The 57,671-nt window shown below is 38.2% G+C and carries 51 protein-coding genes and 1 rRNA gene (2 of these 52 running past the window's edge); 41 read left to right on the forward strand and 11 right to left on the reverse strand.

Features of this window, described 5'->3' with window-relative positions; translation table 11 throughout:
* The 5 genes from PYW32_RS01680 to rpmB form a co-directional block, all read right to left on the reverse strand.
* A protein-coding gene (locus PYW32_RS01680) for a hypothetical protein (RefSeq protein WP_016176260.1) crosses the window boundary here: on the reverse strand, positions 1-380 show its 5' portion. Its footprint begins 163 nt before the window's first position; the window shows 380 of its 543 coding nt (coding positions 1-380); the start codon lies at positions 378-380; its stop codon lies beyond the left edge, outside the window.
* Positions 381-485: 105 nt separating this feature from the next.
* Complete coding sequence (locus PYW32_RS01685) at positions 486-1,004, reverse strand: hypothetical protein (protein ID WP_245558500.1); 519 nt, start codon at positions 1,002-1,004, stop codon at positions 486-488.
* Between the two features lie 5 nt (positions 1,005-1,009).
* Positions 1,010-2,011 carry a flotillin-like protein FloA gene (gene floA, locus PYW32_RS01690; protein ID WP_016176258.1) on the reverse strand — a complete coding sequence of 334 codons (1,002 nt, stop codon included), beginning with the start codon at positions 2,009-2,011 and terminating at the stop codon, positions 1,010-1,012.
* A 1-nt stretch (position 2,012) separates the two neighbouring features.
* Positions 2,013-2,639, reverse strand: a complete 627-nt coding sequence (locus PYW32_RS01695; RefSeq protein WP_016176257.1) for an NfeD family protein — start codon at positions 2,637-2,639, stop codon at positions 2,013-2,015.
* A gap of 189 nt (positions 2,640-2,828) precedes the next feature.
* Entirely contained in the window at positions 2,829-3,017 is a 189-nt protein-coding gene (rpmB, locus tag PYW32_RS01700; protein WP_016176256.1) for a 50S ribosomal protein L28, read from the reverse strand.
* A 273-nt stretch (positions 3,018-3,290) separates the two neighbouring features.
* Here rpmB and PYW32_RS01705 point away from each other — a divergent pair, with 273 nt between their 5' ends.
* The 15 genes from PYW32_RS01705 to gshAB all read left to right on the forward strand — a co-directional run bounded on the left by PYW32_RS01705 (position 3,291) and on the right by gshAB (position 23,683).
* The gene (locus PYW32_RS01705; RefSeq protein ID WP_016176255.1) at positions 3,291-3,653 is read left to right on the forward strand and encodes an Asp23/Gls24 family envelope stress response protein; all 363 of its coding nucleotides are present in this window, start codon (positions 3,291-3,293) and stop codon (positions 3,651-3,653) included.
* A 53-nt stretch (positions 3,654-3,706) separates the two neighbouring features.
* Positions 3,707-5,371, forward strand: coding sequence for a DAK2 domain-containing protein (locus tag PYW32_RS01710; RefSeq protein WP_016176254.1), 1,665 nt, complete (start codon positions 3,707-3,709; stop codon positions 5,369-5,371).
* Positions 5,372-5,483: 112 nt separating this feature from the next.
* Positions 5,484-7,511 (forward strand): ATP-dependent DNA helicase RecG, encoded by a 2,028-nt coding sequence (gene recG / locus PYW32_RS01715; protein ID WP_016176253.1) that lies wholly within the window; start codon positions 5,484-5,486, stop codon positions 7,509-7,511.
* Positions 7,512-7,558: 47 nt separating this feature from the next.
* Complete coding sequence (gene plsX, locus PYW32_RS01720; protein WP_016176252.1) at positions 7,559-8,560, forward strand: phosphate acyltransferase PlsX; 1,002 nt, start codon at positions 7,559-7,561, stop codon at positions 8,558-8,560.
* A 132-nt stretch (positions 8,561-8,692) separates the two neighbouring features.
* A complete protein-coding gene (gene acpP, locus PYW32_RS01725) occupies positions 8,693-8,935 on the forward strand; it encodes an acyl carrier protein (protein ID WP_016176251.1) in 243 nt (80 codons plus the stop codon).
* 221 nt (positions 8,936-9,156) lie between these two features.
* Positions 9,157-10,170: an ABC transporter ATP-binding protein gene (locus PYW32_RS01730; RefSeq protein ID WP_016176250.1), complete on the forward strand. Its 1,014-nt coding sequence runs from the start codon at positions 9,157-9,159 to the stop codon at positions 10,168-10,170.
* Complete coding sequence (locus PYW32_RS01735) at positions 10,158-11,102, forward strand: ABC transporter ATP-binding protein (protein ID WP_016176249.1); 945 nt, start codon at positions 10,158-10,160, stop codon at positions 11,100-11,102. The genes PYW32_RS01730 and PYW32_RS01735 overlap by 13 nt, the downstream gene beginning before the upstream one ends.
* Positions 11,102-12,064: an oligopeptide ABC transporter permease gene (gene opp4B / locus PYW32_RS01740; protein WP_016176248.1), complete on the forward strand. Its 963-nt coding sequence runs from the start codon at positions 11,102-11,104 to the stop codon at positions 12,062-12,064. The genes PYW32_RS01735 and opp4B overlap by 1 nt, the downstream gene beginning before the upstream one ends.
* Positions 12,065-12,083: 19 nt before the next feature.
* Complete coding sequence (locus PYW32_RS01745) at positions 12,084-13,001, forward strand: ABC transporter permease (RefSeq protein ID WP_016176247.1); 918 nt, start codon at positions 12,084-12,086, stop codon at positions 12,999-13,001.
* 19 nt (positions 13,002-13,020) lie between these two features.
* Positions 13,021-14,790: an oligopeptide ABC transporter substrate-binding protein gene (locus PYW32_RS01750; RefSeq protein ID WP_016176246.1), complete on the forward strand. Its 1,770-nt coding sequence runs from the start codon at positions 13,021-13,023 to the stop codon at positions 14,788-14,790.
* A 150-nt stretch (positions 14,791-14,940) separates the two neighbouring features.
* The gene (rnc, locus tag PYW32_RS01755) at positions 14,941-15,633 is read left to right on the forward strand and encodes a ribonuclease III (RefSeq protein ID WP_016176245.1); all 693 of its coding nucleotides are present in this window, start codon (positions 14,941-14,943) and stop codon (positions 15,631-15,633) included.
* Between the two features lie 13 nt (positions 15,634-15,646).
* Complete coding sequence (gene smc, locus PYW32_RS01760) at positions 15,647-19,222, forward strand: chromosome segregation protein SMC (protein ID WP_016176244.1); 3,576 nt, start codon at positions 15,647-15,649, stop codon at positions 19,220-19,222.
* Between the two features lie 12 nt (positions 19,223-19,234).
* A complete protein-coding gene (locus tag PYW32_RS01765) occupies positions 19,235-20,044 on the forward strand; it encodes a Cof-type HAD-IIB family hydrolase (protein ID WP_016176243.1) in 810 nt (269 codons plus the stop codon).
* A 13-nt stretch (positions 20,045-20,057) separates the two neighbouring features.
* Positions 20,058-21,299 (forward strand): signal recognition particle-docking protein FtsY, encoded by a 1,242-nt coding sequence (gene ftsY / locus PYW32_RS01770; RefSeq protein WP_016176242.1) that lies wholly within the window; start codon positions 20,058-20,060, stop codon positions 21,297-21,299.
* Between the two features lie 122 nt (positions 21,300-21,421).
* Positions 21,422-23,683 carry a bifunctional glutamate--cysteine ligase GshA/glutathione synthetase GshB gene (gshAB, locus tag PYW32_RS01775; protein WP_016176241.1) on the forward strand — a complete coding sequence of 754 codons (2,262 nt, stop codon included), beginning with the start codon at positions 21,422-21,424 and terminating at the stop codon, positions 23,681-23,683.
* A 316-nt stretch (positions 23,684-23,999) separates the two neighbouring features.
* On the opposite strand, the gene PYW32_RS01780 is transcribed toward gshAB, so the two are convergent.
* Together PYW32_RS01780 and PYW32_RS01785 are read right to left on the reverse strand one after the other, a co-directional pair.
* Complete coding sequence (locus PYW32_RS01780) at positions 24,000-24,407, reverse strand: hypothetical protein (RefSeq protein WP_016176240.1); 408 nt, start codon at positions 24,405-24,407, stop codon at positions 24,000-24,002.
* A gap of 16 nt (positions 24,408-24,423) precedes the next feature.
* Positions 24,424-24,870, reverse strand: a complete 447-nt coding sequence (locus PYW32_RS01785; protein ID WP_281169690.1) for a YueI family protein — start codon at positions 24,868-24,870, stop codon at positions 24,424-24,426.
* A 126-nt stretch (positions 24,871-24,996) separates the two neighbouring features.
* Between PYW32_RS01785 and PYW32_RS01790 the strand changes: the two genes are divergently transcribed.
* The 16 genes from PYW32_RS01790 (at position 24,997) to PYW32_RS01865 (ending at position 40,498) form a co-directional block, all read left to right on the forward strand.
* A complete protein-coding gene (locus PYW32_RS01790) occupies positions 24,997-25,566 on the forward strand; it encodes a GNAT family N-acetyltransferase (RefSeq protein WP_016176238.1) in 570 nt (189 codons plus the stop codon).
* A gap of 59 nt (positions 25,567-25,625) precedes the next feature.
* Entirely contained in the window at positions 25,626-26,039 is a 414-nt protein-coding gene (locus PYW32_RS01795) for an iron-sulfur cluster biosynthesis family protein (protein WP_016176237.1), read from the forward strand.
* Entirely contained in the window at positions 26,002-26,895 is an 894-nt protein-coding gene (locus PYW32_RS01800) for a metallophosphoesterase (RefSeq protein ID WP_016176236.1), read from the forward strand. The genes PYW32_RS01795 and PYW32_RS01800 overlap by 38 nt, the downstream gene beginning before the upstream one ends.
* 127 nt (positions 26,896-27,022) lie before the next feature.
* Positions 27,023-28,183 carry an MFS transporter gene (locus PYW32_RS01805; protein ID WP_016176235.1) on the forward strand — a complete coding sequence of 387 codons (1,161 nt, stop codon included), beginning with the start codon at positions 27,023-27,025 and terminating at the stop codon, positions 28,181-28,183.
* Between the two features lie 193 nt (positions 28,184-28,376).
* Entirely contained in the window at positions 28,377-28,571 is a 195-nt protein-coding gene (locus PYW32_RS01810) for a hypothetical protein (protein ID WP_035009936.1), read from the forward strand.
* Positions 28,568-29,008 (forward strand): acyl-CoA thioester hydrolase/BAAT C-terminal domain-containing protein, encoded by a 441-nt coding sequence (locus PYW32_RS01815; RefSeq protein ID WP_016176234.1) that lies wholly within the window; start codon positions 28,568-28,570, stop codon positions 29,006-29,008. Before PYW32_RS01810 ends, PYW32_RS01815 begins: the two co-directional genes overlap by 4 nt.
* A gap of 114 nt (positions 29,009-29,122) precedes the next feature.
* Entirely contained in the window at positions 29,123-29,614 is a 492-nt protein-coding gene (locus PYW32_RS01820; RefSeq protein ID WP_016176233.1) for a PH domain-containing protein, read from the forward strand.
* Positions 29,607-30,995, forward strand: coding sequence for a PH domain-containing protein (locus PYW32_RS01825; RefSeq protein WP_016176232.1), 1,389 nt, complete (start codon positions 29,607-29,609; stop codon positions 30,993-30,995). Before PYW32_RS01820 ends, PYW32_RS01825 begins: the two co-directional genes overlap by 8 nt.
* Before the next feature lie 72 nt (positions 30,996-31,067).
* Entirely contained in the window at positions 31,068-32,036 is a 969-nt protein-coding gene (locus PYW32_RS01830; RefSeq protein ID WP_016176231.1) for a sodium:calcium antiporter, read from the forward strand.
* Between the two features lie 59 nt (positions 32,037-32,095).
* A complete protein-coding gene (locus tag PYW32_RS01835) occupies positions 32,096-32,701 on the forward strand; it encodes a DUF1054 domain-containing protein (RefSeq protein WP_016176230.1) in 606 nt (201 codons plus the stop codon).
* A gap of 359 nt (positions 32,702-33,060) precedes the next feature.
* Positions 33,061-35,043 (forward strand): peptide ABC transporter substrate-binding protein, encoded by a 1,983-nt coding sequence (locus PYW32_RS01840; RefSeq protein ID WP_016176229.1) that lies wholly within the window; start codon positions 33,061-33,063, stop codon positions 35,041-35,043.
* A gap of 66 nt (positions 35,044-35,109) precedes the next feature.
* Entirely contained in the window at positions 35,110-36,597 is a 1,488-nt protein-coding gene (locus PYW32_RS01845; RefSeq protein ID WP_016176228.1) for an ABC transporter permease, read from the forward strand.
* A 2-nt stretch (positions 36,598-36,599) separates the two neighbouring features.
* Positions 36,600-37,535: an oligopeptide ABC transporter permease OppC gene (gene oppC, locus PYW32_RS01850; protein ID WP_016176227.1), complete on the forward strand. Its 936-nt coding sequence runs from the start codon at positions 36,600-36,602 to the stop codon at positions 37,533-37,535.
* Between the two features lie 11 nt (positions 37,536-37,546).
* A complete protein-coding gene (locus tag PYW32_RS01855) occupies positions 37,547-38,626 on the forward strand; it encodes an ABC transporter ATP-binding protein (protein WP_016176226.1) in 1,080 nt (359 codons plus the stop codon).
* Positions 38,604-39,557, forward strand: a complete 954-nt coding sequence (locus PYW32_RS01860; RefSeq protein ID WP_420828459.1) for an ATP-binding cassette domain-containing protein — start codon at positions 38,604-38,606, stop codon at positions 39,555-39,557. The genes PYW32_RS01855 and PYW32_RS01860 overlap by 23 nt, the downstream gene beginning before the upstream one ends.
* Positions 39,558-39,574: 17 nt before the next feature.
* Positions 39,575-40,498 carry an RNA-guided endonuclease TnpB family protein gene (locus tag PYW32_RS01865; protein ID WP_016176224.1) on the forward strand — a complete coding sequence of 308 codons (924 nt, stop codon included), beginning with the start codon at positions 39,575-39,577 and terminating at the stop codon, positions 40,496-40,498.
* Positions 40,499-40,650: 152 nt separating this feature from the next.
* Here the strand turns inward: PYW32_RS01865 and PYW32_RS01870 are convergent, their stop codons facing one another.
* From PYW32_RS01870 to acnA, 3 genes are all read right to left on the reverse strand, one after another.
* Positions 40,651-41,193, reverse strand: a complete 543-nt coding sequence (locus tag PYW32_RS01870) for a biotin transporter BioY (RefSeq protein ID WP_016176223.1) — start codon at positions 41,191-41,193, stop codon at positions 40,651-40,653.
* 149 nt (positions 41,194-41,342) lie between these two features.
* Positions 41,343-42,611 carry an NADP-dependent isocitrate dehydrogenase gene (icd, locus tag PYW32_RS01875; RefSeq protein WP_016176222.1) on the reverse strand — a complete coding sequence of 423 codons (1,269 nt, stop codon included), beginning with the start codon at positions 42,609-42,611 and terminating at the stop codon, positions 41,343-41,345.
* Positions 42,612-42,654: 43 nt separating this feature from the next.
* On the reverse strand, positions 42,655-45,330 hold the full coding sequence (acnA, locus tag PYW32_RS01880; protein WP_016176221.1) for an aconitate hydratase AcnA: 2,676 nt from the start codon (positions 45,328-45,330) through the stop codon (positions 42,655-42,657).
* Positions 45,331-45,509: 179 nt separating this feature from the next.
* Between acnA and PYW32_RS01885 the strand changes: the two genes are divergently transcribed.
* A complete protein-coding gene (locus tag PYW32_RS01885; RefSeq protein ID WP_016176220.1) occupies positions 45,510-46,904 on the forward strand; it encodes a citrate/2-methylcitrate synthase in 1,395 nt (464 codons plus the stop codon).
* Positions 46,905-47,017: 113 nt separating this feature from the next.
* Here PYW32_RS01885 and rpsD read toward each other — a convergent pair whose 3' ends face one another.
* Entirely contained in the window at positions 47,018-47,629 is a 612-nt protein-coding gene (rpsD, locus tag PYW32_RS01890; protein WP_016176219.1) for a 30S ribosomal protein S4, read from the reverse strand.
* 559 nt (positions 47,630-48,188) lie between these two features.
* Here rpsD and PYW32_RS01895 point away from each other — a divergent pair.
* The 9 genes from PYW32_RS01895 to PYW32_RS01935 all read left to right on the forward strand — a co-directional run.
* Positions 48,189-48,986: a formate/nitrite transporter family protein gene (locus tag PYW32_RS01895; protein WP_035009939.1), complete on the forward strand. Its 798-nt coding sequence runs from the start codon at positions 48,189-48,191 to the stop codon at positions 48,984-48,986.
* Positions 48,987-49,124: 138 nt separating this feature from the next.
* Positions 49,125-49,910, forward strand: a complete 786-nt coding sequence (locus tag PYW32_RS01900) for an HAD family hydrolase (protein ID WP_016176217.1) — start codon at positions 49,125-49,127, stop codon at positions 49,908-49,910.
* A gap of 12 nt (positions 49,911-49,922) precedes the next feature.
* Positions 49,923-50,345, forward strand: a complete 423-nt coding sequence (gene mgsA, locus PYW32_RS01905; RefSeq protein ID WP_016176216.1) for a methylglyoxal synthase — start codon at positions 49,923-49,925, stop codon at positions 50,343-50,345.
* A 93-nt stretch (positions 50,346-50,438) separates the two neighbouring features.
* Positions 50,439-51,236: a TIGR00282 family metallophosphoesterase gene (locus PYW32_RS01910; RefSeq protein ID WP_016176215.1), complete on the forward strand. Its 798-nt coding sequence runs from the start codon at positions 50,439-50,441 to the stop codon at positions 51,234-51,236.
* A 21-nt stretch (positions 51,237-51,257) separates the two neighbouring features.
* A complete protein-coding gene (locus PYW32_RS01915) occupies positions 51,258-51,674 on the forward strand; it encodes a YlbF family regulator (RefSeq protein WP_016176214.1) in 417 nt (138 codons plus the stop codon).
* Positions 51,628-54,204 (forward strand): DNA mismatch repair protein MutS, encoded by a 2,577-nt coding sequence (gene mutS, locus PYW32_RS01920; RefSeq protein WP_016176213.1) that lies wholly within the window; start codon positions 51,628-51,630, stop codon positions 54,202-54,204. The genes PYW32_RS01915 and mutS overlap by 47 nt, the downstream gene beginning before the upstream one ends.
* 15 nt (positions 54,205-54,219) lie before the next feature.
* Positions 54,220-56,196 (forward strand): DNA mismatch repair endonuclease MutL, encoded by a 1,977-nt coding sequence (gene mutL / locus PYW32_RS01925; protein ID WP_016176212.1) that lies wholly within the window; start codon positions 54,220-54,222, stop codon positions 56,194-56,196.
* Positions 56,193-56,750, forward strand: a complete 558-nt coding sequence (locus PYW32_RS01930; RefSeq protein ID WP_016176211.1) for a Maf family protein — start codon at positions 56,193-56,195, stop codon at positions 56,748-56,750. Before mutL ends, PYW32_RS01930 begins: the two co-directional genes overlap by 4 nt.
* A 490-nt stretch (positions 56,751-57,240) precedes the next feature.
* A 16S ribosomal RNA gene (locus PYW32_RS01935) occupies positions 57,241-57,671 on the forward strand (it continues 1,128 nt past the right edge of the window).

Consider the following 57,671-nt stretch of genomic DNA (forward strand, 5'->3'; position numbering starts at 1 on the left):
GCGAGATAGCTAAAGGGATCGTCTTCAATATTTTGCGTGGTTTCTGTGTAAGGTTCACCAGTGTCTGCTTTTACTAGTCGAATCGCTAAAGATGGGTGGTCTTCACTTGTTGTGAAAGTCAGATGATAGATTTGTTCTGTGTAACTAACAAAAGGGACTGTATTCAAACTTGGCGTTTCGTGCGCGCTTCTGAAAGAACGATTATTCAGATAGATGTCTTGCTCTTTCGGGCGCTTGATTTCATACGTAAAAACTGTTGCTTGTTCACTTGGCAAGCGTGTGACATCAGTGGATTCTTTAGGTGTGGACGACAAATAGAAAAAGATTCCTCCACAAATCAATACCGCTACAATAATGAATCCCCAAATAATTTTTTTCATTTTCTCACTCCTCTACAATGAATAGCATGCTTTATTTTATTATATGCTGTGAATGTAAAGGTTTCCAATCGGAGGCGATAAAAAAGCAAAGGAAAATTCCTTTGCTTAATGTTTTTCTCGTAATGCTAATGGTTTATCTAAGATTTCTTTGTAAATCATTGCATTTACCAGTTGTTTTTTCGGTAAAACGCTCGCTGTTTTAGTTTTGACTGGTGTTGTTTTTACTTTCGGTTGTGTTTTAACTGTCGTTGGTTGAACACGTACCGGTTGTGCTGGTTGTTTTTGTTGCTGTAATTGTTGCAATCGCTGTTTCGTTTGCTCTTGTTTGGCTTTTTCGGCTGCCGTTAATTGCCGTTTTTGAACCGTTTGTTGATTGCGTTTTTGCTTTTGTTGTTCTTCTTGATAGGCAGCTTGGAATTCATCTTTCATTTGTTGGATGAAGCCTTTGTTGGACGTTTTCGTTGTGGTGTGCTGTCCGGCACGCATCGTTTGTCCACTTTGTTGCTGCTGTTTTTTTCGCTGGTCGTTTCTTGCTTTTCTAGCAAACGACACGAATAAAATGAAAAGAAGTAACGGTCCAAAACTAAAAATAAATTGGATGATTAACGCAAAGATACTATACATAGCGATCACGCTTCTTCGTCGGGTTGCTCAGCCTGCTCAGAAATTGCTGCTCTCATTTCGGTATCGGCATTAATGTTTTGCATTTTGTAATAATCCATAACACCTAAGTTACCGCTACGTAATGCTTCGGCCATTGCCAAGGGAACTTCGGCTTCGGCTTCCACCACTTTAGCACGCATTTTTTGAACTTCGGCGCGCATTTCTTGCTCTTGGGCAACCGCCATTGAGCGGCGTTCTTCGGCTTTCGCTTGGGCAATATTTTTATCGGCTTCGGATTGGTCTGTTTGTAATTCAGCCCCAATGTTACGACCGACATCAACATCGGCAATATCAATCGATAGGATTTCAAAGGCAGTTCCTGAATCTAATCCTTTTTTCAAGACTGTTTTTGAAATGGAATCTGGGTTTTCTAACACATCAGAATGTTTTGCGGAAGAACCAACAGTGGTAACAATCCCTTCACCGACACGGGCGATGATTGTATCTTCACCGGCACCACCGACTAAGCGTTCAATATTGGCACGAACGGTTACTTTGGCTTTTACGATAATTTCAATTCCGTTTTTCGCAACGGCTGCAATTTTGGGTGTTTCGATGACTTTCGGGTTAACCGATACTTGCACCGCTTCGAACACGTCACGACCTGCTAAATCGATGGCAGCTGCTTGTTCGAATTCCAAATCAATGTTGGCGCGTTGTGAAGCGATTAGTGCGTCAATTACGCGGTTTACATTCCCACCAGCTAAATAGTGTGCTTCCAATTCATTGGTTGATAACACTAAACCAGCTTTTGTCGCTTTGATTAATGGTTGAATAATTTTTTGTGGATTAACTCTTCGCAAGCGCATCCCAATTAATGTACCGATGCTGACTTTTACGCCTGAAAAATAGGCAGTAATCCATAATCCTACGGGGACAAAGCGTAAAAATAGCGCGAGGGCAAATAAAATGACAACCGCTAAAATAACTAACCCGATATAACTGCTTCCTGTATCTGAAATATACATACTATTCATCACCTTTCTGTTTGTAACTACGAACTAAAATTTTTGTTCCTTGAATTTTTTCGATGACAATCGGTTCATCCATTGAAATTAGCCCTTCTGTACTTAAGACATCGTACGTTGGACTATCTTCTCCGCCAAATGTTGCTTTGCCTGAAGGACGAAGGGGTGTTTTTGACACACCGACCAATCCGGGATGCAAGATGACGGCATGTTCTTCTGCTTTTTCTTCATTTTGTGCTTGTAAGTTAGTATTCAACACTAATTTGTTGATTCCAGCTAATGAATAACCGCGACGAACCAAATAGATAATCACGGCAGTTGAAATGACAACGGACATACTTAAATCGCGAATGGTTTGGAAAATATCACCAATCGTATAATATAACCCGCCGATGACTAATGCCGCACCTAATATGCCGACAAAGCCAAAACCAGGAATTAAGATTTCAAATACGATAAGAAGTAATCCTAGTGTAAACAGAAGCAAGGGCACCCAATTTTCGATTCCAACGACATCGAAATAAAAGTAGAAACTGACAAGAGTGACAAGAGTTCCTGTTTTTGTCCATGGTGTTAGTAGGGCGCAGATAATCCCTAAAAATCCGATGGCAAGTAGCAAACCTTCCATAACATAACCTCCTGTATTTATTTGTGTTTCTAATTATAATGATAACATCTTATGAAGCACTTGTCATATCGAACCGTACAGGAAGACAATAAAAAAGCAAGACCTACAAACGATTATTCGTTTGTAGGTCTTGCTTTTTAAGATAGAAAAAAACCGCTCGTAGTCGAACGGTTGGTCAATTGTGTTTAATTAAACGCGCTCAACTTTTCCAGATTTCAAAGCACGAGTTGAAACCCAAACTTTTTTAGGTTTTCCGTCGATTAATACGCGAACTTTTTGCAAGTTAGGTTTAACAGTACGTTTTGAAGCGTTCATTGCGTGAGAACGGTTATTACCACTTGATGTTTTACGACCAGTAAAGTAGCAAACTTTTGCCATTGTTTATTTCCTCCTTTGCCTTGATGTTGGAGCGCTAAAAATCGGCTCATACTGTATGAATTTATCACAAATTTCATCTCTTTGCAAGTATATTTTCCTTCATTCATTGACTTTTTTGTAAGAACATTGTAAATTAAACAAGGTTATAAAGCTATTTTTTAATGGATGTATTGTTCATATCCATTTAACAGCGCTCTTCTTTTAATTGTAGGGTAGCTATGTTAGAATATTGTAGAAGAAAATAGACCAATAGTCTGTTAAGGAGGCTTTATCATGGCTGTAAAAATTAAAACGTCATCTGGAACAATTGAAATTACCAATGAAGTAATCGCAACGGTTGTTGGTGGTGCTGCAACGGATGTATTCGGAATTGTAGGCATGGCAAGTAAAAATCAAATCAAAGATAATATCAATGAAATTTTACGTAAAGAAAATTACGCTCGTGGCGTTGTTGTACGTCAAGAAGAAAATGGCATTGCGGTCGATGTTTACACAATCGTCAGCTACGGAACAAAAATTTCGGAAGTATCTCGTAATGTGCAAGAAAAAGTAAAATACAATCTCGAAACAATGTTAGGTGTCGTAGCAAATTCAGTTAACGTCTTTGTTCAAGGTGTACGTGTATTGCCTGATTAGTAGGCAGACAACAAGCTGAGTATTCAGCGGTTGATCTTAAGGAGGATTTATCAGTGAAAGTAACGAATATTAGCGCAGGGCAGTTCCAAGAAATGGTTCAAGCTGGCGCCAATCGTCTACAAACAAATGCAGAATTCGTCAATTCATTAAATGTATTCCCAGTTCCCGATGGTGATACTGGTACGAATATGAACTTGTCAATGACAAGTGGAGCAAAAGCTGTAGCCGATTCAACTTCTGACAAAGTTGGAGAATTAGCGAACCATTTATCAAAAGGATTATTAATGGGCGCGCGTGGGAACTCTGGCGTTATATTATCTCAATTATTCCGTGGATTTGCCAAACAAATTCCGACAGTGGATACATTAAATGCCGAAGATTTGGCAAAAGCATTTACACATGGGGTCGAAACTGCCTATAAAGCAGTAATGAAACCTGTTGAAGGAACAATTTTAACGGTTGCGCGTGTTGCAGCAGAATTTGGTGAGAAAAAAGCTGCTGAAACTGACGACTGTGTGGAAGTAATGACTGCAGTGGTAACTGGTGCAAAACGTGCTTTAGCCAAAACACCTGATTTATTACCAGTTTTAAAAGAAGTTGGCGTTGTCGATAGTGGTGGACAAGGTCTACTATTTATCTATGAAGGTTTCTTAAGTGTCTTGAACGGCGAATATGTGGTAGAAGACAATTTTGTGACACCAGCTGCAATGGACGAAATGGTGAATGCCGAACATCACCGTAGCGTGCAAGGCCAATTAGCGACTGAAGATATTACATTTGGTTACTGTACAGAAATCATGGTGAAAATTGGTGAAGGTCCAACCGTGGATAGCGAATTTGACTATGAAACATTCCGTAACTACTTAAACGAATTAGGCGATTCTTTATTAGTTGTGAACGACGATGAAATCATCAAAGTTCATGTGCATACCGAATATCCTGGTGAAGTAATGAATTATGGCCAAAAATTTGGTTCATTAGTGAAAGTGAAAGTGGACAATATGCGTCTACAACACGAAACTATTTTAGAAAATGAAGCGCCACAAGCACCAAAACCACGTACGCCATACGCGATTATTGCGATTGCTGCAGGTAGCGGTGTACAAGAGCTATTTACGAGCTTAGGCGCATCTTATGTCATCAGCGGGGGACAAACAATGAACCCAAGTACTGAAGACATTCTAAAAGCAATTGCTGAGGTGAATGCTGATCAAGTGATTGTCTTACCAAATAACAAAAATATTTTCATGGCGGCGGACCAAGCAGCAGAAGTGGCGGACATTCCTGTGGTCGTTGTGCCATCTCGTACAATTTCTCAAGGAATGACAGCGATGTTGGCTTTCAACGAGCAAGCGTCATTAGATGAAAATAAAGAAGCGATGACAGAAATGTTAGCGAGCGTAGTGAGTGGTTCAATTACGCATGCAATTCGTGATACTGCTATTGATGGTATCGACATTAAAAAAGGCGACTTCTTAGGCATGATTGATGGTAAAATTGTGGTTTCAAAAGCCGATTCATTTGCTGTTTCAATGGAAACATTGGAAAAAATGATGAATGAAGAGACAGAAATTATCACAATTATCATCGGTGACGAAGGCTCACAAGAAGAAGCTGAAAAAATGGAAAAAGCGTTACTTGAAATCGATGGCGATTTAGAAATCGAAATTCATACCGGGGATCAACCTGTGTATCCATACCTATTCTCAGCAGAATAAAACATAGACGATTTGCGTATATTTACTTAGTGAGTGCGCAAAATATAACGAAAAGAAAGCTTGGTCAATTCACTTTGGACCAAGCTTTTTTTAGAAGAAAGGAGGACGTACGATGTTGCAAGAATCTGTTCGTGTATTAGCCGGAGTAGGAGAAAAACGTGCCAAAGATTTAGCTGATTTGGGTATCGAAACGGTCGGCGATTTGATGGCGTACTATCCTTTTCGTTATGATGATATCCAAGAAAGACGACTCGCAGAAATTCAAGACCAAGAAAAAGTGACGATAAAAGGACTTGTTGTTTCGCCACCAGTGGTCAGTCGCTTTGGATACAAAAAAACACGCCTCCAATTTCGAATGATGCAAGACCGCGATGTGTTTAGTGTGTCTTTTTTTAATCAACCCTATTTAAAAGATAAAATTGTCGTATCAGAAGATATTGCTGTCTATGGGAAATGGGATGCAAAACGCAAAACCTTAACAGGTATGAAAGTTCTCGGTAGTAATAGTGAAGGCGATTTTGCCCCTATTTATCATGTCAATAAAGCTGTACGCCAGACGACGCTGATTGATTTAATTACGAAAGCTTTTGCACAATTTGGCGATGAGATTGAAGAGAATTTACCAATTTCTTTAGTTGATAAGTATCGCTTATTGTCACGCAAAGAAGCGATGTATGCGATGCATTTCCCACGCAATCCAGACCATCATCATCAAGCCAAACGTCGGATCGTTTTTGAAGAATTTTTCTTATTCCAAATGAAAATTCAAGGTTTGAAAAAAGCGGAAAAAGCAGAAAGTAATGGCATTGCTGTCTTGTATGATATTGACCGATTAAAAGAGTTTACGCAAGGACTGCCGTTTGAGTTAACGGGTGCTCAAAAACGAGTAACCAATGAAATTTGTCGTGATTTACGTAGCCCGAAACATATGCAGCGCTTGTTGCAAGGAGACGTTGGCAGCGGGAAAACCGTGGTAGCAGCCATTGCTTTGTACGCGACCGTCACAGCAGGTTTTCAAGGAGCGCTGATGGTGCCGACAGAAATTCTAGCGCAGCAACACATGGAGAGTTTAAACCAACTCTTTCATCCTGATGAGGTGCGCGTGGCGTTGTTAACAGGTTCAACTAAAACCAAAGAACGTCGTGAAATTTTAGCCGATTTGGTGAATGGTGACATTGATATTATCGTGGGAACACATGCTTTAATTCAAGAAGGCGTGGACTTTGCAAACTTAGGATTAGTGATTACCGATGAACAACATCGTTTTGGAGTGAATCAACGACGCGTATTACGTGAAAAAGGGTTTCAACCAGATGTGTTGTTTATGACAGCTACACCAATTCCACGTACCTTAGCAATTACCGCCTATGGTGAGATGGATGTTTCGATCATTGACGAAATGCCGGCAGGACGTATTCCAGTCGAAACACGTTGGATTCGTCCCCCACAGTTGCCACAAGTATTGGAATGGACGTACCAAGAATTGAATGCGGGCCATCAGATGTATGTTATTTGTCCGTTAATCGAAGAATCAGAAACGTTGGATGTTCAAAATGCCGTAGCCATTTATGAGGAATTACAAGCTTATTTTGCGCCGAAATTTACCGTGAGTTTATTGCATGGCAAGATGAAAAATAGCGAAAAAGATGCCATTATGGAGACATTTAAAACGAATGATAGCCAAATTTTGGTTTCAACAACCGTCATTGAAGTTGGTGTCAATGTACCTAATGCTACCATGATGTTAATTATTGATGCGGATCGTTTTGGTTTGGCACAATTGCATCAGCTACGAGGTCGTGTGGGACGTGGGGCAGAAGCTTCGTATTGTGTTCTAGTGGCAAATCCCAAAAATGAAACCGGCAAAGAACGGATGAAAATCATGACAGAAACGACAAATGGTTTTGTCGTCAGTGAAAAAGACTTGGAGCTCCGCGGTCCGGGAGAAGTTTTTGGCTTCCGTCAATCAGGCTTACCGGAATTTGCTGCGGCTGATTTAGTCACCGATGCGCACATTTTAGAAGTGGCACGGAAAGAAGCACAAGCACTCTGGAAAATGGAGAATTGGGAAATTTTACCTGAGTATACCGCTCTAGCAACCTACTTAGAAAAAGAGGGCGAAAATCAATTTTTTGATTAGCTGTTATGATATACTAGGAAACGAATAAAGGAAGGAGTGCTACACACATGAAAATTGCTGTTGATGCCATGGGTGGCGACAACGCCCCTCAAGCCATTGTAGAAGGTGTCATGTTAGCGAAAAAAGAATTTTCCGATATTGAGTTTTTACTCTACGGAAAAGAAGCTGAAATTAGAAAATATATAACGGATGAAAAAAATATTACGATTATCCATACGGATGAAAAAATCAATAGTGACGATGAACCGGTAAAAGCGATTCGTCGGAAAAAACAAGCGTCTATGGTACTAGCAGCGCAAGCCGTTAAATCTGGTGAAGCAGATGCGATTTTTTCTGCTGGGAATACGGGTGCGTTATTAGCTGCAGGCTTATTTATTGTGGGACGAATTAAAGGAATTGAACGTCCAGGCTTAATGTCAACGATGCCCGTCATTGGGCAAGAAGGTGCCTTTGATATGTTAGATTTAGGCGCGAATGCGGAAAACAAAGCGGAGCATTTACTTCAATACGGTATTTTAGGTTCTTTTTATGCGCAAAATGTACGTAATATTTCAAAACCACGTGTCGCGTTGTTAAATAACGGCACAGAGGATACAAAAGGTAGTGAAGTTACGAAGAAGGCTTTTGAATTATTAAGCAACGAGCCTGCGATTCATTTTGTCGGAAATGTTGAAGCGCGCGAATTGTTAAATGGTGTTGCTGATGTTGTGGTGACAGATGGTTTTACTGGAAATGCTGTATTGAAATCGATTGAAGGAACAGCGATGAATATCATGAGTTTGTTAAAACAAGCGATTTTAGGTGCCGGTGTGAAAGGAAAACTTGGGGCGTTACTATTAAAGGATGCATTGAGCGGCTTAAAAGATGAGATGGATTATGCGAAATATGGTGGTGCTGTTTTGTTTGGACTAAAAGCACCGGTTGTTAAAACGCATGGGTCAACTGGTCCAGAAGCGGTTGCTACAACTATTCGTCAAATTCATACCATGCTTGCGACTGATGTTGTGGGCAAATTAGTACAGCAATTTGAAGAAAAAGTCTCAGAATAACGCTTTTTTTATGTAACGATAATGCAACCTTTGTCATGAAAATGCAAAAAAGCTAGACAAATGCCGAAGAAAGTCGTAAAATATGGCGTAGCTCTTTTTAGACTTTGGTCAAAAGCGTGGAGGTGAATGCAATTGACGCGTGAGGAAGTATTTACAAAAGTAGCCAATGTAATCGCAAATCACTTTGAAGTGGATCCCAATCAAGTAACGGATGCCACTAGTATTAAAGATGATTTAAATGCGGATTCTATTAGTGTAATGGAATTTGTGTTAGAATTGGAAGAAGAGTTTGGTACAGAGATTTCTGATGAAGATGCAGAACAAATCCAAACAGTCGGTGCAGCAGTAGATTATATTGCAACCCATTTAGCTTAAATAACTTTGGTGAAGATGATTGAATGTTCAGACATTTAATCATCTTCTTTTTTGTCTCTTTCGCGTTTAGGGTATTACTTGCAAATAAAAAGTCCATTCTATATAATTATTAAGAATTTGATAGAATCGTGAAAATTGGGGGAATTTCCTTTGCGTGAGGAGGTTCACTGATTTTTTTTTGGTTAAATCATTACTTTTAGAATAAGAGAGGGGAAAATAGCTTGTCAGCAGATAAACAATTACTAGATGTTCATAATCTGCATACTAGTTTCCGAATCAAAGATGATTATTTTGATGCGGTGGATGGCATCTCATTTACATTAAATCGTAACGAAATTTTAGCGATTGTAGGAGAATCTGGTTGCGGAAAAAGCACCCTAGCTACCACAATTATGGGTTTACATGATTCGTTAAAAACAAAAATTACTGGAGAAATTCTTTATAAAGAATTAAATTTAGCGAATTTAAATGAAACACTCTATAACAAAATTCGTGGTAATGATATTGGGATGATTTTCCAAGACCCATTGTCTGCGCTAAATCCTTTAATGCGGATTGAAGATCAAATCAAAGAAGGCTTATCGTACCACACATCGATGAATGCGAAAGAGCGTCAAGAACGTGCCTTGGAATTATTGGAGCAAGTCGGTATTCCAAATCCTAAACGTGTTGGTCGTCAGTACCCCCATGAATTATCGGGTGGGATGCGCCAACGTGTCATCATCGCGATTGCAATTGCTTGTAAACCACCAATTATCATTGCGGATGAACCAACAACCGCACTTGATGTGACAATTCAAGCACAAATTTTAGATTTATTAACCGATCTACAAAAAGAAACAGAATCAGGAATTATTTTAATTACCCATGACTTAGGGGTAGTTGCGGAAATGGCGGATCGCGTGGCAGTGATGTACGGCGGACAGTTTGTAGAAGTCGCAACAGCAGAAGAATTGTTTGATAATCCACAACATCCTTACACACGTTCTTTATTACAATCCATTCCTCAAGAAGATGCAGACGGTGATTTACATGTCATTGATGGCGTCGTACCTTCGTTAAAAAACATGGAACGTGAAGGTTGCCGCTTTGCACCGCGTATTTCATGGATTCCCGAAGAAGCACACGAAAAAAATCCAACGTTACATGAAGTGGCACCGGAACATTTCGTTCGTTGTACATGCTACAAACATTTCCATTTTAAAGACGAGGAGTCCGAAACATGTCAGAATTAATTACAATCAACGATCTGAAAATTCATTATCCTATTCGTAGTGGTTTTTTCAATTTAGTTACTGACCATGTCTATGCTGTAGATGGTGTTGATTTCACGATTGAAAAAGGAAAAACATACGGATTAGTGGGCGAATCAGGTTCGGGTAAATCAACTACCGGTAAAGCCATTGTGGGGCTAGAAAAAGTCACTAGTGGTTCGATTATCTATGATGGAGAAGATATTACCAAAGCAGCCACACGCAAAAAAATGAATTACAACAAAGATGTCCAAATGATTTTCCAAGATTCTATGTCGAGTTTGAATCCAAAAAAACGAGTGTTAGACATCATTGCCGAACCGTTACGCAATTTTGAACGATTGAGTGATCAAGAGGAGAAAAAGCGTGTCAAAGAACTATTAGATATTGTCGGTATGCCTGAAGATGCGCTTTACAAATATCCACATGAATTCTCAGGTGGGCAACGTCAACGTTTAGGTGTGGCACGCGCAGTTGCCTCAAATCCCAAATTAATCGTAGCCGATGAACCTGTTTCGGCATTGGATTTATCTGTACAAGCACAAGTGTTGAATTTTATGAAACGCATTCAAGAAGAATACAAGTTAAGCTACTTGTTTATTTCACATGATTTAGGTGTAGTGAAGCATATGTGTGATAACATTGCGATCATGTACAAAGGACGTTTTGTTGAGATGGGGACGCGCGAAGATATTTATACTGACCCGCAACATATTTATACGAAGCGATTATTATCAGCCATTCCACAGATTGATGTGCGCAATCGTGACGCGCATAAAGCGCAACGCCGCGCGGTCGAAAAAGAATATCAGTTACACCAAAAAGATTATTATGACGAAAACGGGCGCGTCTATGATTTAGTCGATCATACGCCGACACACAAAGTAGCGTTAAATAATGGAGGTGTAAACTAATGTGGAAAACAATTCTACGTCGTTTGATTTTGATGATTCCTCAAGTCATTATTTTGAGTTTATTGATTTTTGTCTTAGCGAAAATGATGCCGGGGGATCCGTTTACTGGATTGATTGATCCGTCAACTGATCCAGCTCGTTTAGAAGAACTGCGTCAAGCAGCTGGTTTTTATGATCCATGGTATGTTCAATATTTCCGCTGGATCAACAATGCGTTACATGGAGATTTTGGGATTAGTTACATGTATAAATATGATGTAACAACGGTCATTGGGCAACGAATTGGGAATACGGTACGTCTGTCGATTATTTCCGTTATTTTGACCTATGTGTTAGCCATTCCTTTAGGATTATATGCAGGTCGTTACCAAAATTCATGGTTTGATAAAACCGTGGTCGTGTATAACTTTATCAGTTTTGCTGTACCAACATTCGTTTTGGCTTTATTAATGGTTTATGTATTTGGTTTTAAATTAGGTTGGTTCCCAACAAGTGGCAGTGTATCAATTAACGCTGTTCCAGGAACAATCGGCTATTTTATGAGTCAAATGTATCATGTCATTTTACCAGCAATTGTCCAAGCGTTATTAGGAACGGCCGTGACTATTCAATATTTGCGTAGTGAAGTGATTGATGCCAAACAAATGGATTACGTTCGGACTGCTCGTTCAAAAGGTGTACCGACGGGCAAAGTCTTTAATCGTCACATCTTCCGTAATGCGTCTTTACCAATTGCCTCAATTTTAGGCTATGAAATCACAGGTTTGATTGCTGGTTCTGTGATGATTGAACAAATTTTCAGTTATCCAGGAATCGGAAACTTATTCATTTCTAGTATCAACCAACGCGATTATTCAGTGATTACGGCGTTAATCTTATTGTTTGGTTTAGCAACCTTAATTGGTACGTTGTTATCAGATATTATTATGAGTATTGTCAATCCACGAATTCGAGTACAGTAAAATGGGAGGAACGTCACGAATGTCAACAGAACAAACAACGCAACAAGAAGCAGTGTCTATTCCACCCATGGGAATACGAATGATTGCTCGAGAATTTAAAAAAGATAAATTGGCAATGTTCTCATTGTCACTATTAATTGTTATTTTGCTATTTGCCTTCATTGGCGCGCTAGTTTTAGATCAAGAGACTGTAACTAAAATAAATATTTTAGACCGTTTTGCTCGTCCTGGAGATGTTTCAATGACTGGACACAAATATCTTCTAGGGACAGATGAAGGTGGTCGTGATATATTTGGGTTATTAGTATTTGGTGCTCGTAATTCCATCTTTATTGGTTTTTCAATTACGATTATTACGTCAATTATTGGGGTCTTTGTCGGATTGATTGCCGGTTATTATGGTGGGTTTATCGATAGTCTGATTATGCGTGTGGTCGATTTTATTATGATTTTACCAATCATGTTAATCATCATTGTCTTAGTGACGATTGTTCCTCGTTACAATGCGTTAACATTGGTATGGATTATGTCGGCATTTTATTGGGTCGGCAAAGCCCGTCTATTTCGTGCCAAAACATTATCAGAATCTAGACGTGACTATATCAGTGCGTCAAAAACGTTAGGAACATCTGATTTTAAAATTATTTTCCGTGAATTGTTGCCAAACGTTAGTTCATTGATTATTACGAATTTAACAATGAACTTTGCGGCAAATATCGGAATTGAAACTAGTTTAACGTTCTTAGGATTTGGTTTGCCAGCAAAAACACCAAGTTTAGGAACTTTGACTGCGTATGCGAATAATTCAGAGACATTGGCTAACCGCCCCTGGATTTGGGTTCCCGCATCATTGTTAATTCTAGTCTTAATGTTAAGTATTAATTATGTCGGTCAAGCGTTAAAACGTGCTGCCGATGCACGTCAACGTTTAGGTTAAAAATAAGGAGGACACACAAATGAAGAAAAAAACACTATTTGGTTTAGTCACTGTTGCAGGATTATCCCTGACACTTGCTGCGTGCAGCAACAATAAACCAACTGAAACCAAAAATCCAGGTGAGAAGAAAGAACATCATTTTTCTCCGACTGTAAAAAATCAAGGGGAAGCGATTAAAGGGCAAACATTAGAAATCGCACAAGTGTCATCGAATGATTTCACAGGTATCTTCTCACGAACATTTGCAACCAATACGCTAGATTCAAGTTTCTTTGAACCAGCAGATGAACCATTATTTACCTATGATGAAAACTTACGTGTGCGTGATGGTGCTGCTGCAGTAAAATTTGATGAAGCGAAAAAACAAGTTCGTTTAACGTTACGCGACAACTTAAAATGGAACGATGGCGAAGATGTCACAGCTGACGATATTGTCTTTACGTATGAAGTGATTGCTGACAAAGATTACGATGGGGTACGTTACAATAACAACATCCGTAACATCGTAGGTATTGAAGATTACCATGATGGGAAAGCTGATACTATTTCTGGTATCGAAAAAATCAATGATAAAGAAGTTGTCATTACGTATAAAGAATTCACACCATCAATGCTACAAGGTGGCGGTGGCGTGTGGAGTTCAGTAATGCCAAAACACGTCTTTGAGAATATCCCGGTGAAAGATATGGAAGCTTCTGATGCTGTACGTAAAAATCCTGTGTCATTTGGTCCTTATTATGTAAGTAAAATCGTTCCAGGAGAATCAGTAGAGTTTTTACCGAATGAACATTATTATGGCGAACAACCTAAACTAGATAAAATTGTCATGAAAAAAGTGCCAACCGCTTCTGCTACAGCATCAATTGCAGCGAAAGAATATGACATTTATTCAGGCATGCCAACCGCAGAATATACATCTTGGCAAAATTCAGAAGGCTATGATATTTTAGGACAACAACAAACTTCGTATAACTACATTGGCTTCAAAATGGGGCATTGGGATGCCAAAGAAGCGAAAAATATCTATAACCCTGAAGCAAAAATGGCCAACAAAGAATTACGCCAAGCCATTGGGTATGCGATTGATAATGAAACAATTGCCAATCAGTTATACAATGGGTTACAAGTACGTGCCAATTCTTTAATCGTACCAGCATTTACAAACTTACACGATGATTCGTTTGAAGGGTACACTTACAGTCCAGAAAAAGCCAATGAGTTATTAGATAAAGCTGGCTTCAAAGATACAAACGATGATGGTATCCGTGAAGATCCAGAAGGCAAGCCATTTAAAATTAATTTTGCTTTCCGTGATGGCGGCGATACTGCACAAGCATTAGCAGAATATTATATTCAACAATGGTTTGAAGTGGGCTTAGATGTGGAATTAACTTCTGGTCGTTTAATCGAAGTGAACTCTTTCTATGAAATGTTAGAAAAAGATGATCCGAAAATTGATATGTACCAAGCAGGTTGGTCAACAGGGTATGATCCAAATCCAACAGGCTTATACAGTGAAACAAGCGCGTTTAACTACACACGTTTTGTCTCTGAGAAAAACGAACAACTGTTAAATGCTCTTTCAAGTACCGAAGCATTAGACCCAGCAAAAGCGAAACAACTCTATGGTGAGTGGCAAGCATATGCTTTTGATGAAGCCTATGTCATTCCAACAACATATGTTTATGAAGTAGTACCAGTAGCAGAACGTGTGACAGGTTACGATATTTCGCGTGATTTAGATCATTACGTCTATGCTGATTTAGGGGTAACTGCTGAAAAACGTTAAATCAATCAAAAAACCGCTAGTTTGTGAGCTAGCGGTTTTTTGTGATAAAGGATTAAATTTTCCACACGATTGTACGTCAATCGTTTCCTAATTAAGGAAAAAACAGTATAATGGAACAGTGTGAATAAAAAGAATAAAGGAATGGAACGAATGGATAATCAGTTAATCAACGAACTAAAAGAAAAGTTTAACATTGTATTTCGCGATGTTAGTTTACTGGAACAGGCATTTACCCATTCATCTTATGTGAATGAGCACCGTAATTTACAATTATCTGATAATGAACGTTTAGAATTTTTAGGCGATGCTGTGTTAGAATTATTAGTTTCACGCTTTTTGTACAATCAATTTCCAACTGTACCAGAAGGTCGTTTAACGAAATTACGCGCAGCAATTGTTAGAGAAGATAGTTTAGCCAAATTTGCCAAAGAATGTCATTTTGACCGTTATATCCGTCTTGGTAAAGGAGAAGAAAATTCAGGTGGACGCAATCGTCCGTCATTGTTGTGTGATTTGTTTGAGTCATTTTTAGGGGCACTCTATCTGGATCAAGGGTTAAAAGCAGTGCATGAATTTTTAGGCAAAATTGTGTTTCCAAAAGTCAAAGCAGGTGCTTTTTCACATGAGATGGATCATAAAACCCGTTTACAAGAAGTGTTACAACGTTCAGGCGATGTCTTAATTGACTACCGTCTTGTGAAAGAAGAAGGACCCGCACATGAACGATTGTTTTGGACAGAAGTTTTTTGTGATGGCCAATTAATTGGTAAAGGTCACGGAAAATCAAAAAAATTAGCAGAACAAGATGCCGCAGCCAACGCGCTTGGGCATTTAGAAGAATGAGTGAGGAAACTAGGTGTATTTAAAACGAATTGAGATAGCTGGTTTTAAATCATTTGCTGATCGAACAGTCATTGATTTTGAAAATAGTGTAACAGCTGTCGTAGGACCAAATGGAAGTGGAAAAAGTAATATTACCGAAGCGATTCGTTGGGTATTAGGTGAGCAATCAGCAAAAAATTTACGTGGGGGAAAAATGCCCGATATTATTTTTGCCGGTTCTGATTCACGTAAACCTTTAAATATCGCAGAAGTAACCGTTGTTTTGGACAATACCGATAACTATCTACCACTCGATTACAGTGAAGTCAGTGTGACTCGTCGCTTACGTCGTACAGGAGAGAGTGACTTTTTCTTAAACAAGCAAAGTTGTCGTTTAAGAGATATTCAAGAATTATTTATGGACTCTGGCTTAGGGAAAGAGTCCTTTTCCATTATTTCGCAAGGAAAAGTCGAAGCGATTTTCAGTAGCAAACCAGAAGAGCGTCGGGGAATTTTTGAAGAAGCAGCCGGTGTCTTAAAATACAAACAACGAAAAAAACAAGCGGAACAAAAATTATTTCAAACAGAAGATAATTTAAGTCGCGTGCAAGATATTGTCTATGAATTAGAAGATCAACTAGCACCGTTAGCAGAACAAAGTAAAACGGCGCAGCTTTATTTAGAATTAAAAGAACAATTTACCCAAATTGATGTCGCCTATACAGTAGCAGAAATGAAAGAAGCCAAAGCTGTTTGGGAGGATGCACAGGAACAATTTGATCAATTGAATGACCAGTTAGAAACGATTGCGCAAGCGATTCATACCGAAGAAACGCAACTGCAAGAATGGCGATTGCGTCGTAGTACATTGGATCAAGCATTAGAAGACGGCAACCAAAAACATTTACGCGTAGTTGAAGCGTTAAAACAAGCAGAAGGACAACAAGAAGTCTTGTTGGAACGTTCGAAACATACGCAAAAAAGTAATCAAGAATACCAAGATAGTTTAGACGAAGTTTCAGAAAAAATCAGTGAGTTAGAAGATGAAAAAACGCAATTAATTCAGGAATTGTCGCAAAAAAATGGGCAAGTCCAACAAATGGAAAAACAGATTGCAGAAGCTGAAACAGAATTATCGAAATACCAAAGATCAACCAAAGAAGTCATTGCTGAATTGCGTGGACAATATGTGGATGCGATGCAAGAACAAGCCAATACTGGCAATGAGCTAAAATATTTAGAACGCCAATACCAACAAGAAATGGCGAAAAATCAACATGGGTTGGAAAAACAACAAACGATTACCGCCGATGTGACAGCCAAAGAGCAACAATTACAGCAATTGACCGAAGCTTTAACAATTGCACAACAACAGCTAACCGAGCAACGAAGTACGTATGTTCAGACGAAAGAAAAAGTTCAACTGAACCAACAACATTTTGCAGAAGCACAAAAGAAAATGTATCAGTTGATGAACGAGTTGCAACAAGTGAAAGCACGTCAAAAGAGCTTACAAGACATTCAAGAAAACTATACGGGATTTTATCAAGGTGTTCGTTTAGTTTTACAACATAAACAAGAATTAACGGGGATTGTGGGTGCTGTTGCCGAATTAATAGATGTCCCGTCAACTTACGCTTTAGCGATTGAAACAGCTTTAGGTGGAGCGGCGCAACATATTGTGGTAGAAAATGAACGCGATGCCCGTGCTGGTATCACATTCTTAAAACAACAGCGTGGTGGACGTGCAACCTTTTTACCGATGACGACGATTAAACCGCGGAGCATTTCAGAAGCGGTACGACGCCAAGCGGAAACGGTCGATGGTTTTTTAGGTGTAGCCAGTGAATTAGTCACGTATCCTGAAACCATCCAAATGATTGTTGAAAATTTATTAGGCCCAATTCTGATTGCCGAAGATTTAGAAAGTGCGAATGCCTTAGCGCGTGCTTTGCAATTCCGTTATCGCATCGTTTCTTTAGATGGCGACGTGATGAATGCGGGTGGTTCAATGACCGGTGGTGCAACGAAACGTGGCAATCAAAGCAATTTATTTGGACAAACCAATGAGTTGCAACAACTTAAAGAACAAGCAGAACAATTAGACCAACGTTTGCAAGTGACAGAAAAACAAGTCCGACAATTTGAAGAAGCAACAAAAGATGCCCAAGGTCGCTTAGAAGAATTACGTGAATTAGGCGAAACCGCACGCATGAAAGAACAAGAATTGTTGAACAAACAACAACATATGCAAACGGAATTGGAACGTTTGACGAAAGAGCAACAAATTTTTGCTTTTGAAAACCGTGAAGTACAAGCGTTCTTTGAAGACTATCATGAACAAAAAGAAGAGTTAACTGCGCGTCAAGCCACTGTGGAAAAACAATTGGCAAAAATTAATGCAGAAATCCAAGAACTAGGTGCGCAAGAAGATTTAATCGAAGAAAAACGTGCCACGTTAAGTCAAGAATTAGCAACCTTGAAAGCCGAGTTTGCTGTCAACAAAGAACAGGCGACACATCTACAACAAAAAATTGTTGCTGTGAATCAAACGATTGACGAACAGACAACGCGCCAAACATCTTTGGAGCGTCAACTGGCAGCCTTGTCGATGGATTTTTCTGATCATGAAATGACCGAAGAATCGTTGCAAAAACAAGTTACTGAACTAAGAGCGCGCAAAGAAGATTTACAAGCAAGTTTACAAGAAACGCGTGAAGAACGTTATCGTTTGCAACAAGAGATTACGAATAAAGATGAACAATTAAGTCAATTGAACATCAATCAAAAAGAAACGATGGCGTTAAAAACGAAAGTCGAAGTGGAAAAAAATCGGGCGGAAATTTTACTGGATAATCGTTTGCATTATTTGCAAGAAGACTATCATTTGACATTTGAAGCAGCCGAATTCAAATACCCTGCAGTAGAAAAAACAGCCGAAGTCAAACGTGAAATTCAAGGGTTACGTCGACGCATTGATAGTTTGGGGCCAGTCAACTTGAATGCAATTGAATTGTACCAACAAGTCAAAGAGCGTCATGAATTTTTAACGAGCCAACGCGATGATTTATTAGCCGCAAAAGACCAATTATTTGATACAATGTCAGAAATGGATGAAGAAGTCAAAACACGTTTCAAAGAAGTGTTTGAAGGCATTCGTCAGAAATTCAAAGTCGTTTTCCCCAATATGTTTGGTGGTGGACGTGCAGAATTAGTGTTAACAGACCCAACTGATTTATTGAATACCGGAATTGAAATTGAAGCTCAACCACCAGGGAAAAAGTTGCAAAATTTAAGTTTACTTTCTGGAGGCGAACGCGCGCTAACTGCGATTGCGTTACTGTTCTCCATTATTCAAGTTCGCCCAGTACCGTTTTGTGTCCTTGATGAAGTGGAAGCAGCACTGGATGAAGCTAATGTCATGCGTTTTGGTCATTATTTACAAACATTCCAAAACGATACTCAATTTATTGTGGTGACACATCGTAAAGGGACCATGGAAGCTGCCAACGTATTGTATGGGGTGACGATGGAAGAATCCGGTGTATCGAAAATTGTTTCGGTACGTTTAGAAGATGTGACCGATGAAGGAAAGATTACAAAAGCGTAGAAGGAGAAATTCATGATTAAGTTAATTGCAATTGATTTAGATGGTACGTTACTTGATGGACAAAAACGCATTTCCGAACGAAACAAACAGGCTCTCCAACAAGCTAAAGCGCAAGGTGTAAAAGTCGTGTTGTGTACGGGTCGTCCGTTACGTGCGATTGAACCATTTTTACACGAATTGGCTTTACAAGATGAAGGTGATTACAGCATTACCTTTAATGGTGGGTTAGTACAAAAAAATGATACCGGTGAAGTGATGGAACGGGCAACATTAGAGGTTTCGGATGTGCAATCATTGGTTGCTTTAGCCGAAGAATTGGATTTACCAATGGACGTGTTGTCACATGATACGGTGATTATTTTAGATCCGTCAAAAAATCATAAAACATTGTACCCAGAACTATCGCCATTATTGCATCGTGAAACAGCTAAAGCAGCTGAATTGCCAGTTGATCGTTTGTATAATAAAGTCGTGGTTGGTTACCATCCGGAATATTTAGATGAACAAATTAAAAAAATTCCGGCAGCTGTTCGCGAACAATATGAAGTGATTAAAACACGTGAAAATTTATTGGAATTTATGCCAAAAGGAATTACCAAAGCGTATGGCATTTCATTGCTTGCGAAAGATTTAGGTATCGAACAAGCCGAAGTGATGTGTATTGGTGACGAAGAAAATGATTTGCCAATGATTGAATACGCAGGAATCGGTGTGGCGATGGAAAATGCCATTCCACGGGTCAAAGCGATTGCGGACGTCGTAACGGATTCTAACGAAGCAGACGGCGTTGCCAAAGTCGTTGAAAAATACGTATTACGATAAGGAGTGAAAAAATATGGGGTTATTTGATAAGATTAAGAGCGCCTTTATTCGTGACAAGCAAAAAGAGCAAGAAGTGGAAGAACTTGAAACAGAAGAAGTTGTCGAAGAAGAACCCATTGATGTGGTTGATGAGACGACAATAGAGGTGACCACTGAAGAAACAGAAGCAATCGAAGAAGTCGAAGAAATTTCTGAAGTGATGCCCGAAGTAGACATCGTTGAAGCAACCATTGAAGAAAGCCAAGCAATTGAAGAAGTTGCCGAAGTAGAATTGGAACCAATCGTTGCGTCTGAGCCTACACCAGAACCAGTTGCGACACAAGAAAAATACGACAAAGGTCTAGCGAAAACACGTAAAACCTTCAAACAACGGATGAATGAATTATTTGCGAATTTCCGTTCTGTCGATGAAGATTTCTTTGAAGAAGTGGAAGAAACATTAATTAGTGCCGATGTTGGTTTTGAAACATCTATGCGAATTGCTGATGAATTACGTCAAGAAGTCAAATTGCGTAACGCGAAAAAACCAGGTGCTGTTCAAAATGCGATTATTGAAAAATTAGTCGATTTATATGAAGAAGAAGGCTTGAATGAAGTCAATGAATTGAACCTTCAACCAAATGGATTATCGGTCTTCTTATTTGTAGGCGTTAATGGTGTTGGGAAAACGACGAGCATTGGTAAACTAGCAAACCAATACCGCGAACAAGGGAAAAAAGTGTTACTCGCTGCAGCCGATACTTTCCGTGCAGGCGCGATTGACCAATTAGTTGTTTGGGGTGAGCGTGCGCAAGTCGAAGTGGTTCGTGGGAAAGCAGGCGGTGATCCAGCCGCGGTCGTTTTTGATGCGATGCAACGTGCGAAAGAAGAAAACGCCGATGTGCTTTTAGTAGATACCGCAGGACGTTTGCAAAATAAAGTCAACTTAATGAATGAGTTGGATAAAATTAAGCGAATCATTCAACGTGTTGACCCCGAAGCACCACATGAAGTACTCCTTGTTTTAGACGCAACAACAGGACAAAATGCGATGACACAAGCCAAACAATTTAAGGAAACAACGGATGTGACTGGTTTAGTTTTAACCAAACTAGATGGTACAGCCAAAGGTGGGATTGTGTTAGCTATCCGTAATGAATTACACTTACCTGTGAAACTGGTGGGATTAGGTGAAGGAATAGATGATTTAGAACCATTTAATCCAAATGATTTTGTGGTAGGACTGTTCAAAGAACTATTGCAAGAAGAATATTAAACATCAGACAGCTGAGAAATCGGCTGTCTTTTTTTGAGAAAAAGAGACAAAAAGTAAGCAAGTCTTTTCAGTTGTTGATATAATACGGATAATTCATTGCTCGAAAGAAGGGAAACTTACTTATGAAGATTCAACAACTCTTAGAAAAAAAAGAACTACATCCCTATTTGTTAAAAGTTCGTTATGGTATGGAAAAAGAAAGTCAACGTGTCACACTATCTGGGGATTTAGTGGCGACGGATTATCCAGAAACACTGGGCAACCGTACACATCATCCGTATATTCAAACAGATTTTGCTGAAACCCAAATGGAGTTAATTACACCAGTAACAGAAAGTATTCCAGAATTATTTCGCTATTTAGCAGCAATTCACGATGTTGCCTATCGATCAATGGATGCAGAAGAAATGTTGTGGCCGTTAAGCATGCCGCCTGCATTACCTGAAAAAGATGAAGAAATTATCATCGCAAAGTTAGCTAACTTTGAAGATGTTTTATATCGTCGTTATTTGGCAAAAACATATGGTCGTCGCAAACAAATGGTCAGCGGGATTCACTTTAATTTTGAATTTAGTGATACCCTGATTCGTAAATTATTTGAGGCACAGACCGAAGCAACGGATTACCAACAATTTAAAACGGATATTTATTTAAAAGTGACACGCAATTATTTACATTATCGTTGGTTAATCACTTATTTCTTTGGTGCAACGCCTACAAGTGAAGCACGTTATTTTGTCGATGAAAAAGGACCTGAAGAACCGGTTCGTAGTATTCGCAACAGTATGTACGGATACAAAAACCATGAAGATGTCCAAGTAACCTATGCAACCATTCAAGCGTATCTTGCTGATATTGATCGCATGGTGGAAGAAGGCAAACTATCTGAAGAAAAAGAATTTTATGCACCGGTACGTTTACGTGGTGGTAAAAAAGTAGCGGATTTAGCAGATGCGGGCATTCGTTACATTGAATTGCGCAACATTGATTTAAATCCTTTTGAAAAATATGGCATTAGTGAAATGCAAGTTGAATGTTTACATGTCTTTTTATTGTTCTTATTATGGAAAGATGAAGGTACTGATGCGGATGCGTGGGTAGCAGAAGGCGATGAAAAAGAAAATATTGTCACGTTGGAACATCCATTAAAACCAACCGTCTTTATCGAAGAAGCCAGAGCATTGGTGGCAGAATTGGCCGCGTTTATTGATAAGTTAGCTTTACCTGTTTCTAAGAATTTAATTGCAGATTTAGAAGAAAAACTGGCGTCTCCTGAGAAAACATTGGCAGGACGTTTGTATCTAGCTAGCCAACAAACGAGTCAAAAAGAACTAGCTGTGACACAAGGAAAAATATACCATGACCACGCATGGGAGCGTCCGTATCAATTAGCCGGTTTCCGTGGCATGGAATTATCGACACAAATTTTATTGTTTGATGCGATTCAAAAAGGGATTCAAGTCGAAGTTCTTGATGAAAGCGACCAATTTTTAAAACTTAAAGTCGGTGACAACATAGAGTATGTGAAAAATGCCAATATGACTAGTAAAGACAACTACATTGTACCGTTAATCATGGCGAATAAAACGGTGACGAAAAAAGTTTTAGCAAGTGCCGGTTTCCGTGTGCCAGCTGGTCGAGAATTTGATGACAAAGAAGCCGCCTTACAAGGATATGCAGAATTTGCCGAGCAAGGTTTTGTGGTCAAACCAAAAACAACGAATTACGGATTAGGTATTTCTATTTTTAAAGATGGTGCTTCTTTTGAAGACTATCAAGAAGCTGTAGAGATTGCCTTTTCAGAAGATACCTCCATTTTGGTGGAAGAATTTTTACCAGGAACAGAATACCGTTTCTTTGTATTAGCAGGAGAAACCAAAGCGATTATGTTGCGTGTACCAGCAAACGTTAAAGGGGATGGGGTGCATACGATCGAAGAATTAGTCGCCAAGAAAAACGAAGATCCGTTACGTGGGACTGACCATCGTGCGCCGCTTGAATTAATTCAATTAGGTAGTATTGAAAAATTAATGCTGAAAGAACAAGGATATACAGTGGAATCTGTACCTGAAGACGGGACAATCGTTTACTTACGTGAAAATTCAAATATTAGTACTGGTGGCGACTCAATTGATATGACTAAAGAAATTCCAGAAGCGTATCAAAAAGTAGCGGCGGCCGCTGTCGAAGCATTAGGGGCTGTTATTTGTGGGATTGATTTAATTATTCCAGACAAAAATCGTCCAGCCGATGAACCCGGGGCTTATGGGATTATTGAAGCCAATTTTAATCCAGCAATGCACATGCATATGTATTCCTACCAAGGGCAAAGCCGTCGTTTAACGATGGATGTGTTAAATTTATTATTTCCAGAAGTAATGTAAAAGCAACGTGAGGGCTGTGAAAACAGCTTCTGACATCATCAAATGAGACTGTGACGTAAGTAAAAACAAGTCAAAAATATCCGAACAAAATAGAAGGGCTACCATCGAATTTAAGTGGAATTGCGACGAGAACCAATCTTCTATTGTTCGGATAATAGGCTGTTAAACGACTTACGTCACAGCCTCAGGCAGAAAGCCTTTCTTTTTTTCGCTTATTTTTAAGAAAAAACAAAAATAGAATGAATAATCACTATTTTTTAGGATTATTCATTCTATTTGTCTACAGTCTGAAAGAAGCTGTCACTCAGCTTCTTTTTTAGTCTATATCTAATGACATGGTTTGTTTGCTATCATCTACGCGTAGTCCGGTCAGTTGCTCCCACCATAACTTCATGTCTTTTTCGTAAGTAGTTGGAAAGATTTGGACCACCTCAATCAATGGACGATTTTGCAACGTCGTGTTGGGGTAATTTAAGAGTAAATTATGTTTCAATTCACTTAACAAACTATAATATTGAAACATTAAGAAATTCATTTCTTCAGGGTCTTCTTCAAGTAACACTTTTGGTGCACGATCAAGCATAAATCCAAAGCTACGCATCATAAACATAATGCCATCTAAATGTTCTGGATCAATTAAAGAGGTGTCTTTTAATAAATCAATGTGGATATCGAGTGCAGTAACCAATTCCTTTTTTAATTCAGCGTATGACGGTGTGGACATAACCAATTCCTCCTTTTTAACGAAAAAGTTTGTGCCAAAAAGATTGTTTCTGATGAGTCGTTTGTTTTTGGCTAGGGGCAACAGCAAATTTTTGTTCTATATCAATGGTTTGTTCGTTGACTGCTGTTTTAGCAACAACCAGTAAACCAAGCCTGTCGTTTTGATTAGAATCGTCTGTAGCAACAACCGTAAATGAAAGATTGGCTTTTAGCGCCAATTGCATGTACGTTCGTTGGAGTGTTTCGGGTACTTTTCCGTTAATTAAAACCGTGCTGTTAGGGTAATCTGTCAAATGCTTGCGTAAAGTTTCTTCATTTTTTTGTTGTTTCATTTGCTCAATCGTCATACTAAGATAGCAACGCTCACGAAAAGTTCCTAAATATTTTCGTTGCTCATCGGGTTTGAGTAATGGCGCGCCGTAGAGACCTTGATCCAGATGTTTCTGAAGTTCGTCGGTCATCATCATCCCTCCTAAGCAGTTATTTTTATCTATTATAACATAGAACAAAAAATAAGTCGTTTTATTCACAAGCGGTTGTGCCTTTTCTGAAATACGTTATAATAAAGAAATTACAAAGGGGGAGAAAAAATGGAACAAGTCATGAATCATTATTTAGTTTTTGCTGAAAATCAAGTATTGGAAACCGAACGTTTAATTTTACGTCCGTTGTCTTTAGCGGATGCCGAAGATATGTACGAATATGCTAGCGACGAGATGACCACCGAATTTGTTTTTCCCACACATCAAACGCTGCAAGAAACCAAGGAGATTATTGCATCTGTTTTTATGGCAGACCCATTTGGTAAATTTGCAATTGAAGACAAAGAAACCCACAAAATGATTGGAACAATCGATTTACGAGTGAATATGAAAGCTGGAACTGCAGAAATTGGCTATACATTAAATCGTCATTACTGGGGAAAAGGATTGATGCCAGAAGCTGCAAAAATGTTGTTAATGTTGGGCTTTGACCAATTAAAACTCATACGGATTATTGCGGTACATGATTTGAAAAATCCTAAATCGGGTCGTGTGATGGAAAAAATTGGGATGACGAAAGAAAGTACGGTATATGAAGCAAGAAAAATTCATGGCGTGGTCTCTGATATTGTCACATATGGCATAACACACAGTCAATGGCAAGCACACAAAGCATAATATGACACAAGAAACGCCATGTTGACTTATACTTAAAGTAAGGAAAGGGGCAAAATAAGATGAAATTAAGTCTAACGAAAGAAGCACAAGAAAAGATAAATGGGATTCGTCAAGCCGGAGACCGCATTGTTTTAGATTTTGAAGATGCGATAGGACCTTTTGTTGAATCAGGAGCATCTTGTCAATTGTACCCGAATTTTCGTGTGTTATTTGTACCCAAAGAGTTTCCAGAAGCCGAATTAGTCGACTACGATGACCATCTTACAACTGAATTAGGAACAGTGTATGTGAAATCGACCTCTGAACGTTATTTAGATCAAGAGACACGACTTAGTGTAGAACCTACTTACCAACGTGTCCAATTGGTTTCTGATAGTGGTGTCTTGGCTGCGAATGTACCAATGAAGCGAATCGAATTAAAAGAAGGAAAAACAGATGCACAAATTAGCAATCGTTACGGATCTTCATGCTGATATTAATCGTTTAACACCGGCTGATTTAACACGCTTGCGTGATTACTTAGAGGAACAGCAAATTTCGCGCTTACATTTGGCTGGAGATACGGCGAATAAAGTGGATCGTGCCTTAGAAGTTGTTTCCTTATTTAATGAAGTTATTCCAACGACCTTTCATTGGGGCAATCATGAAATGGCTGATATTACCCAAGAGCAGGACTTTGAAGATTTTTCAAACCAGCAGTTTTTAAATTTTAAGACGATGGCGTTATCGGAACAAAAAATCTTTGTCGGTGTCAATGGTTGGTACGATTATCAATTTTCGGATATGAAAGATACCAATGAAATTGTCCGTTTGAAAAATTTATTTTGGTATGATCGAATGATTCAACGACAAGGAACCGATCCAGAAATTAGTCAACGGGTTTGTGAACGTTTGTATCAAGTCTTAGCTACGATTCCGAAAGAAAAACAAATTGTATTAGCGACGCATTTTGTGCCTCAAGCTGAATTCATTGTGCAACATACAGGAAAATACGCACGTTGGAACCATTTAAACGCTTTTTTAGGATCAAAAGCCTTTGGAGAAACACTCGATAACTTCGAGAATATTGAGCATGTCATTTTTGGTCATACCCATCGCCGTTTTGGCACACACCAATTGGGAGAAACAACTTACCATTGCCGACCGTTTGGTTATTATTTTGAATGGCAGTTAACGAAAGAATTTGTGTTAAACAATCAATTAGCGGAAGTGTTTAATCCAACTAAAATGCGAGGTGTGCTACGAAGACACCAAGCGGCTTTTGATACCTACAAGCAAACGCATTTGTTAGAAGAATTTCAGCGTAGTTTAACGATTATTGACTATTAGAAAAATCAGGCAAAAACAGCACTAGAACCAGATTTCAATAGGGTTCTAGTGTTTTCTTGTGGTATACTGGACACAGTATTTTGAATTTTCTTGAAATTATTAGTTGAATTGGTAGAAAGGAGTAATTATGCGGGGATATGTAAGAAATATTTTACTCATTTTTATTGTAGCGTTTAATTTACGGTTAGGAATTTCGAGCGTGCCACCAGTGATGAATCAAATCAAAGAAAGTCTAGCGATTAGCAATGTGCAGGCGAGTTTATTACCGAGTATTCCCGTGTTTTGTATGGGATTGTTTGCTTTTGGGATTGGGCGTTTCCAACAAACCTTTGGGCGTCGAAAAAGTGTCTTTCTCTTATTGCTAATTTTAGGAGGAGCGACACTCAGTCGGATGATTTTTTCCGGATATGTTGGTTTAGTGATTACGGCATTTATTATTGGTTTTGCCGTTGCCATTATCGGGCCGTTATTGTCAGGCTTTATTAAAGAGGAATTTCCTAATCATGCCGGATTGTTAATTGGGATTTATTCATTATCCATGGGCTTAGGGTCAGTTACTGCTGCTGGAATGGTTGCTCAAATCACGGATTGGTTTGGTGGACACTGGGCAAATGCACTTGGTATTTGGGGCATCATTGCCTTAGTGATTGCGGTCATTTGGATTTTATGTTCATCGAAAGAGCAGAAAGCCGAGACGATTCAAAATGTGGTGGCGGTAAAATTTCCGCTACGAAATATTCAAGCTTGGAAAATGGTCGCCTTTTTCGCGTTACAATCGGGAATGTTTTATAGCATTTTAACGTGGATTGCAGAGTTTTTCCGAAATAATATGGTATTGTCAGATAAAAATGTCTTTTTATTAACCGTTTTTACGACGGTACAAATGACTTGTAGCTTTTTAATACCAGCTTTGATGGATCGAGTGGGCCATCCTAAATTTTGGATGTATCTCTGTTCAGTGGCCATGCTTTTAGGTGCATTTTTCTTATCCATTTCCCATTTAAGTACGGCGATTATAGCGGTTTGTCTCTTTGCAGTAGGGACAGGTGGATATTTCCCGATTGCGATGTTGTTGCCATTGACGTATACACAAACCCCTACACAAGCCAGTGTATGGACTGGAATGACACAAGCGTTTGGTTACATGATTGGCGGTCAAGTGCCAGTATTGTTAGGTTGGTTAATTGACCATAGTGGGAATTACCACATGTTGTTTTACATGATTATTTTAAACAGTGTGTTATTAGCTATCATCGGACAGAATATTTTAAAGAAACAAAAAAGCTGAGTCGCATGCTCAGTTTCTTTTGTTTCTTTCAGAAGCGCTTGCGGAAGGGCTTTGTTATTTGATAAGATGAAAACGGTTGTTTTAAATTGTGGGTCGTAAAGAGGTCTGTTTGATGGAAGTGGAAATTAAAAAATTAGCGTATCAATCGGTATGAGGATATTGTTTTATACCAGAAGAAAGTCGTCGTGGTGTTGTGATTACCTTAGGGACGGCAGAAGGTGATTGTTTATTTGAACAAGCGTATCAAATTGCCAAAAAAGGCTATCGTGTCTTAGCGGTTTATTATTTTGGTAAAGAAACATTGCGACCCAAATTGGCACATGTGCCATTAGAGTTTTTTCACATGTTATTCAATTTACAGAACAGTTTGCTGCTTCATATCCGTTGACGATTGTTGGTACTTCACGGGGAGCAGAATTAGCACTCTTATTAGCCAATCATTTTCCCGCAGTATCTAATCTAGTACTGGTTGCGCCGACTGCTTACATTTATCCAGGTGAAGAGTATCGCCCTGTTTGGACACTGCATGGCAAAGACTTACCGACCATTCATTTTACTTGGCGAATGAAACTCAAAGAACGCTTTGGACAAAGTAACTTATTGCGAGAAATGTTTGATTATGAATTTTCCATTAACCGTCAAGTTCCTGAAGCAAGAATTGATACATCAATATTTAAAGGGAATCTCTTATTATTTGCTGGAAAAGAAGATACCTTTTGGACAAGCGCGCAAATGGGCACCTTGTTAGCTGATAATGCGATTCGAGCGAAATCAGTTGCTTTGCATGTTTTTGAAGATGCGGGTCATTTGTTTTCAAATGAGTGATTGCAAAGTGGGACACATGATGGTAATTTATATGCGACTTACTCCATGAATGAAATTATTGAAGCAAAATTAGCCAAATGGCACACATATTAACAAAACAAAGTAGGTGGAAAAGTGGATTATCCGTTATTACCAAAGCAACTACCGGCACGTATCAAACGCGTTTGGCGCAAAACAATTGTTGTGACAAGTGGTCTCTTATATTTGTTCGTTGGACTCATTTGTGCGATCGTCTATTTGTTGGATATTTGGACGAGTTATTGGTTTGTGACAATCATGAGTTTAGTTGTTTTGATTAGTATTAGTGCGATTGTTCGTTGGGCATTAGTCTCTTATCGTTATACTTTTCATCGTTACGAAATGACGAGCGAAGATCTAGCTTTTCAAAAAGGCTATTTTTTTCGTTCAACAACGATTGTGCCGATTAATCGCATTCAACATATTAATACAGAACAAGGGCCATTTTTAAGAAAAGAACACCTTATCGAGATGAGGATTCATACGGCTGCAACGACGCATCGTATTGCGGGATTAGATAGTGACGAAGCAAAGCTCTTACGCAATCAAATCATTGAAATGGTAAAGGCGGCGAAAGAAGATGTCTGAAAAACATCGGTACCATCCCATTTCGTGGGGACTGGCTTTTTTTCAACAACTAAAGAATTTTGTAATTCCTATCGTACTGCTCCTTTTTCAATGGCGTGAATTGCCTTTAGGCTGGTTGATTGTCGGGTTATTTTTGCTTATCAGTATCATTGCGAGCTTTCAATATTTCACTCACTACTATAAAGTGACAACCGATTCGTTGATTGTCTATAGCGGGATAGTGAATAAAAAAGAAACAATTATTCCTTATGAACGGATGCAAACGTTGAAGCAACAACAGTGGTTTTTCTTTAAACCATTTCACGTCGTACGGTTGTCTATTGAAACAGCAGGAGGGAGTAGTACAGAAGCAGAAGCAGTTTTACCTGCAGTTCCTGAACGAATAGTGCAGCGGTTAGAGCAATTACGGGGCAATCATTTAGAAGAAGTTTCCGAAACGGATGGCTATGAAATACCTGCGAATCAAATTTTACTTTTTAGTTTGACGAATTTAAGTATGTTTGCGACATTCGTTGCGTTATTTGCCTTTTTTGATCAACTCATCCCCGATACTTGGTCGAGTCGCTTATTTTCATTAGGAGAGCAATTCTTGCAAGCGGGTTGGTTTATGTTCCTTGTAGCTGGCGGTAGTGTATTGCTTTTAGTATCCGTCGTATCAATCATAAAAAATATGATTTTATATTATCGTTTTCGTGTGACTCGTCAACAAGCGACAATTACGATTGAAAGTGGTTTGTTTGAGCGGAAAATACAAAAAATTCCATTAACGAAGATTCAAGGTGTACAAATTCACCAGCAGGTTTTGCGGAAGCTATTTGGATTGGTTTCGGTTGAAGTTTTACTAGCGAGTGGACAAGAAGAAGGCGATGATATGAAACAAGTTTTTTTATTGCCGATTATTCATGAACAAGCGATGTATCGTGTATTAGCAATGTTGCTCCCTGAATGGCAGTTGCAACAACCAAAGTTACACTATACTTCTCGGGATAAGGTATGGTATTTTTTACGGATACCGTTGGCAATTATGATACCGCTGAGCATTGGTGTTTTTTTCATCCGTCCGTGGCTTAGTCTCATCGCTTTGGTACTTGGTATCGTGTGGTTATTCATCAGCAAACGGAATAGTTTCTATCAAGGATATGTGATTGAAGAGCAACGTATTTGTATGCAACGGGCACTTTTTTTTACAAAAACACAAACGTTTGTTGCACGTCCTAAAATTCAAGCATGTCAAGAAGAAACGAGCAAATGGTTGTATCCGAAAAAAATTTACCATGTTTGTTTATTTATTAAAGGCGATGTATCGGTGGATTACTTACGATTAAAATATATTGAACAATCCGACCTTATCAAGATAAAAAATTTTTATCAGAAAAAATAGCGAACGTCATCTTAATAACTTGACAGCCCTCCCTTTTTTTAGAGAAAATAAAAGAAAAAGGGAGGTTTTCTTATGAGAAACATTCTTCTTCAAGTTCCGAGCGTGTTTTTAGTGGTCTTGTTGGTCGGTTGTTTATGGATGATTTCCAGTGCTGCGGATCGTATGATTGATCAAGCCTTGGAAATTAGTCGTAAACTAAAAATTTCAGAAATTGCAACAGGGGCAACCATTGTAGCTTTTGGAACGGTAGTGACGGAATTAGCGACGGCGATTATGGCAATCAATCAACATAGTCCTGATATTGCAGTCGGTAATGCAATGGGTTCAATGGTGACCAATTTAAGTATTATTGTTGGCATTGGTGCTTTGACTGGTGTTGTTCCGATTTCGCGCTTAGTAACACTCAAAACACTCTTTTTCAGTAGTCTAGCCGCGCTGGTGTTTTTATTTACTTTTTTATCCCCAACTTCTCAATTGCCGCGACTTGCGGGTATTTTCTTCTTATGTTTAACACCGATTTATCTATGGTTCACTTTTAAAGCCAAACCGGCAAACGTGACACAAACAACCCCTTCTCATGTAAATTTTCTACTATCGTTGTTTAAATTATTTCTATTTATTGGTTTGATTAGTTTAGGCGCAGGAATTATCGTTCCAATTATTGATATTTTGGCACAGCGTTTTAGTTTGTCAGAAGGCATCATTTCTGCGACAGTCATTGCCTTTGTCACCAATGCACCTGAATTATCGACCATGTATCATGCGACTCGAAAAGGAGCAGGCGATTTAGCTGTGGGAAATGTCATTGGCGCAAATATTTTAAACATTCTCGTTGTGCTAGGTATTGGTAGTATTTTAGCAGATGGTTTATATTTCTCTGCTGAAAATTTTTATCTTCAATTTCCAAGTTTACTAATTATCGTTCTTGTCTTCCTCGCATTTATTTTTAATTCCAACAAACATCAAATTAGTAGAAAAGAAGGCAGTTTATTAATTGCCTGTTATGGTATGTACATTCTGGCAAGCTTACTTTTATTGTAAAAGTTGTTGAAACGAAATAACTTGCGTTATAATGTTGGGATGGATAAGGAGGACAAATGATGTTTACCGAAAAAAGTTTTGATGTATTTCAAATTGAAGGATTAGACGAGCGTATGGCAGCGATTCGTTCAGAAATTCAACCTATTTTTCAAGAATTAAATGAGTATTTTAAAATAGAATTAGCTCCTGAAATTAATGATGAACTGTATATTCACATTGCGCAACATCGTCGTCGAAGTGTGCATCCACCAGAAAATACGTGGTCAGCAATTAGTCGTAAAAAACGTGGCTACAAGATGGAAGCCCATTTTCAATTGGGGATTTTTCCAGAATATGTTTTTATGTGGCTATCGATTATCGACCAACCAAAAGGCAAAGAAGAAATGGCTGAGCGCTTACTTGCACATTCGGAATGGTGGCATGATTTGCCAGCAGACATGATGCTAAACAAAGATCATACAATTAGTGATTATGAACCATTAACACCTGATTCAATGGAAAAAGTGTTGCAACGGTTGCAAAAAGTGAAGAAAAGCGAACTGCAAATTGGACGGGTAATTCCTAAAGATAGTCCCTTATGGAAAAATCCTGAAAAAGCACGCGCGTATATGTTAGAGACGTATCGCTTTTTATTGGACATGTATCAAGGGCTACAAATTGATTAAAAAGAAGCGTACGAGAATTTCTCGTACGCTTCTTTTGTTGGTTTCATGACTAACTAACGATTTAGTAGATGTATGGCTGTTAATTTTACAGATAGTTTCATTAACGTTTTGTTTTTTTGATGCTAACAGCTGTGTTTCAGATCCATAAATTGTTACAAAAATCGTTGTTTTATTAAAAAACGAGGAGAATGATTAAAATTAGGTGCATAGATTGATAAATAATTATTAAAAAAAGTTGACGACTAAAAAAAAGTTCTGTATTATTTTCTCAATACTTGATTTAATTTTCTGATAATTCGCAAATGTATGGGGATTATAGAAGCTAAATGGAGTAAAAAAGAAAAAATGGAGGAGTGTACATGAAAAAAAGTAAGGTTTTGACAGCTCTTTTAGTTAGTACGTTTGTGCTTGGCGCATGCGGTAACGGAGGGGATAAAAAAGAGGGTAGTTCTGGTGAAAGCAGTGATTTAGTTAAAGAATACAATACTGTATTTGCGACTGATTTAGAAACATTGGATTATACCGTTTCTCAACGTAAAACAAATAGTGATCACTATACAAACTTTGTCGAAGGATTACTAGAAAATGATCGTTATGGAAACTTGGTACCAGCAATGGCTGAATCATGGGAAGTTAGTGAAGATGGTTTAACTTATACGTATCATATTCGTGAAGGTGTCCAATGGATGGACAGCGAAGGCAATGAATATGGAGCTGAAGTAACAGCGCATGATTTCGTTACTGGTTTAAAACATGCAGTAGAGAAAAACTCAGAAACGTTATACATTGTGGCAGACAGTATCTCAGGATTATCTGATTACGTTTCAGGAAAAACAGATGACTTTTCTACAGTGGGTGTAAAAGCTGTAGATGATTATACGTTAGAATATACATTGAATCGACCAGAATCTTACTGGAATTCAAAAACAACTTATGGTATTTTGTACCCAATTAATGAAGAATTCTTAACATCTAAAGGTGATGATTTCGGAAAACCTCAACCAGATGGTATTCTTTACAATGGTCCATTTATCTTAGTAAACAACACAGCAAAATCTGTGATTGAATATGACAAAAATGAATCTTATTGGGATTTAGATAATTTACACATTGATACTGTAAAATGGACATATAATGATGGTAGTGATCCAGATGGTCTATTTAAAGCTTACCAAGATGGTACATTGACAGCAGCTCGTGTTTATCCAAACTCAGCTGGCTATAAAGATGTTGTAGCTGAATATCCAGATGCTATTACTTGGTCAGATACAGGTGGTTCTACGTTTAATATGACGTTTAACTTTAACCGTGGTACATTTGATGCAACTTCAAAAACAACGGATAAAGCAAAAGAAGATACTCAAAAAGCAATTCGTAACCGTAACTTCCGTTTAGCTATGCTTTTTGGATTTGACAAAACTGCATACAATGCTCAAAACGTTGGAGAAGAAGGTGCATCAAGAAGTTTACGTAATACTTTAGTGCCAACTGAATTTGTTTCAATTGATGGTAAACCTTATGGAGAAACTGTTGAAGAGAAACTAAAAGCGCTTGATCCCGATGCTTTTGGTGATGTTGACTTAGCAGAAGGTCATGATGCTTATTACAATGCTGAAAAAGCGAAAAAATATATGGATTTAGCGAAAGCTGAATTAGAAGCAGATGGCGTTGAATTCCCAATTCACTTAGATATGCCAGAAGCTGAAACAAGAGAAACAAACGTGAATATGGCAAAATCATTGAAAAATACGATTGAGTCTTCTCTAGGAAAAGACAATGTTGTTGTTGATATTCAATTGTTAAATCAAGATAAATATTTAGCAGCGACTTACCAAGCAACAACTGGTGAAGCAGGTGACTTTGATATTTCTAATGCTTCTGGTTGGGGTCCTGACTTTGTCGATCCATCCACTTATTTAAATATTTATGATTCACGTAAGGGCGATATGTTGAAAACACTAGGTCTAGAAGGATCACAAATTGTTGAAGGAAAAGATCCATCAACTGCTGCGAAAGACAGTATTAAATTAAGCGAGTATGACGCATTGTTAGATGACGCATCTGCGATTACTGATAATGATAATGAACGTTATACAAAATATGCTGATGCTGAAGCATGGTTGTTAAACAGCGCAATCCAAATTCCAATCTATGCAGATGAGGGTGTACCTCGTGTAACTAATGTGGTTCCTTACACAAAACCAGATGGTTGGGCAGGAATTGCAGCAAATAAATTGAAATATGTTGAAATTCAAGACAGTGCTGTAACTGTAGAACAATATGATAAAGCACGCGCTGACTGGGAAGCAGAAAAAGCAAAATCAAAAGAAACAGCAGAATAGTTTATCACAAGTAAAAAAGGCTTTTTAGCCTTTTTTACTTACATATTAGAAAGTAGGGGAAGTAATTTGAAGCGATACCTTTTATTTAGGATATTACGATCAATCCTCAGTATTTTCCTAGTAACGACGCTAACATATACAATTATCTATACGTTAGTTCCTCGTAGAGCTGTTTTCCAAGATGATGTACAATATGGAAAACTAAAAGGAAAACCTGATGAATTGGCAGAATATGAAAATACAGCGTTCAGTAAGATGGGATATATTGAATATTACAATTCAAAAAAATTAGTTGATACTGTTAAAAAAGAACATCCAGAAGTTTCTGGAGAACCCACAGCAGAAAATCAAAAAATTTTAGAAGAGTGGACGAAAGAAAATGGATGGGAGTTAAAACAATTTCCTTTAAGTAAGTCATTTTACGCAATCAAAGACATTCCGTTACCAAAACGCGTGTATCGTTTTTATGCCAATATGATCCATATTGATCATCCATGGAAGGTGCAAGATCCAGATAATCCGGATATGAAACGCTCCCTACGTATTACCAACGATGAATTGGCAGGATTGGCTTTAGTCGGTTCGGGAACACAATATAAATATCAAATTTATTTTGATAAAGAATTCCCGTATATTCACCAAAATATCGTGCACTTAGATTTAGGTGTCTCTTATCCAACGTTTGCCGGACGTAATGTAACAGACGTCATTGGCGGTGGACAAGGAAAATCAGATAGTAAAGAAGTAACTTTTGCTGACGGCAAAACATCACGTTCTTCTGTTGATATTTATTCAAGACAGTATCAAATGACGAGTCAATTATCTGCAAGAGATAAAAAATTGTATGGCGATAATTATGCTCATACCGATAAAAATTACCGTGACCCATCAATGATTGGTATTTCTTTTAGAATGGGTGTAATTGCTGTCTTACTTGCGTATGGAATTGGGATTCCTTTAGCAATGTTTATGGCTCGTTTCAAAGGGAAATTACCTGATAAAATGGGGATTGGTTTAGTTACGGTCTTAATTTCTGTTCCAAGTTTAGCGTTCATTTATTTCTTCCGTTTTATTGGTAGTCGTCTATTTGGCTTGCCAGATTCATTTCCAACCTTTGGGGCAGGCGATATTCGCTCCTATATCTTACCAACCATTATTTTAGGATTGTTATCTATTTCAAATATTATTATTTGGATTCGTCGTTACATGATTGACCAACAATCGGCAGATTATGTAAAATTTGCCAAAGCAAAAGGATTGAATTCACGAGAAATTGCCCGCAAGCATATCTTTAAAAATGCAGCAATTCCTATCGTTAACCAAATTCCAATGAGCATTATCGGTGCAATTACTGGAGCAACAATGACCGAAACAATTTTTGCTGCACCAGGTATGGGTAAAATGTTACCGGATGCCATTCAAGCGCATAATAATCCTGTTGTTATGGCAATTGTTTTTGTCTTTACAACTGTAGCAGTTACCTCTGTCTTAATTGGTGACTTAGCAATGGCAATGGTTGATCCACGAATCAATCTATCAGAAGGAGGGAAATAAACGTGGAAACTTCAGAAAAGAAAATAAATGATGGCTTTACCTTTGTTTCAACGGATTCCCTAACTTCGGAAAAAATTGATACACCCACATATTCTTATTGGCGTTCAGTAGGAAGAAAATTTTTCTCAAGCAAAGTAGCAATTGCAATGCTGATTTTAATGGTTGCTATTTTATTAATGTCTTTCATTCAACCGATGTTTAGTGGTTATGATTTTATGAACGTAGATGATATTAATGACTTTTCAAAACGTTACAATCCACCAAGCATGCAAGAATGGTTTGGTACAGATAAAAATGGGATGTCTTTATTTGATGCTGTTTGGGCAGGTGCGAAAACATCGATTTCCATTAGTGTCTTAGCTACTTTGATTACGACAGTTATCGGTGTTATTGTTGGCGCAATCTGGGGAACGTCTAAGAAAATCGACCGTTTCATGTTAGAGGTCTATAATGTAGTTACCAACGTACCTCAACTATTAATCATTATGGTATTGTCGTATACATTTGGTAGTGGTTTTTGGAATTTAATTTTTGCGATGTGTGTCACAGGTTGGTTGAGTACGGCCTACTTCATTCGTGTACAAGTAATGATTATGCGTGACCGTGAATACAACTTAGCATCAAAAACATTAGGGACACCACCAATGCGTATGATTGTCCGTAATATCTTGCCGTATTTGACCTCAATTATCGTGACGAGTGTCTCACAATCTTTACCAGCATTTATCTCTTATGAAACGTTCTTATCTTTCTTAGGTGTTGGGTTAAGTGCAGATGTTCCATCATTAGGTAAATTAATTTCAGGATACACAAATAATATGAGCAACTATCCGTATCTATTTTGGATTCCAGTTACTGTGTTGGCCTTAGTTTCTGTTTCTCTTTACATTGTTGGACAGACCTTGGCAGATGCGGCTGATCCAAGAACACATATGTAAGGAGGCACACTATGGAGAAAAAAACAATTTTAAAAGCGGAAAATATTTCTGTAAGCTTTAAAGTACGTAACCGTGAATTACGTGCCATCCGAAATGTTTCGCTTGAATTGAAAGAACAAGAAACACTAGCGATTGTTGGTGAATCAGGTTCTGGAAAATCTGTGCTTACCAAAACATTTACGGGTATGCTAGAAACTAATGGAGAAATTACAAGTGGTACGATTGAATACGCAGGTAAAGATTTAGCCACTTTGAAAAAAGATGAGGAATGGGATGGCATTCGCGGGAAAGAAATCGCCACTATTTTCCAAGATCCGATGACTTCTTTAAATCCAATTAAAACAATTGGTTCTCAAATTTCAGAAGTGATAATCAAGCATCAAGGGAAATCATCGAAAGAAGCCAAACAGATGGCTATTGATTTGATGGATCGTACAGGCATTCCTAATGCTGCGAAACGTTACGATGAATATCCTTTCCAATATTCTGGTGGGATGCGTCAACGAATCGTTATTGCGATTGCCTTAGCTTGTCGTCCTAAAATTCTTATTTGTGATGAACCGACTACGGCTTTGGACGTGACGATTCAAGCACAGATTCTAGAATTAATTCGTGAGTTACAAGAAGAATATAAATTCACCACCATTTTTATTACGCATGACTTAGGCGTGGTTGCTTCGATTGCTGACAAAGTTGCAGTAATGTATGCAGGACAAATTATTGAAACAGGAACAGTGGAAGAAATCTTCTATGATCCTCGTCATCCTTACACATGGAGCTTATTGTCTTCTTTACCACAATTGGGTCAAAAAGGGGATGAACTTTATTCTGTTCCCGGGACACCACCTTCTTTATACAAAGAAATCAAAGGGGATGCGTTTGCTCCTCGTAGTTCATACGCGATGCAAATTGACTTTGATAGTGAACCACCAATGTTCCAAGTAACAGAAACGCACTTTGCTAAAACGTGGTTACTTGATCCGCGTGCGCCTGAAGTTCAAAAACCAGAAATCATCCAAGGATTGCATGAAAAATTAGTGGCATTAACAGAAGCAGCCGAAGCAAATAATGGAGGGGAAGTACGTGTCTAAAGAAAAAGAAGTTATCTTATCAGTCAAAGATTTAGAGATTACTTTTGGTGAAGGTAAGAAAAAATTCGTTGCCGTACAAGATGCCAATTTTGATATCTATAAAGGAGAAACATTCTCTCTTGTAGGTGAATCTGGTTCTGGAAAAACAACGATTGGACGTGCAATTGTTGGATTAAATGAAACAAGTAATGGGGACATTTTATTTGAAGGCAAACGTATTAATGGAAAATTAACGAAAAAAGAACAAGAAGATAAAATTCGTAAAATTCAAATGATTTTCCAAGACCCATCAGCTTCTTTAAATGAGCGTGCAACCGTGGAGTATATTATTTCTGAAGGATTATATAACTTTAATCTATTTAAAAATGAAGAAGAACGTTTGGCAAAAGTAGAACAATTAATTGAACAAGTTGGTTTATTGCCAGAGCATATGTACCGTTACCCACATGAATTTTCTGGTGGTCAACGTCAACGGATTGGGATTGCTCGTGCCTTAATTATGGAGCCGTCATTGGTGGTCGCAGACGAACCTATTTCAGCTTTAGATGTGTCGATTCGTGCCCAAGTTTTAAATTTATTGAAAAAATCGCAAATAGAAGATGCGGTCACATATTTCTTTGTAGCCCATGATTTATCTGTTGTGCGTTTTATTTCTGACCGTATTGCTGTTATTCGTGCAGGACGGATTCTTGAATTAGCCGAAACAGAAGAGTTGTTTAGGAATCCCTTGCATCCATATACCAAAGCATTGTTATCTGCGGTACCAATTCCAGACCCTATTTTGGCTCGTAAGAAACAACTAGTTGTTTATAATCCAGAGATGCACGATTATTCAACGGATAAACCAAGATTTGAAGAAGTAAAACCAGGTCATTACGTTTATGGAAATACACTAGAATTAGCAGGTTATCGCGCAGCCGTTCAAGAATAGGATAAAGTGGTGAAAAGATGGGGGTCTTAAAAGCATATCGTTTTAAAATTTATCCTGATGCAGAGCAAAAACAGTTTTTTATTCGCACATTTGGATGTGTTCGTTTCACGTATAACCATCTTTTGATGCATCGCAAACAAAATGGCGACAGTAAATTAACCCCCGCATCGCTCAAGCGAGATTATCCGTTTTTAAAAGAAACGGATAGCTTAGCGCTTGCGAATGCACAGCGTAATTTAGACAAAGCGTTTCGCCGTTATTACAGTGGTCAAAGTGGTTTTCCAAATTTAAAAAATAAATCAAATATGTGGCAATCTTACACAACGAATAATCAAAAACATACGATTTATTTTGTAGAGGATAAATTAAAACTACCGAAATTAAAATCGCTTATTGAAGTGAATCTTCATCGTGAAATGAAAGGTGAAATTAAATCGGCAACCATTTCTGCCAAAAACACCGAAGAATTTTACGTCTCGATTTTGTGTATTGAGGAAGTTGAAAAGCTAGAAAAAACGCATCGCAACATTGAAATTCGGTATTGTCCTAAACAACTTGTGCATTTTACAGAAGGCAGTTGTCCCATTTCGTTTAACCAAGAAAAGTTGTTGGGACGAATTAAGCAAGCCAAGCGAACATTACGCTTACGTGCGAAAGTTGCCAAAAAGCGCAAAGTGTTATTAGCGGATGCTAAAAACTATCAGAAGCAAAAGAAAAAAATGAATCAACTTTTAGTTCAACGAAAAGATAAAAAAGACGATTTTATTAATCAGCTGTCTTATTTTCTAGTCGTGAATTTTGATTGTATTTTGGTACAAGAGAAAATTCCCAAAACATTCGAAACGATGCAACAAGAATTTACATCAAATGATTGGCAACAATTCCTAAGTAAATTACGCTATAAATCAGAATGGTATGGAAAAAAGTTAATCATTCGTTAAGCACAAATGAACATAAGAACTGGAAGGGGCTCCAGGGATAGCCTAGGGTATAGAAAAAATTGTTTGATTTTTGTTTCTAGGAAGATCTGCTCACTAATTATGAAAAACCGAAAAAAGAAGCGTACGAGAAATTCTCGTACGCTTCTTTTTTGTTATCTTGTAGCTAAAAATTTTTCAGGTAGTCGTTGAATGAGAAAAACACCAATTGTCCCTGCAACAATAGCTTTGATCATTTCGGGGATTAAGAAGGTTATAAATCCACCAGAAAGGGCCGCTGCCCAGGTCATATCAGCAGAGAACTTCAACCAAATGCTTCCGAATAAAAGGGTAATGATAAAACCAATTAAATTCGCTAAGATAACCCAGAAATAGGTCGTCGGTAATTTTTTTAAGAGGGTTCCTAAGACAACTCCTGTAAAAATGAATCCGACTAAATATCCACCGGTTGGACCCAAAATTGAGGCAATCCCACTACCAAAACCAGCGTAAACAGGTAAACCAATTAATCCAAGTAATAAATAAATCATAATTGCCCATGTACCGACTTTAAGTCCTAAGACAGTGACTGTTAAACCAACGATAAATGTCTGCATACTAAAAGGCACGACACCAATTGGAATGACAATTTGCGAAAAGACAGCAATAATTCCGGCGAAAATGGCAGCTGTAATTTGTTCTTTTAAAGATAATTTCATAACATCACTCACTTCCTGTAAACCATAATTTCAATTGTTGTTAACAATGGAATGAGTATAGCATAATGTTAACTTTGAGTAAATAACAAGTTAACAAAAAACTGCGACATCGGTTTACTGTTAATAAACGTCTATCGCAGCTTTTTAGTTTACATTTCTTTGATAATTGATACTAATAATGAACCAAATTCTTGTGTCGATAATTCAACAGCGTCATCCATTGCATGCGCAAAATCAGAAGTGACTTTTTTGGTACGAATGGCTTCTTCAATGGCATTCGTAATTAAATCGGCAGCTTCTTGCCAACCTAAATATTCTAATAGCATGCCTCCTGAAAGAAGTAAAGAAGAAGGATTTGCTTTCCCTTGGCCAGCGATATCTGGTGCTGTACCATGTGTCGCTTCAAAAATGGCATATCCGGTATTATAATTGATATTTCCACCAGGAGCAATGCCAATCCCACCGACTTGAGCGGCTAGGGCATCTGAAATGTAATCGCCATTTAAGTTACAAGTCGCAATCACATCGTATTTTTCTGGATACAATAAGATTTGTTGCAAGAAGTTGTCTGCAATCACATCGTTTACAATGATTTTTCCTTGCGCTTTCGCTTCATTGAGTGCCGCATCCGCAGTTGCGACGCCTTCTGTTTGTTTAATCGCTTGGTATTGATTCATTGTAAAGCACGTGTCTTTGTAAGTTGTTTCTGCTAACTCATAGCCCCACAATTTGAAGCCGCCTTCTGTGAACTTCATGATATTCCCTTTGTGAACTAACGTAACTGTTGGGCGCTTTTGAGCGATAGCAAAATCAATTGCTGCCCCAATCAATCGTTTGCTGCCTTCTTCTGAAACAGGTTTGATTCCAATTGCTGAAGTTTCAGGGAAGCGAATATTTTTCACTGCGAATTGTTCTTGTAATAGTTGAATCAATTGTTGCGTTTCAGCTTCACCTTTTGCAAATTCAATCCCTGCATAGACATCTTCGGTATTTTCACGGAAGATGACCATATCGGTTTTTTCTGGTTCTTTGACTGGAGAAGGGACACCTTCAAAATAACGAACCGGACGAACACAAGCAAATAAATCAAGTGTTTGACGCAACGTAACGTTTAATGAACGAATACCTCCGCCAACAGGAGTGGTCAATGGACCTTTCAAAGCCACTTTCGCTTGTTCAATTGCATCTAACGTATGATCGGGTAACCAACTACCTGTTTCTTCAAACGCCTTTTCTCCAGCTAAGATTTCTTGCCAGAAGATTTTTTTCTCATCGCCATAGGCTTTTTCAATCGCAGCATCAAAAACTGGTTGTGATGCTGCCCAAATTTCAGCACCAACACCATCTCCCGCAATAAACGGGATGGTTGGTGTATTGGGAATGGTGCGTTGACCATTCGTTACAGTGATATATGTCATAAAATTTCTCCTAGTTCATAGTAATTTAGTGTTTAAATGTGTTTTACGCCATTTTTTTACGGATAACCATTGGTAAGATACCTTGGTTTTTCCAGTAACGAATATCAGCAGGTGCATCGAAACGCAGACGTGTTGTAAAACGAATTTCTGTTCCATCTGCTTTCTTAGCAATCACATCAATTAATTGTTTTACTTCCGGTTCTTCTGGTAAGAAGATGTCAAATGTTTCTTCACCTGTTAATCCTAATGATTCTGCAGTGTCGCCATTGAGATATTCTAATGGTACCACGCCCATCATAACTAAGTTACTGCGGTGAATACGTTCAAAACTTTCTGCTAAAACAGCTTTAACGCCTAATAATTGTGTTCCTTTAGCTGCCCAGTCACGAGAAGATCCCATCCCGTAATCTTTGCCTGCAAGGACAATCCCACCAATATTGTTTTCCTGGTATTTCATCGCTGCGTCGTAAATGGACATTTCTTCGCCAGTTGGTAAATATCGAGTGACACTACCTGTGCTTCCAGGCACTAATTGGTTTTGGAGACGGATATTTCCGAATGTCCCACGCATCATGATTTCATGATTGCCTCGACGAGAACCAAATGAGTTGAAGTCGCGGTAAGTCACGCCTTTTTCTTTCAAGTATTTACCAGCAGGAGAATCTAAGCCGATACTACCGGCAGGAGAGATATGATCCGTAGTTACCGAATCTGCTAATTTTGCTAAAACATGTAGATTTTCTAATGTTCCTTGTTTTGGTAATTCTTTCGTTAATCCTTCAAAGAATGGTGGATTAGCAATATAGGTTGATTCTTCTTCCCATTCATAACAATCGCTAGTCGTTGTTTCAATTTCATTCCAACGTTCGTTGGCATCGAATAAGTGTGAATAAGCTTCTTTAAAGGCATCTGGCGAAACATATTTTTGAATGCACTCTTGCACTTCTTCCGCACTTGGCCAAATCTCATTTAACATAACGGGTTGTCCATTTTTATCAATACCTAATGGTTCAGTGGTCAAATCTTTGCGAACAGTACCCGCTAAAGCGTATGCGACAACCAATGGTGGTGAAGCAAGATAGTTTGCTTTAATCAATGGATGAATTCGTCCTTCGAAGTTACGGTTTCCTGATAACACAGAAGACACGAGTAATTGTTCATCTTGAATCGCGTCTGAGATAGCATCGTCTAAAGGACCAGAGTTTCCGATACAGGTTGTACAACCATATCCAACAAGATAGAAGCCTAATTTTTCCAAGTAAGGGAGTAAACCACTCTTTGTTAAATAAGAAGTAACGATTTTTGAACCTGGAGCCAACGACGTTTTGACATATGCAGGAACTTTTAAACCTTTTTCAACGGCATTTTTAGCTAATAAACCTGCCGAGAGCATAACAAACGGATTACTTGTATTGGTGCAACTAGTAATCGCTGCTAGTAAGACATCCCCTGTGTGAATTAGATTGTCTTCTTTGTCCCATTTAATTTCAGCAGATTTTTCTAATTCTTCTGCTGGTAGACCAAATCCTTTTGGTCCCACAGGTGCTTGAATAGACTGGTCGAAGTCTTCTGCTACATTTGATAAAGTAATCCGGTCTTGTGGACGTTTTGGTCCCGCAAGAGATGGTTGAATATCGCCTAAATCGATAGTGATGACTTTGGTATAAGTTGGTACAACTTCTTTGTCATAGAATAAGTGATTTTCTTTCGCATATGCTTCCACTAATTCGATTAATTCTGGGGAACGTCCAGTTGTTGCCATATAGTTTAATGTTTCTTCATCAATTGGACAAAAACCACATGTTGCCCCATATTCAGGCGCCATGTTGGCTAAAGTCGCGCGGTCAGCTAAGCTTAATTCAGAATAGCTTGTCCCAAAGTATTCGACAAATTTACCAACAACGTTTTCTTTACGTAGACGTTCAGTTACAGCTAAGGCTAAATCGGTCGCAGTAGTTCCGGCAGGGAAAGAACCGACAAATTCAACACCGATAACTTCTGGCGTTGGGAAGAATGAGGCTTCACCTAGAATTGCTGCCTCGGCTTCAATACCGCCAACACCCCAACCTAAAACACCTAAACCGTTAATCATCGTTGTATGAGAGTCAGTTCCTTGTAGTGTATCTGGGAATAATAATGTTTGTCCATCGATGTCTTTACTAATCACAACATCAGATAAAGATTCAATATTTACTTGGTGGATGATACCCGTTTCAGGTGGTACCACTTCAAAATCATTAAACGATTGTTGTGCCCATTTTAAGAACTGGTAACGTTCTTGGTTACGTTCAAATTCTCTTTCCGTATTAATAGCAATGGCTTCTGGACGTCCGGAAGCATCGACTTGAACGGAATGGTCAACGACTAAGGTAACGGGAATTTCAGGATTGATGTCTGAGGCATTTCCTCCTAGTGAGACGATGGCATCACGCATCGCAGCTAAGTCAACGACGGCTGGCACACCAGTAAAATCTTGTAAAACAACGCGGGCTGGTTTAAAAGGGACAACTCCTTGAGGGGTAGCTGGGTTCCAATTGACTAACGTATCAATATTTTCTTCAGTTACATCTTCACCTAAGTGACGTGCCACACTTTCTAGTAGAACACGAATCGAGTAAGGTAAAGCGGCTAAATTTCCATTGTATTCTTTCACTACATCAGCAATTGCACAATAATCATATTCATTACTATTTAACTTTAATTGTTTCTTCCAATGCATTAAAATGCCTCCAATTCTATTTTAGAGTCTTAGAATAATTATACGTTTTTATTTTAAAAAAGCAAATCAATAAATTTTAATTCTTTCATTTTTAACTTATCATGTTATAATGGTTTCCATAATTTATTTTAAAAAAATGAGCTAAATTATCAAAAGAAGGTAGAATAGGAGGAAAAAAAGTGGAAGAATATCAAAATTCCTTTCCAAGTTTAGAAGAACTCGCTTTAAGATGTTATGCAAATGATAAAATAGATGTGCAACTTTATACAGAGAATGATGTGAAGCGTGGTTTGCGTGATAACAGCGGAAAAGGGGTTGTTGTTGGACTGACAAACATTTCGACAATTTATCCTGAAAAGATTGTCAATGGTGAGAAAATTCCAGGTGTAGGGGAGTTGCGTTACCGTGGAATTGATATTGATGAATTGGTGAATGGGTTTGTTTCAGATGGTCGATTTGGTTTTGAGGAAGTTGCATATTTATTACTTTTTGGAGAGCTGCCTTCAGATAAAGAATTGTATGATTTTCAAAATATTATTGCTGACAGACGGACACTACCGACGAATTTTGTACGTGACGTGATTATGAAAGCTCCACCAGAAAGTATTATGAATAGCTTATCGCGTAGTATTTTAACTTTAGCAAGTTACGATGATAAAGCTGACGACGTAAGTATTGAGAACGTTTTAGATCAAAGTTTAAACTTGATTGCGGTCTTTCCTATGTTAGCGGTGTATGCGTATCATGCATATAACCATTATGCCAAAGATGAAAGTATGTACATCCACCGTCCGAAAGCTGGATTAAGTACAGCTGAAACGATTTTAACCATGTTACGTCCAGATAAACAATACACGCCACAAGAAGCACAAACCTTAGATATGGCTTTAGTACTACATATGGAACATGGGGGAGGAAACAACTCAACTTTTACAACACGTGTGGTTACTTCTAGTGGATCAGATACGTATTCCACCATCGCTGCAGCGTTAGGTTCTTTGAAAGGACCAAAACATGGTGGAGCAAATATTAAAGTGACACAAATGATGGAAGATTTAAAAGAAAAAGTATCGGATTATTCTGATGAAAAAGCGGTACGTCAATATTTAACCGATATTTTAGATAAAAAAGAATTTGACAAAAAAGGTTTAATTTATGGTATGGGGCATGCGATTTATAGTGATAATGATCCTCGTGCAGCTATTTTCAAACGTTATGTTTCAAAATTAGCTGAAGAAAAGGGGGCAAAAGCGCAAGCTGAATACAATTTGTATACCCTAGTGGAGCGTGTTGCGCCAGAAATCATTGGAGAGAAACGTCGCATGTATAAAGGTGTTAGTGCGAATATCGATTTCTTTAGTGGGTTTGTTTATAGTATGTTAGGATTGCCATCAGAATTATATACCCCAATTTTTGCAATCGCACGAATTGTCGGATGGTCCGCGCATCGTATCGAAGAATTAATCAATGCCCAAAAAATTATGCGTCCAGCATATCAAGAAGTCTCCGTTGATCGTCATTATCAAACATTGGAAGAACGCTCAAAAATAGCTGAAAAACATTTAAGTGTTTAAGTAAAACGCGCCGATAACTACTAGTTGAATAGTGGTTATCGGCGCGTTTTATTTTGTAAGAAAAAAACAACCAAAACTCTGTAAACAAAGTTTTGGCTGTAAGAATAAATTTCTTATAGTTTTTGGTTGTAGTATTCAACGACTAAAGCTTCGTCAACTTCAGGAGTTAATTCGTCACGTTCTGGTAAACGGATTAATGATCCTTCTAGTTTGTCAGCATCGAAGCTTACGAATGCTGGACGTCCAACAGTTGCTTCAACAGCTTCTTTAATAGTAGAGATACCTTTAGATTTTTCGCGAACGCCGATCACTTGACCAACTTCAACGCGGAATGAAGGGATATCAACACGTTTGCCATCAACAGTCACGTGACCGTGGTTAACTAATTGACGTGCTTGACGACGAGTAGTTGCTAAACCTAAACGGTAAACAACGTTGTCTAAACGACGTTCTAGTAATACCATGAAGTTAACACCGTGTTTTCCTTCTTTAATTTTGCTTGCTTGTACGAATAATGTACGGAATTGACGTTCATTCATGCCATACATATGACGTAATTTTTGTTTTTCATTTAATTGCATACCGTACTCAGAGCGTGATCCACGGCTGTTTGGTCCGTGTTGTCCTGGTGCGTATGGGCGACGTGCTAATTCTTTTCCAGTGCCAGATAAAGAAATACCTAAGCGACGAGAAAGTTTCCATGATGGTCCTGTATAACGAGACATTTAAAAATTCCTCCAATAAAATAAGTTTTTTGGAGTAAAATAATCCGATGAAAAATTCATGATACGTGTAGTTCGTTCTTCAACCTTCACCTTCGCAGCCGCGGTTACGCAATTGTACCCGTAGAGGGCAACGAACTGGTGACGTATGATTATTTTTCTGCTGCATTATTTTACACAAAGTATAGTATATGATAAATCAAGCAGAATTGTCAAGTTAAACTCATTGGTCTTTTCAGCATAATTTTACATTTTTTGTGAAAAATATATTGGAAATAAAATCTAGTTGTTTCATAAAAGGAAGATATTTTCGCTTAAATTCTCACAATGTGCGTTAATTGAAAGATGAAAATACTAGAATTTAGAATAGAAAAAACAATGAATAGAAAATAAAAAACATCGGTAACCTTTGATAGGTATGCTTTTATGAAAAAATAATGAAAGGGCAAAAGAAAAAACAAAAAAGAAAGTAATATTTTTCACAAAATTCTTTACAAAAGCAAAATTTCTCTTTAGAATGAAAGGGTAAGTTTGAAAAAAAGAAGCGAAGGTGAAAAAAATGATGAATCCAATCTCCCCATTATTTGAAAAAATTGATTCTTCCATTAGTAAAAAAGTGGATTTAATCGAAAAAAGCTATATCCGTTATGCTGTCCGCGCAATGTTGGCATGTTTGTTCTTAACGTTAGGTACAGCAATTGCTTTTTCGATTGCAATGAAAGGTGAAGACATTGCACATGGTTTTGGAAAAATGTTGTATGCGTTTATGTTTAGTTGGTCGTTGGTAATGATTTTATATATGAATGCGGAATTAGGGACGTCCAATATGTTGTATATGACTGTTGGTGTTTACCGCAAACGTTTGTCAGTGAGTCTCGCTTGCAAGATCTTATTCACATGTATTTTATTTAACTTAATTGGCGGCGTATTGTTTGGTTATTTTGTCTCATTAACTGGCCCATTCCAAAATCTACCAGCAGATAACTATATGTTTGAAGCGATTGCGACGAAATTGAATAAATCAACCATTCAAATTCTTGTTGAAGGTATTTTTGCAAATATCGTTGTAAACACAGCTGTTTTAGCAAGTATGCGGATGAAAGATGATGCCGGTAAGGTACTGGCCATTATCTTTATTATTTTCATTTTCGCCTTCTTAGGATACGAACACGTTATCGCGAATTTCCCAGCATTTTCATTAGCTTATTTTGCTTCTCACGGAACAATTGAAGCGATGACTGCAGGAAGTGTTATTCATAATTTAACGTTTGCCTTAATTGGAAACTATATCGGTGGGGGATTAGTTATCGGATTAGTATATGCATGGTTAAATAATTCAAAATCAAATTATGTGGATTAATTTATCCGTTTAAGTTACCGAGTCTTTTGAGATTCGGTAACTTTTTTTACATGATAAAAGCAATCAAGAATATTGAAAAGACTAAGTATCTATGTTTTAGTAGTAGTAAGAAATAAAAAAGAAAGCGAGTTAACAGACGTGGAACGTAAATTATTTGCCTTTGATATTGATGGCACGTTATTAGATTCAAATAAACAAGCTTTACCTAGTACGATTAAGGCTTTAGCAGAGTTGCGAAAAGCAGGTCATTTTGTCACTGTAGCGACGGGTCGTAGTCGTTATTTAGCTAAGCCAGTCATTGATGCGTTTAATTTTGACAATTACATTCTTTGTAATGGGGCAGCAGCTTTTTTAAACCATGAACAAGTTTATAAAAATTTACTACCTGATACGCAAATTCGTGCATTTATCCAAGAAGCGCATGATTTAACAATTGATACATCTTTTGTGGGTTTGGATGTTTCAAAGCGCTCAACGACGTTTGACCCAGAACGCATGGAAGAAGCCATGCGTTCGTTTGGATCGACAACGCCGGAATTAGATCCAGCGTTTATTGATACGGATGATGTTTATCAAGTATTAGCCTTTTATGACCATGAATTAGAACATTCTTTTGATGAAAAATACCCTGAGTTGCATTTTGTTCGTTGGCATGAAAAATGCGTAGATGTTATTCCAAAAGGTGGCTCGAAAGCAACAACGATTTTACATGTTGCGAATCAAGTGGGTCTGAGTAAAGAGGATGTCATTAGTTTTGGTGATGGTATGAACGATCGTGAAATGTTGGCAGCTTCCGGTATTGGTGTGGCTATGGGGAATGCGACGGATGAAGTTCGTCAATATGCAGATATGATTACAGCTGATAATAACAATGATGGCATTTGGAAAGCATTAGTCGAATTAGGTTTTTTGACTGGAAAATAGGAGGAGTTCGCTATGAAAATTGCATTAATCGCGCATGACCGAAAAAAAGATTTAATGGTGAAATTAGTGAGTGCCTACAAGCATATTTTAGAAAAGCATGAATTGTTTGCAACAGGAACGACAGGTGGCCGAATTCAAGATGCCACACACTTGCCTGTGCATCGCTTTAAATCGGGGCCATTAGGTGGCGATCAACAAATCGGTGCGATGATTTCAGAAGATGCCTTGGATATGGTGATTTTTTTACGTGACCCGTTAGCTGCTCAACCACATGAACCCGATGTGACAGCTTTAATTCGTTTATCCGATGTGTATGAAATTCCCTTAGCAACAAATATTGGAACAGCAGAAATTTTACTTCGTGGTTTAGATGCTGGTTTTGCTGACTTTCGTGAAGTGGTTCATGAAATGGATCATACTCCGTTGTCGTTTTAAATAACTTCAAAGAGTTTGGAACCCCAAACTCTTTTTTTTCTACTCTAAAACCTTTATAATAGTAAAAGATGTTAATAGAGAAGAGGAAAATATGTGCGGGTTTTATTTATTGGTGATGTTGTTGGCTCATTAGGCAGACAAACGGTGACAGATTATTTACCGAAGTTAAAAAAAGTCTATCGTCCACAAGTCACAATTTTAAACGGTGAAAATGCGGCTGCAGGTCGTGGTATCACTGAAAAAATCTATAAAAAATTTTTACAAGACGGTGTCGACGTGGTGACACTTGGGAATCATACATGGGACAATCGAGCAATTTTTGAATTTATTGATGATGCCAAAAAAATGATTCGACCAGCGAATTTTCCTGAAGCAGCACCAGGTAAAGGAATTGTTTATGTCAAAGTGAATGCGATTGAATTAGCGGTGATTAACTTACAGGCACGTTCATTTATGGTGGATATTGATGATCCATTTAAAAAAGCAGAACAGCTAGTTGACGAAGCACGTAAACGCACGCCATTTATTTTTGTCGATTTTCATGGAGAAACAACGAGTGAAAAGCAAGCGATGGGGTGGTATTTGGATGGTCGTGTTTCAGCAGTTGTTGGCACGCATACACATGTGCAAACCAATGATGCACGCATTTTACCAAAAGGAACCGCCTATTTATCTGATGTAGGTATGACTGGACCTTATGATGGAATTTTGGGAATGAAACGCGAAGCTATTATTGAGAAATTTTTAACAGCATTACCACAACGTTTTGAAGTTGTCGAACAAGGTCGTAGTATTCTGTCTGCTTGTATCATTGAAATTGATGAACAAACTGGAAAAGCCAAATCGATTCAACCAATTCAAATTAGTGAAGACCGCCCGTTTACAGAATAATCCAGAATAGAGGGGAAGAAGTTGAGTCCTTTAGAGCAAGAACCACAAATCCAACATGAATTAGAGGTATTGCTAGATTTATTAGCGGAACATCCGATTATTAAAGAGTTCAAACAAGTGCAGAAAAAAGCACGTCAAAATGAACATTTGAAAGAAATCGAAGAAGCGATTAAACGTGCGCAAAAAGATGCGGTGCAATATGCACACTATGGAAAACCTGAGGCCGAACGTCAAGCGATTATTCGCATTAATGAGTTGAATCAAGAATATGCCGAACACCCATTAGTGATTGCGTATCGAGAAAAATTAATCGAAGCCAATGATTTATTGCATTATGTAACTACCAGCTTGCAACGGCAAGTGAATCAAGCCATTGAGGAGGAAGAAACAAATGCCTCAAAAAACGAAGCATACCCCAATGATGGAACAATACTTTAGCATCAAGGCTCAATACCAAGATGCTTTTTTGTTTTATCGACTAGGGGATTTTTACGAATTATTTTATGAGGATGCGCTACAAGTGGCACAATTATTAGAATTAACTTTAACAAGTCGCAATAAAAATGCTGAAGATCCGATTCCTATGTGTGGGGTTCCCTACCATGCAGCAGCGAATTATATTGATACTTTAGTTGAGCAAGGTTATAAAGTAGCGATTTGTGAACAAGTCGAAGATCCTAAAACAACTAAGGGGATGGTCAAACGTGAAGTTGTCCAATTAGTGACACCGGGTACGGTGATGGATGGGAAAGGATTATCTGCAAAAGATAATAACTTTTTAACCGCCTTGGCATTCGACGGTACACATTATGGATTTGCTTATGTCGATTTAACGACAGGTGAGTTGCGCTCAGCGGTTTTAGAAGATGACGAAGCTGTTTTAAATGAAGCATCAGCTTTGCAAACGAAAGAAGTCGTATTTACGACTGAAATCCCTGAAACGGTTAGTGAATTGTTAGAAAGTCGTCTAGGTGTGATTTTTTCTACGCAAGAAGCCTACGAAGAAAACGCTGAATTTCAATTTTTAACGAGTGATTTAGATGTAACATTAGAAAAAGAAGTTACCGGTAAATTACTCAGTTATTTAGCTGTGACACAAAAACGAAGCTTAGATCATATTCAAAAAGCGGTGTCATATCAACCCGATCATTTCTTAAAAATGGACTATTATTCTAAATTTAATTTAGAATTAACCCAATCGATTCGTACCGGTAAAAAACAAGGAACATTGCTTTGGTTATTGGATGAGACCAAAACCGCTATGGGTGGCCGATTATTAAAACAATGGTTAGACCGTCCGTTAATTCAACAAAGTCAAATTACAGCTCGTCAAGATCAAGTTGCTTCACTAATTCATGCCTTTTTTGAACGGGCAGATTTGCAAGAAGCATTAACCAAAGTCTATGACTTAGAACGTTTGGCGGGACGAGTCGCCTTTGGTAGTGTTAATGGTCGTGATTTGATTCAATTGCGGACATCGCTACAACAAGTTCCCTATATTCATGCCATTTTGTCAGGCATCGATCATGGCGAATGGCGGGAATTATTGACTCGATTGGAACCGATGGATGACTTGGTTGCACTAATTGATTCAGCGATTAATGAAGATGCGCCTTTGCAAATCACAGAAGGAAACATCATTAAAGATGGTTTTAATGAACAGTTAGATCAATACCGCAAAGCGATGCGTAATGGTAAACAATGGTTAGCTGAATTAGAAGCAAAAGAACGCCAAGCAACTGGAATTAAAAATTTAAAAGTCGGTTTTAACCGTGTCTTTGGGTATTATATTGAAGTAACGAAATCGAATTTGACGAATTTAGAAGAAGGCCGTTATGAACGCAAACAAACTTTAGCAAATGCGGAACGCTTTATTACGCCAGAATTGAAGAAATTGGAGAAATTGATTTTAGAAGCCGAAGAACAATCGGTGGATTTGGAATATCATTTATTCTTAGAAGTTCGTGAAGAAGTCAAAAAAGCAATTGAACGTCTTCAACGCCTGGCTAAAGCAATTAGTAGTGTTGATGTCTTGCAAAGTTTTGCGATGATTAGCGAACGTTACCAATACGTTCGTCCAGAATTAAATACGGAGAAAACCTTGAAAATCGTCGATGGTCGTCATCCAGTTGTCGAAAAAGTTTTAGGACATCAAGAATATATTCCTAATACCATTGATATGGAGAAGGAAACATTAATACTTTTGATTACAGGACCCAATATGTCAGGGAAAAGTACCTATATGCGTCAACTCGCTTTAACTGTCGTCATGGCACAGATTGGTTGTTTTGTTCCTGCGCAATCAGCAAATATACCGATTTTTGACCGAATTTTTACGCGTATTGGTGCAAGTGATGATTTAATTGCCGGTCAAAGTACCTTTATGGTCGAAATGATGGAAGCCAATCAAGCGTTACGTTATGCAACGCCGAATAGCTTAGTATTATTTGATGAATTGGGGCGTGGAACGGCTACGTATGATGGGATGGCATTAGCGCAAGCAATTATTGAATATATTCATAAAGAAGTTCGTGCGAAAACACTCTTTTCCACTCATTACCATGAACTAACCGTGTTAGAGGAAGAATTAAAACATCTTCGTAATATTCATGTAGGTGCCGTAGAAAAAGATGGCGAAGTTGTTTTCTTGCATAAGATGATGGAAGGTCCTGCCGATAAGAGCTATGGGATTCATGTCGCAAAAATTGCTGGATTACCACCAGAATTGTTGCAGCGAGCAGATGTCATCTTACAAGCGTTAGAAGAAGGCCATAACGCGCCAACACCACCTACAATTGTGGCAGAACCAACTATAATAGAAGAAACGCAACAATTATCTTTGTTTAATGAAGTGAATCCACAAGAACAGAAAGTCTTGGAACAATTAACGGCGTTGAACATTTTAGAGATGACCCCGATGGATGCGTTAAATGCGTTGTATGAATTGAAAAAACAAATGCAAAAATAGAAAGAAGGGGAGACAATGGGAAAAATCCAAGAATTGTCTGAACGTCTTGCCAATCAGATTGCAGCAGGGGAGGTCGTTGAACGACCTGCCTCTGTGGTGAAAGAATTAGTGGAGAATGCCATTGATGCAGGAAGCACCCAAATTGATATTTTATTAGAAGAAGCTGGATTGAAAAAAATCCAAGTAACAGACAACGGCGAAGGTATTGCTGAAGAAGATGTGATGAATGCATTTAAGCGTCATGCAACCAGCAAAATCCATACGCGTGATGATTTGTTCCGAATTCGAACCCTCGGATTTCGTGGCGAAGCATTGCCGAGTATTGCTTCTGTCTCAATTGTTAGTGTCGAAACAGCAGCTCAAGAGGAAACGCAAGGAACTTTTTTGAAGATGAAAGGTGGAACGGTTGAAGAACATCGTCCATCTGCTTTACGTCAAGGAACTAAAATTACGGTTGAACAACTCTTTTACAATACGCCTGCTCGTTTGAAATATGTGAAGACATTGCAAACCGAGTTAGCGAACATAGGTGATATTGTGAATCGTTTAGCGCTTAGCCATCCAACTATTGCTTTTCGGTTGGTGCATGACGGCAATAAAATGATGACAACTTCAGGAAATGGCGATTTAAAACAGGCAATTGCGGGTATTTATGGGTTACAGACTGCAAAAAAAATGCGTCCTATTTACATAAAAGACTTGGATTTTGAAGTTCATGGGTATATTTCCTTACCAGAAGTGACGCGCGCTAGTCGTAATTATATTTCAACCATTATCAATGGTCGTTATATCAAAAATATTGCCTTGAATAAAGCAATTGTCAATGGTTATGGTTCGAAATTAATGGTTGGGCGTTATCCAATTGCTGTCGTAGAAATCAAGATGGACCCACTGTTAGTGGATGTTAATGTACATCCAACAAAACAAGAAGTTCGTTTGTCGAAAGAGTCTGAACTAACAGCGTTGATTAGTAAAGCAATTAATGACGTTTTACGAGAAGAAAATTTGATTCCAAATGCAGCTGATAACTTGCGCTTTAAAAAGAAAGTGGAACATCAAGAAAAAACAGAACAATTAGCTATTGAACTCGAACAACCTAAAAGTAGCAAACATGGGTTGAGTTTTGATAAAGAAACAGGCAGCTTTTATATAGAAGAAAGTTTTGTTGATCCATTACCAGAATCCCCTGTTAATGAGTTACCTACAGTGCGTGAAGAAATTGAGATAGCCAGCTTTGATCAACCGGTTGTTACTAATGAAATACCAATAGTGCCGGAAGAGGACACTTTTGAACCAGTTGAACAGACCCATCCGGAATTTGATATGCATAAAAAAGGATCACAAATGATTGAACGTTTGCAAGAAGAGCCTACTAAGCAACGTTTTCCACATTTAGAGTATTTTGGCCAGATGCATGGGACGTATTTGTTTGCTCAAAGTCAAGAAGGATTGTATATTATCGATCAACATGCCGCGCAAGAGCGGATTAAATATGAATACTTCCGTCAAAAAATTGGCGAGGTGGGGAATGAGTTGCAAGAACTACTTGTACCAATTGTGCTTGATTATCCTAATAGTGATGTATTGAAATTAAAAGAGCAAGCCACTGCTTTGCAGGAAGTAGGGATTCATCTAGAAGAATTTGGTGCGAATAGTTTCATAGTACGTGCGCATCCTACTTGGTATCCGGCTGGTCAAGAAGAAGAGATTATTCGTGAGATGATTGATATCTTATTGACAACAGGGAAAGTGAGTGTGCATCAATTTAGAGAAGCGACAGCGATTATGATGAGTTGTAAACGATCGATTAAAGCCAATCATTATTTAAATTCGCAACAAGCGCGAGTTTTATTAGAGGATTTAGCAAAATGTGCTAATCCTTTTAATTGCCCGCATGGTCGTCCTGTTTTAATTCATTTTACAAATAGTGATATGGAAAGAATGTTTAAACGAATTCAAGATCCACATCAATCTCGAGGAGGCGAAGGATGACCATTATTTTAGCGTCACAATCACCTAGAAGAAAAGAACTCTTACAATTGTTAGTTGATGAATTCGAGATTATTCCAGCAGATATTGATGAAACCATTCAACCGAGCGATGAACCGAAAGAGTATGTTTTACGAATGGCAAAAGAAAAAGCCCGTGTGATTTCTCAACAACATCCAGAATCATTGGTTATTGCCAGTGATACCATTGTGGTAAATGAGCATGACATCTTAGGGAAACCAACCTCACGTGAAGATGCCCGTCGTATGTTACAACAAATGAGTGGTCAAACACATGACGTTTATACTGCGGTTGTTATCCATTCTAAGGAAAAACATCTTGAACAAATTGCTGCAGCTCAAGTCACTTTTTTTGATTTATCGGAGGATGAAATTACTCGTTATCTTGATAAACAAGAATATCAGGATAAAGCAGGAGCATATGGTATTCAAGGTGCAGCTGCTACTTTTGTCCAAACGATTAATGGGGACTATTATGCCATTGTGGGATTTCCAGTGGGGGTTGTTCATCAAATGTTAAAAGAATTCAGTCTTTAGAGGCTGAATTCTTTTATTTTCTATTGACGAGTCGTATGGAAGTATGATAAATTATTCAACGTTGGTTTTTAAATGTAAGTTTACGAAATATTTCTGAAAATAAATTGAAATAAATTGTTGACTTCGTTTGAACTAGATGATATTATAACAAAGTCGTCAAAAACGAATGATGTTAAAAGTGTTTGAAAACAAGAGAATTACTTGTTGACAAATAACATGATAACCGTTATGATTGATGAGTTGCTGTTGAAAAAGAGAAATTCTTGTTTAAAAACTTTTTGAAAAAAACAGTTGACATTCACTTGTTAAACTGATATGATATAAAAGTTGCTGATACAGCAAATGTAGACCTTTGAAAACTGAACAAAGCAAGCAAACGAACCAATTGTGTAGGACACTTCTACGAGGTAGAAGTTATACAACAAGCAAGCAAATAGCTAGCAAAGTTAATTTTTTATGAGCTTAACAATCGCAAGATTGTTTCAAATTTTTTTATGAGAGTTTGATCCTGGCTCAGGACGAACGCTGGCGGCGTGCCTAATACATGCAAGTCGAACGCTTCTTTTCCGCCGAACTTCGGTTCATTGGAAAAAGAGGAGTGGCGAACGGGTGAGTAACACGTGGGTAACCTGCCCATCAGAGGGGGATAACACTTGGAAACAGGTGCTAATACCGCATAATGCTTTTTCTCGCATGAGAGAAAGCTGAAAGGCGCTTTTGCGTCACTGATGGATGGACCCGCGGTGCATTAGCTAGTTGGTGAGGTAACGGCTCACCAAGGCAACGATGCATAGCCGACCTGAGAGGGTGATCGGCCACACTGGGACTGAGACACGGCCCAGACTCCTACGGGAGGCAGCAGTAGGGAATCTTCGGCAATGGACGAAAGTCTGACCGAGCAACGCCGCGTGAGTGAAGAAG

It is taken from the genome of Enterococcus saccharolyticus subsp. saccharolyticus (assembly GCF_029023825.1).
In the GTDB taxonomy this organism is placed as follows: Bacteria; Bacillota; Bacilli; order Lactobacillales; family Enterococcaceae; genus Enterococcus_F; species Enterococcus_F saccharolyticus.

Bases quoted from the DNA above. Each gene is read 5' to 3' on its own strand.
- mgsA (WP_016176216.1), top strand. From the start codon at position 49,923: ATGAAAATTGCATTAATCGCGCATGACCGAAAAAAAGATTTAATGGTG.
- PYW32_RS01790 (WP_016176238.1), top strand. From the start codon at position 24,997: ATGGAACAAGTCATGAATCATTATTTAGTTTTTGCTGAAAATCAAGTA.
- gshAB (WP_016176241.1), top strand. From the start codon at position 21,422: ATGAAGATTCAACAACTCTTAGAAAAAAAAGAACTACATCCCTATTTG.
- PYW32_RS01830 (WP_016176231.1), top strand. From the start codon at position 31,068: ATGAGAAACATTCTTCTTCAAGTTCCGAGCGTGTTTTTAGTGGTCTTG.
- PYW32_RS01825 (WP_016176232.1), top strand. From the start codon at position 29,607: ATGTCTGAAAAACATCGGTACCATCCCATTTCGTGGGGACTGGCTTTT.
- PYW32_RS01930 (WP_016176211.1), top strand. From the start codon at position 56,193: ATGACCATTATTTTAGCGTCACAATCACCTAGAAGAAAAGAACTCTTA.
- opp4B (WP_016176248.1), top strand. From the start codon at position 11,102: ATGTGGAAAACAATTCTACGTCGTTTGATTTTGATGATTCCTCAAGTC.
- PYW32_RS01705 (WP_016176255.1), top strand. From the start codon at position 3,291: ATGGCTGTAAAAATTAAAACGTCATCTGGAACAATTGAAATTACCAAT.
- recG (WP_016176253.1), top strand. From the start codon at position 5,484: ATGTTGCAAGAATCTGTTCGTGTATTAGCCGGAGTAGGAGAAAAACGT.
- PYW32_RS01840 (WP_016176229.1), top strand. From the start codon at position 33,061: ATGAAAAAAAGTAAGGTTTTGACAGCTCTTTTAGTTAGTACGTTTGTG.
- mutS (WP_016176213.1), top strand. From the start codon at position 51,628: ATGCCTCAAAAAACGAAGCATACCCCAATGATGGAACAATACTTTAGC.
- PYW32_RS01795 (WP_016176237.1), top strand. From the start codon at position 25,626: ATGAAATTAAGTCTAACGAAAGAAGCACAAGAAAAGATAAATGGGATT.
- PYW32_RS01800 (WP_016176236.1), top strand. From the start codon at position 26,002: ATGCACAAATTAGCAATCGTTACGGATCTTCATGCTGATATTAATCGT.
- plsX (WP_016176252.1), top strand. From the start codon at position 7,559: ATGAAAATTGCTGTTGATGCCATGGGTGGCGACAACGCCCCTCAAGCC.
- PYW32_RS01860 (WP_420828459.1), top strand. From the start codon at position 38,604: ATGGAGGGGAAGTACGTGTCTAAAGAAAAAGAAGTTATCTTATCAGTC.
- PYW32_RS01750 (WP_016176246.1), top strand. From the start codon at position 13,021: ATGAAGAAAAAAACACTATTTGGTTTAGTCACTGTTGCAGGATTATCC.
- PYW32_RS01835 (WP_016176230.1), top strand. From the start codon at position 32,096: ATGTTTACCGAAAAAAGTTTTGATGTATTTCAAATTGAAGGATTAGAC.
- rpmB (WP_016176256.1), bottom strand. From the start codon at position 3,017: ATGGCAAAAGTTTGCTACTTTACTGGTCGTAAAACATCAAGTGGTAAT.
- PYW32_RS01780 (WP_016176240.1), bottom strand. From the start codon at position 24,407: ATGTCCACACCGTCATACGCTGAATTAAAAAAGGAATTGGTTACTGCA.
- PYW32_RS01735 (WP_016176249.1), top strand. From the start codon at position 10,158: ATGTCAGAATTAATTACAATCAACGATCTGAAAATTCATTATCCTATT.
- PYW32_RS01865 (WP_016176224.1), top strand. From the start codon at position 39,575: ATGGGGGTCTTAAAAGCATATCGTTTTAAAATTTATCCTGATGCAGAG.
- rnc (WP_016176245.1), top strand. From the start codon at position 14,941: ATGGATAATCAGTTAATCAACGAACTAAAAGAAAAGTTTAACATTGTA.
- PYW32_RS01765 (WP_016176243.1), top strand. From the start codon at position 19,235: ATGATTAAGTTAATTGCAATTGATTTAGATGGTACGTTACTTGATGGA.
- icd (WP_016176222.1), bottom strand. From the start codon at position 42,611: ATGACATATATCACTGTAACGAATGGTCAACGCACCATTCCCAATACA.
- mutL (WP_016176212.1), top strand. From the start codon at position 54,220: ATGGGAAAAATCCAAGAATTGTCTGAACGTCTTGCCAATCAGATTGCA.
- ftsY (WP_016176242.1), top strand. From the start codon at position 20,058: ATGGGGTTATTTGATAAGATTAAGAGCGCCTTTATTCGTGACAAGCAA.
- PYW32_RS01745 (WP_016176247.1), top strand. From the start codon at position 12,084: ATGTCAACAGAACAAACAACGCAACAAGAAGCAGTGTCTATTCCACCC.
- acnA (WP_016176221.1), bottom strand. From the start codon at position 45,330: ATGCATTGGAAGAAACAATTAAAGTTAAATAGTAATGAATATGATTAT.
- PYW32_RS01785 (WP_281169690.1), bottom strand. From the start codon at position 24,870: ATGATGACCGACGAACTTCAGAAACATCTGGATCAAGGTCTCTACGGC.
- PYW32_RS01695 (WP_016176257.1), bottom strand. From the start codon at position 2,639: ATGGAAGGTTTGCTACTTGCCATCGGATTTTTAGGGATTATCTGCGCC.
- PYW32_RS01685 (WP_245558500.1), bottom strand. From the start codon at position 1,004: ATGTATAGTATCTTTGCGTTAATCATCCAATTTATTTTTAGTTTTGGA.
- PYW32_RS01895 (WP_035009939.1), top strand. From the start codon at position 48,189: ATGAATCCAATCTCCCCATTATTTGAAAAAATTGATTCTTCCATTAGT.
- PYW32_RS01870 (WP_016176223.1), bottom strand. From the start codon at position 41,193: ATGAAATTATCTTTAAAAGAACAAATTACAGCTGCCATTTTCGCCGGA.
- floA (WP_016176258.1), bottom strand. From the start codon at position 2,011: ATGTATATTTCAGATACAGGAAGCAGTTATATCGGGTTAGTTATTTTA.
- rpsD (WP_016176219.1), bottom strand. From the start codon at position 47,629: ATGTCTCGTTATACAGGACCATCATGGAAACTTTCTCGTCGCTTAGGT.
- PYW32_RS01805 (WP_016176235.1), top strand. From the start codon at position 27,023: ATGCGGGGATATGTAAGAAATATTTTACTCATTTTTATTGTAGCGTTT.
- PYW32_RS01855 (WP_016176226.1), top strand. From the start codon at position 37,547: ATGGAGAAAAAAACAATTTTAAAAGCGGAAAATATTTCTGTAAGCTTT.